Annotated in this window: 58 protein-coding genes (2 of these 58 only partly in view); 36 read left to right on the top strand and 22 right to left on the bottom strand. The window is 72.7% G+C overall.

What is annotated here, in order from left to right; translation table 11 throughout:
* Window positions 1-786, top strand: the 3' portion of a protein-coding gene (locus BOQ63_RS22610) for a sensor histidine kinase (RefSeq protein WP_078656412.1). Its footprint begins 576 nt before the window's first position; only the last 786 of its 1,362 coding nucleotides appear in the window; its start codon lies beyond the left edge, outside the window; its stop codon occupies window positions 784-786.
* Window positions 750-1,400, top strand: a complete 651-nt coding sequence (locus tag BOQ63_RS22615) for a LuxR C-terminal-related transcriptional regulator (RefSeq protein WP_030290358.1) — start codon at window positions 750-752, stop codon at window positions 1,398-1,400. Before BOQ63_RS22610 ends, BOQ63_RS22615 begins: the two co-directional genes overlap by 37 nt.
* A 4-nt stretch (window positions 1,401-1,404) precedes the next feature.
* On the opposite strand, the gene cutA is transcribed toward BOQ63_RS22615, so the two are convergent.
* The 4 genes from cutA to BOQ63_RS22635 all read right to left on the bottom strand — a co-directional run bounded on the left by cutA (window position 1,405) and on the right by BOQ63_RS22635 (window position 4,811).
* A complete protein-coding gene (cutA, locus tag BOQ63_RS22620) occupies window positions 1,405-1,734 on the bottom strand; it encodes a divalent-cation tolerance protein CutA (protein WP_030552835.1) in 330 nt (109 codons plus the stop codon).
* Between the two features lie 82 nt (window positions 1,735-1,816).
* Window positions 1,817-2,713, bottom strand: coding sequence for a class I SAM-dependent methyltransferase (locus tag BOQ63_RS22625; protein WP_030552833.1), 897 nt, complete (start codon window positions 2,711-2,713; stop codon window positions 1,817-1,819).
* A 69-nt stretch (window positions 2,714-2,782) separates the two neighbouring features.
* The gene (locus tag BOQ63_RS22630) at window positions 2,783-3,769 is read right to left on the bottom strand and encodes an NAD(P)/FAD-dependent oxidoreductase (RefSeq protein ID WP_072654866.1); all 987 of its coding nucleotides are present in this window, start codon (window positions 3,767-3,769) and stop codon (window positions 2,783-2,785) included.
* A gap of 64 nt (window positions 3,770-3,833) precedes the next feature.
* Window positions 3,834-4,811: a hypothetical protein gene (locus tag BOQ63_RS22635; protein ID WP_072654867.1), complete on the bottom strand. Its 978-nt coding sequence runs from the start codon at window positions 4,809-4,811 to the stop codon at window positions 3,834-3,836.
* 164 nt (window positions 4,812-4,975) lie between these two features.
* On the opposite strand from BOQ63_RS22635, the gene BOQ63_RS22640 reads away from it, so the two are divergent.
* Both BOQ63_RS22640 and BOQ63_RS22645 read left to right on the top strand, forming a co-directional pair.
* The gene (locus BOQ63_RS22640; protein WP_030290363.1) at window positions 4,976-6,031 is read left to right on the top strand and encodes an aldo/keto reductase; all 1,056 of its coding nucleotides are present in this window, start codon (window positions 4,976-4,978) and stop codon (window positions 6,029-6,031) included.
* A gap of 35 nt (window positions 6,032-6,066) precedes the next feature.
* Window positions 6,067-6,255 (top strand): type II toxin-antitoxin system Phd/YefM family antitoxin, encoded by a 189-nt coding sequence (locus tag BOQ63_RS22645; protein ID WP_223886019.1) that lies wholly within the window; start codon window positions 6,067-6,069, stop codon window positions 6,253-6,255.
* Window positions 6,256-6,354: 99 nt separating this feature from the next.
* Here the strand turns inward: BOQ63_RS22645 and BOQ63_RS22650 are convergent, their stop codons facing one another.
* Together BOQ63_RS22650 and BOQ63_RS22655 are read right to left on the bottom strand one after the other, a co-directional pair.
* A complete protein-coding gene (locus BOQ63_RS22650; protein ID WP_078938756.1) occupies window positions 6,355-6,924 on the bottom strand; it encodes a GNAT family N-acetyltransferase in 570 nt (189 codons plus the stop codon).
* A 23-nt stretch (window positions 6,925-6,947) separates the two neighbouring features.
* Window positions 6,948-7,838, bottom strand: coding sequence for an NAD(P)-dependent oxidoreductase (locus BOQ63_RS22655; protein ID WP_072656328.1), 891 nt, complete (start codon window positions 7,836-7,838; stop codon window positions 6,948-6,950).
* Between the two features lie 148 nt (window positions 7,839-7,986).
* On the opposite strand from BOQ63_RS22655, the gene BOQ63_RS22660 reads away from it, so the two are divergent.
* Entirely contained in the window at window positions 7,987-8,268 is a 282-nt protein-coding gene (locus tag BOQ63_RS22660; protein ID WP_046386197.1) for a winged helix-turn-helix transcriptional regulator, read from the top strand.
* A gap of 3 nt (window positions 8,269-8,271) precedes the next feature.
* Here the strand turns inward: BOQ63_RS22660 and BOQ63_RS22665 are convergent, their stop codons facing one another.
* Entirely contained in the window at window positions 8,272-8,760 is a 489-nt protein-coding gene (locus BOQ63_RS22665; RefSeq protein WP_030290368.1) for an LURP-one-related/scramblase family protein, read from the bottom strand.
* 95 nt (window positions 8,761-8,855) lie between these two features.
* Here BOQ63_RS22665 and BOQ63_RS22670 point away from each other — a divergent pair, with 95 nt between their 5' ends.
* From BOQ63_RS22670 to BOQ63_RS22705, 8 genes are all read left to right on the top strand, one after another.
* On the top strand, window positions 8,856-9,362 hold the full coding sequence (locus BOQ63_RS22670) for a GNAT family N-acetyltransferase (RefSeq protein ID WP_072654868.1): 507 nt from the start codon (window positions 8,856-8,858) through the stop codon (window positions 9,360-9,362).
* Window positions 9,363-9,614: 252 nt separating this feature from the next.
* A complete protein-coding gene (locus BOQ63_RS22675) occupies window positions 9,615-11,150 on the top strand; it encodes a recombinase family protein (protein WP_072654869.1) in 1,536 nt (511 codons plus the stop codon).
* An 831-nt stretch (window positions 11,151-11,981) separates the two neighbouring features.
* A complete protein-coding gene (locus BOQ63_RS22680; RefSeq protein ID WP_030552817.1) occupies window positions 11,982-12,257 on the top strand; it encodes a hypothetical protein in 276 nt (91 codons plus the stop codon).
* 85 nt (window positions 12,258-12,342) lie between these two features.
* The gene (locus BOQ63_RS22685; protein ID WP_079183710.1) at window positions 12,343-12,591 is read left to right on the top strand and encodes a hypothetical protein; all 249 of its coding nucleotides are present in this window, start codon (window positions 12,343-12,345) and stop codon (window positions 12,589-12,591) included.
* Window positions 12,592-12,593: 2 nt separating this feature from the next.
* Window positions 12,594-13,091 (top strand): hypothetical protein, encoded by a 498-nt coding sequence (locus tag BOQ63_RS22690; RefSeq protein WP_079183711.1) that lies wholly within the window; start codon window positions 12,594-12,596, stop codon window positions 13,089-13,091.
* A 281-nt stretch (window positions 13,092-13,372) separates the two neighbouring features.
* Window positions 13,373-13,522 (top strand): HNH endonuclease, encoded by a 150-nt coding sequence (locus BOQ63_RS22695; RefSeq protein WP_223886280.1) that lies wholly within the window; start codon window positions 13,373-13,375, stop codon window positions 13,520-13,522.
* An 849-nt stretch (window positions 13,523-14,371) separates the two neighbouring features.
* Window positions 14,372-14,752 (top strand): DUF8602 domain-containing protein, encoded by a 381-nt coding sequence (locus BOQ63_RS22700; protein WP_072654871.1) that lies wholly within the window; start codon window positions 14,372-14,374, stop codon window positions 14,750-14,752.
* A gap of 129 nt (window positions 14,753-14,881) precedes the next feature.
* Window positions 14,882-15,376: a phage terminase small subunit P27 family gene (locus tag BOQ63_RS22705; protein WP_078938759.1), complete on the top strand. Its 495-nt coding sequence runs from the start codon at window positions 14,882-14,884 to the stop codon at window positions 15,374-15,376.
* A 77-nt stretch (window positions 15,377-15,453) separates the two neighbouring features.
* Here BOQ63_RS22705 and BOQ63_RS22710 read toward each other — a convergent pair whose 3' ends face one another.
* Window positions 15,454-15,924 carry an NUDIX domain-containing protein gene (locus BOQ63_RS22710; RefSeq protein WP_030552813.1) on the bottom strand — a complete coding sequence of 157 codons (471 nt, stop codon included), beginning with the start codon at window positions 15,922-15,924 and terminating at the stop codon, window positions 15,454-15,456.
* A 4-nt stretch (window positions 15,925-15,928) separates the two neighbouring features.
* The gene (locus BOQ63_RS22715; protein ID WP_030552812.1) at window positions 15,929-16,672 is read right to left on the bottom strand and encodes a DUF5919 domain-containing protein; all 744 of its coding nucleotides are present in this window, start codon (window positions 16,670-16,672) and stop codon (window positions 15,929-15,931) included.
* A 146-nt stretch (window positions 16,673-16,818) separates the two neighbouring features.
* Between BOQ63_RS22715 and BOQ63_RS22720 the strand changes: the two genes are divergently transcribed.
* The 4 genes from BOQ63_RS22720 to BOQ63_RS22735 all read left to right on the top strand — a co-directional run bounded on the left by BOQ63_RS22720 (window position 16,819) and on the right by BOQ63_RS22735 (window position 20,781).
* Window positions 16,819-17,073: a hypothetical protein gene (locus BOQ63_RS22720; protein WP_072654873.1), complete on the top strand. Its 255-nt coding sequence runs from the start codon at window positions 16,819-16,821 to the stop codon at window positions 17,071-17,073.
* A 448-nt stretch (window positions 17,074-17,521) separates the two neighbouring features.
* Window positions 17,522-17,689 carry a hypothetical protein gene (locus BOQ63_RS22725; RefSeq protein ID WP_167344929.1) on the top strand — a complete coding sequence of 56 codons (168 nt, stop codon included), beginning with the start codon at window positions 17,522-17,524 and terminating at the stop codon, window positions 17,687-17,689.
* Window positions 17,690-17,692: 3 nt separating this feature from the next.
* Entirely contained in the window at window positions 17,693-18,865 is a 1,173-nt protein-coding gene (locus BOQ63_RS22730) for a methyltransferase domain-containing protein (RefSeq protein WP_167344928.1), read from the top strand.
* Window positions 18,866-18,966: 101 nt separating this feature from the next.
* Window positions 18,967-20,781 (top strand): NHL domain-containing thioredoxin family protein, encoded by a 1,815-nt coding sequence (locus BOQ63_RS22735; RefSeq protein WP_072654874.1) that lies wholly within the window; start codon window positions 18,967-18,969, stop codon window positions 20,779-20,781.
* Window positions 20,782-20,840: 59 nt separating this feature from the next.
* Here the strand turns inward: BOQ63_RS22735 and BOQ63_RS22740 are convergent, their stop codons facing one another.
* Window positions 20,841-22,154 carry a M18 family aminopeptidase gene (locus BOQ63_RS22740; RefSeq protein ID WP_030290371.1) on the bottom strand — a complete coding sequence of 438 codons (1,314 nt, stop codon included), beginning with the start codon at window positions 22,152-22,154 and terminating at the stop codon, window positions 20,841-20,843.
* A 274-nt stretch (window positions 22,155-22,428) separates the two neighbouring features.
* On the opposite strand from BOQ63_RS22740, the gene BOQ63_RS22745 reads away from it, so the two are divergent.
* From BOQ63_RS22745 to BOQ63_RS22755, 3 genes are read left to right on the top strand one after another with little or no spacing between them, the layout of a single operon-like run.
* Window positions 22,429-24,027 (top strand): peptidoglycan-binding domain-containing protein, encoded by a 1,599-nt coding sequence (locus tag BOQ63_RS22745; protein WP_072656330.1) that lies wholly within the window; start codon window positions 22,429-22,431, stop codon window positions 24,025-24,027.
* Window positions 24,024-24,719: an ABC transporter ATP-binding protein gene (locus BOQ63_RS22750; protein WP_030290373.1), complete on the top strand. Its 696-nt coding sequence runs from the start codon at window positions 24,024-24,026 to the stop codon at window positions 24,717-24,719. Before BOQ63_RS22745 ends, BOQ63_RS22750 begins: the two co-directional genes overlap by 4 nt.
* The gene (locus tag BOQ63_RS22755; RefSeq protein WP_072654875.1) at window positions 24,720-25,979 is read left to right on the top strand and encodes an ABC transporter permease; all 1,260 of its coding nucleotides are present in this window, start codon (window positions 24,720-24,722) and stop codon (window positions 25,977-25,979) included.
* 89 nt (window positions 25,980-26,068) lie between these two features.
* On the opposite strand, the gene BOQ63_RS22760 is transcribed toward BOQ63_RS22755, so the two are convergent.
* Entirely contained in the window at window positions 26,069-27,898 is a 1,830-nt protein-coding gene (locus tag BOQ63_RS22760; RefSeq protein ID WP_030290375.1) for an acyl-CoA dehydrogenase, read from the bottom strand.
* Between the two features lie 217 nt (window positions 27,899-28,115).
* On the opposite strand from BOQ63_RS22760, the gene BOQ63_RS22765 reads away from it, so the two are divergent.
* Both BOQ63_RS22765 and BOQ63_RS22770 read left to right on the top strand, forming a co-directional pair.
* The gene (locus BOQ63_RS22765) at window positions 28,116-28,619 is read left to right on the top strand and encodes an SseB family protein (protein WP_030290376.1); all 504 of its coding nucleotides are present in this window, start codon (window positions 28,116-28,118) and stop codon (window positions 28,617-28,619) included.
* A gap of 125 nt (window positions 28,620-28,744) precedes the next feature.
* On the top strand, window positions 28,745-29,704 hold the full coding sequence (locus tag BOQ63_RS22770; RefSeq protein ID WP_030290377.1) for a pirin family protein: 960 nt from the start codon (window positions 28,745-28,747) through the stop codon (window positions 29,702-29,704).
* Between the two features lie 200 nt (window positions 29,705-29,904).
* Here BOQ63_RS22770 and BOQ63_RS22775 read toward each other — a convergent pair whose 3' ends face one another.
* The 3 genes from BOQ63_RS22775 to BOQ63_RS22785 form a co-directional block, all read right to left on the bottom strand.
* Entirely contained in the window at window positions 29,905-30,726 is an 822-nt protein-coding gene (locus BOQ63_RS22775; protein WP_030290378.1) for a protein phosphatase 2C domain-containing protein, read from the bottom strand.
* A 316-nt stretch (window positions 30,727-31,042) separates the two neighbouring features.
* Window positions 31,043-31,657, bottom strand: coding sequence for a TIGR03086 family metal-binding protein (locus BOQ63_RS22780; RefSeq protein WP_150476070.1), 615 nt, complete (start codon window positions 31,655-31,657; stop codon window positions 31,043-31,045).
* Window positions 31,654-32,520, bottom strand: a complete 867-nt coding sequence (locus tag BOQ63_RS22785) for an alpha/beta hydrolase (protein WP_072654877.1) — start codon at window positions 32,518-32,520, stop codon at window positions 31,654-31,656. The genes BOQ63_RS22780 and BOQ63_RS22785 overlap by 4 nt, the downstream gene beginning before the upstream one ends.
* A gap of 157 nt (window positions 32,521-32,677) precedes the next feature.
* Here BOQ63_RS22785 and BOQ63_RS22790 point away from each other — a divergent pair, with 157 nt between their 5' ends.
* Window positions 32,678-33,319 carry a TetR/AcrR family transcriptional regulator gene (locus tag BOQ63_RS22790; RefSeq protein WP_030552799.1) on the top strand — a complete coding sequence of 214 codons (642 nt, stop codon included), beginning with the start codon at window positions 32,678-32,680 and terminating at the stop codon, window positions 33,317-33,319.
* A gap of 84 nt (window positions 33,320-33,403) precedes the next feature.
* Here the strand turns inward: BOQ63_RS22790 and BOQ63_RS22795 are convergent, their stop codons facing one another.
* Both BOQ63_RS22795 and BOQ63_RS22800 read right to left on the bottom strand, forming a co-directional pair.
* Complete coding sequence (locus BOQ63_RS22795) at window positions 33,404-34,705, bottom strand: amidase (RefSeq protein ID WP_030290382.1); 1,302 nt, start codon at window positions 34,703-34,705, stop codon at window positions 33,404-33,406.
* A gap of 25 nt (window positions 34,706-34,730) precedes the next feature.
* The gene (locus BOQ63_RS22800) at window positions 34,731-34,961 is read right to left on the bottom strand and encodes a hypothetical protein (protein WP_030290383.1); all 231 of its coding nucleotides are present in this window, start codon (window positions 34,959-34,961) and stop codon (window positions 34,731-34,733) included.
* Window positions 34,962-35,215: 254 nt separating this feature from the next.
* Between BOQ63_RS22800 and BOQ63_RS22805 the strand changes: the two genes are divergently transcribed.
* Both BOQ63_RS22805 and BOQ63_RS22810 read left to right on the top strand, forming a co-directional pair.
* Window positions 35,216-36,169 carry an LAETG motif-containing sortase-dependent surface protein gene (locus BOQ63_RS22805; protein ID WP_051747316.1) on the top strand — a complete coding sequence of 318 codons (954 nt, stop codon included), beginning with the start codon at window positions 35,216-35,218 and terminating at the stop codon, window positions 36,167-36,169.
* Window positions 36,170-36,268: 99 nt separating this feature from the next.
* On the top strand, window positions 36,269-36,943 hold the full coding sequence (locus BOQ63_RS22810) for an LPXTG cell wall anchor domain-containing protein (RefSeq protein WP_072654878.1): 675 nt from the start codon (window positions 36,269-36,271) through the stop codon (window positions 36,941-36,943).
* A 146-nt stretch (window positions 36,944-37,089) separates the two neighbouring features.
* On the opposite strand, the gene BOQ63_RS22815 is transcribed toward BOQ63_RS22810, so the two are convergent.
* Window positions 37,090-37,719: an ATP-binding protein gene (locus tag BOQ63_RS22815; RefSeq protein ID WP_030552792.1), complete on the bottom strand. Its 630-nt coding sequence runs from the start codon at window positions 37,717-37,719 to the stop codon at window positions 37,090-37,092.
* 229 nt (window positions 37,720-37,948) lie between these two features.
* Between BOQ63_RS22815 and BOQ63_RS22820 the strand changes: the two genes are divergently transcribed.
* The 11 genes from BOQ63_RS22820 (at window position 37,949) to BOQ63_RS22870 (ending at window position 50,256) form a co-directional block, all read left to right on the top strand.
* Window positions 37,949-38,746 (top strand): hypothetical protein, encoded by a 798-nt coding sequence (locus BOQ63_RS22820; protein ID WP_030278142.1) that lies wholly within the window; start codon window positions 37,949-37,951, stop codon window positions 38,744-38,746.
* 201 nt (window positions 38,747-38,947) lie between these two features.
* Window positions 38,948-39,703 carry a YcnI family copper-binding membrane protein gene (locus tag BOQ63_RS22825; RefSeq protein ID WP_030278143.1) on the top strand — a complete coding sequence of 252 codons (756 nt, stop codon included), beginning with the start codon at window positions 38,948-38,950 and terminating at the stop codon, window positions 39,701-39,703.
* An 83-nt stretch (window positions 39,704-39,786) separates the two neighbouring features.
* Complete coding sequence (locus tag BOQ63_RS22830; RefSeq protein ID WP_030278144.1) at window positions 39,787-40,464, top strand: SCO family protein; 678 nt, start codon at window positions 39,787-39,789, stop codon at window positions 40,462-40,464.
* On the top strand, window positions 40,461-40,994 hold the full coding sequence (locus BOQ63_RS22835; protein WP_030278145.1) for a copper chaperone PCu(A)C: 534 nt from the start codon (window positions 40,461-40,463) through the stop codon (window positions 40,992-40,994). The genes BOQ63_RS22830 and BOQ63_RS22835 overlap by 4 nt, the downstream gene beginning before the upstream one ends.
* Before the next feature lie 14 nt (window positions 40,995-41,008).
* Window positions 41,009-43,048 carry a FixH family protein gene (locus tag BOQ63_RS22840; RefSeq protein WP_150476072.1) on the top strand — a complete coding sequence of 680 codons (2,040 nt, stop codon included), beginning with the start codon at window positions 41,009-41,011 and terminating at the stop codon, window positions 43,046-43,048.
* A 53-nt stretch (window positions 43,049-43,101) separates the two neighbouring features.
* Window positions 43,102-44,376 carry an iron uptake transporter deferrochelatase/peroxidase subunit gene (gene efeB, locus BOQ63_RS22845; protein ID WP_150476384.1) on the top strand — a complete coding sequence of 425 codons (1,275 nt, stop codon included), beginning with the start codon at window positions 43,102-43,104 and terminating at the stop codon, window positions 44,374-44,376.
* A gap of 116 nt (window positions 44,377-44,492) precedes the next feature.
* Window positions 44,493-45,428, top strand: a complete 936-nt coding sequence (gene pheA / locus BOQ63_RS22850; protein WP_030278148.1) for a prephenate dehydratase — start codon at window positions 44,493-44,495, stop codon at window positions 45,426-45,428.
* A 550-nt stretch (window positions 45,429-45,978) separates the two neighbouring features.
* Complete coding sequence (serS, locus tag BOQ63_RS22855; RefSeq protein WP_072654882.1) at window positions 45,979-47,253, top strand: serine--tRNA ligase; 1,275 nt, start codon at window positions 45,979-45,981, stop codon at window positions 47,251-47,253.
* Window positions 47,250-48,083: an HAD family hydrolase gene (locus tag BOQ63_RS22860; protein ID WP_046387236.1), complete on the top strand. Its 834-nt coding sequence runs from the start codon at window positions 47,250-47,252 to the stop codon at window positions 48,081-48,083. Before serS ends, BOQ63_RS22860 begins: the two co-directional genes overlap by 4 nt.
* Window positions 48,084-48,194: 111 nt before the next feature.
* Window positions 48,195-48,926, top strand: coding sequence for a FadR/GntR family transcriptional regulator (locus tag BOQ63_RS22865; protein WP_030552783.1), 732 nt, complete (start codon window positions 48,195-48,197; stop codon window positions 48,924-48,926).
* Between the two features lie 91 nt (window positions 48,927-49,017).
* Window positions 49,018-50,256 (top strand): CynX/NimT family MFS transporter, encoded by a 1,239-nt coding sequence (locus BOQ63_RS22870; RefSeq protein ID WP_030278152.1) that lies wholly within the window; start codon window positions 49,018-49,020, stop codon window positions 50,254-50,256.
* 34 nt (window positions 50,257-50,290) lie between these two features.
* Here the strand turns inward: BOQ63_RS22870 and BOQ63_RS22875 are convergent, their stop codons facing one another.
* The 5 genes from BOQ63_RS22875 to BOQ63_RS22895 form a co-directional block, all read right to left on the bottom strand.
* Window positions 50,291-51,007, bottom strand: a complete 717-nt coding sequence (locus tag BOQ63_RS22875) for an ABC transporter permease (protein ID WP_030278153.1) — start codon at window positions 51,005-51,007, stop codon at window positions 50,291-50,293.
* A gap of 52 nt (window positions 51,008-51,059) precedes the next feature.
* Window positions 51,060-51,977: an ABC transporter ATP-binding protein gene (locus BOQ63_RS22880; RefSeq protein ID WP_030278154.1), complete on the bottom strand. Its 918-nt coding sequence runs from the start codon at window positions 51,975-51,977 to the stop codon at window positions 51,060-51,062.
* A gap of 38 nt (window positions 51,978-52,015) precedes the next feature.
* Complete coding sequence (locus BOQ63_RS22885; RefSeq protein WP_030278155.1) at window positions 52,016-52,915, bottom strand: ABC transporter permease; 900 nt, start codon at window positions 52,913-52,915, stop codon at window positions 52,016-52,018.
* The gene (locus tag BOQ63_RS22890; RefSeq protein WP_046385392.1) at window positions 52,899-53,909 is read right to left on the bottom strand and encodes an ABC transporter ATP-binding protein; all 1,011 of its coding nucleotides are present in this window, start codon (window positions 53,907-53,909) and stop codon (window positions 52,899-52,901) included. Before BOQ63_RS22890 ends, BOQ63_RS22885 begins: the two co-directional genes overlap by 17 nt.
* Window positions 53,910-54,004: 95 nt before the next feature.
* Window positions 54,005-54,518 carry the 3' portion of a hypothetical protein gene (locus BOQ63_RS22895; protein ID WP_030552781.1) on the bottom strand. It continues 74 nt past the right edge of the window, so 514 of the gene's 588 nt are visible here — the last part of the coding sequence; the start codon falls outside the window, past its right edge — the gene reads right to left on this strand; its stop codon occupies window positions 54,005-54,007.

Consider the following 54,518-nt stretch of genomic DNA (forward strand, 5'->3'; position numbering starts at 1 on the left):
GCCGCCCTGTTCGGCGTCCCGGTGATGCTGGCCGGCCTGGCCGTCGCCCCCGCCGTCATGCGGGCCCACACCGCCCTCGCCAAGTCGCTGCTCGGCCCGACCGCCCGTGCCGAGGCGCTGGCCGCTGAGCGCAAGGTCGCCCACCTCACCGAGACCCGGCGCGACGCGCTGACCACCCAGGCCGCCGAACTGCGCCGGATCGAGCGGGACCTGCACGACGGGGCGCAGGCCCGGCTGGTGGCCATGGGCATGAACCTGGGCGTGGCCGAGCGCCTGGTCGAGCGGGACCCGGAGGCCGCGAAGCAGCTGCTCGCCGAGACCCGTCAGGCCTCCGCCTCCGCCCTCAACGAGCTGCGCGACCTGGTCCGCGGCATCCACCCCCCGGTGCTGGCCGACCGCGGCCTCGCCGACGCCGTCCGGGCCCTGTGCATGGACAGCCCGCTGAACGTGACCGTCTCCGCCGAGCTGCCCGGCCGCCCCGAGGCCCCGGTCGAGTCCGCCCTCTACTTCGCCGTCTCCGAGGCGCTCACCAACGCCGCCAAGCACTCCGGCGCCAGCCACGTCGACGTCCAACTGTGGTACGAGAACGGCACGCTGAAGGCCCAGATCACGGACGACGGCACCGGCGGCGCCGACCCCTCCCGCGGCACCGGCCTGCGCGGACTCGAGCGCCGGCTTGCTACCTTCGACGGAGTCCTGGCCGTCCGCAGCCCGCTCGGCGGCCCCACGACCCTGACGATGGAGCTGCCGTGCGAGTTGTACTCGCGGAGGACCTCTTCCTCCTGAGGGACGGTCTGATCCGGATGCTGCAGGCCTACGACTTCGAGGTCGTGGCCGCGGTGGACACCGGACCGGACCTCCTCCAGGCCCTCCTCACCGAACGTCCGGACGTGGCAGTCGTCGACGTACGACTGCCGCCGACGTTCACCGACGAGGGCCTCCAGGCGGCTCTGGAGGCGCGCCGGCAGATCCCCGGTCTGCCGGTGCTCGTGCTTTCCCAGTACGTGGAGCAGCTCTACGCCAAGGAGTTGCTGGCCGACGGCAGCGGCGCGATCGGCTACCTGCTCAAGGACCGGGTCTTCGACCCCGACGAGTTCGTGGCCACGGTCCACCGGGTGGCCGCGGGCGGCACCGCGCTGGACCCCCAGGTGATCGCGATGCTGGTCAGCAACACCGAACGCACCAAGCCGCTGGAGCGGCTGACGCCTCGTGAGCGCGAGGTGCTGGAGCTGATGGCCGAGGGGCGCTCGAACGGGGCGATCGCCGAGCGGATGGTGATCACCGAGCGGGCGGTGAAGAAGCACACCGCCAACATCTTCCTGAAGCTCGACCTGCCGCCCTCCGAGGAGGACCACCGCCGGGTGCTGGCGGTGCTGGCCTTCCTCCAGGTCGCGCCCTGACCGGCTACGACGCGGTCTCCCCGGCCACCCAGCGCAGGTAGCCGGGGCTGCCGGACACCACCGGCACGGCGATGACCTCGGGCGTCTCGTACGGGTGCCGCGCGGCGACGAACCCGGCCAGCCGGTCGGCCAGTTCGGCCCGGGTCTTGAGGTCGATCCGCCACTCCTCGGCGTCCTGCACCTCGCCCTCCCACCAGTACACCGAGCGGACGGGGTACACCTGCGCACAGGCCGCCAGCCGCTCCCGCACCACGGCGGCCGCCAGGTCCCGGGCCTGCTCCTCGGACTCGTGGGTGGTGGTCACCACGACGAAACCCTGCTCGTTCGCTGTCATGCAAGGACTCTAGGGCCGCGCCGCGCCACGCCACGGGCCCCGCGCCCGTCGGGGTCTCGGAAGCGACGGGCGGGGGCGGTTCTCAGTCCCGGCGGGCGGTGTGGACGGTCATCGCCGAGAGGTAGAAGGCGTCCGGGCGGTGCAGGACGCCGGTCGGGGCGTCCTGCTCGATCAGTGCCTCCAGAGTCGCCCGGTCCTCCGGGTCGAGCACCTCGGCGAGCTGGTCGTGGCGCCGTGCGAGCTGGGTGCGCAGGTACTCGCGGACCGGCCGGGCCAGCGGCGCCGGGTGGTCGACCAGGAAGGTGCGGGTGCCGCTGGGGACCAGTCCGGCCCGCCGCAGCATGGCCGGCCAGTCCTCGATCTCCTCGGTGGTGCCGGGCAGTTCGGCGCGCATCGCGGCGAAGCCGTCCTCGTGCACCGCGTCCAGCCGGGCCTGGAAGCCGGGTCGGCCCAGGCCGAAGTCACGGGGCAGGTAGCGCGCGGGCAGGCCGCTCTCGGCGACGGCGAGCAGGCCGCCGGGCCGCAGCCGGCCGGCCAGGGCGGTGAGCGCGGCCTGCTGGTCGCCGAGGTGGTGGATGGCGTTGCCGGACCAGATCAGGTCGGCCTCGCCGAGCTTGTCGAACTCGGCCGGCAGGTCGGCCTGTTGGGTGCCGAGGCGGCCGCCCGCGCGGGCCCGGGCGCGTTCCAGCAGGGCGGCCGACTGGTCGACGGCGACCACCTCGGCCGCCGGGAAGACCTCGGCGAGCAGCCCGGCGATCACCCCGGGCCCGGCGCCGACGTCGAGCACCCGGCGCACCGCGCCGTCCCCGGCGAGGCCGGACAGCCACCGCCCGGCCTCGGTGACGGCCTCGGCGCGCAGGTCGGCCTCCAGCTCCAGGTGCGCCGCGAGGGCGTCCCAGTCGAGGTCGGCGGCGGGCACGTGGCCGTGGCCGTGGTGCTGGTGCCCGTGGTGCTGGTGGCCGTGCTGCTGTGCGGACATGGTGTTCCCTCTCCGTGGTGGGGGTTCGGTGGTGGGTCCGGTGGTGGGTCCGGTGGTCAGCTTCACCGCTCAGGCGGCGACGGCCGGGCCGGACGCGCGGCGCAGTGCGACCGCCCGTCCGATCTCCTCGTCCACCAGGTCGTGGTTGAGGGCGAAGGCGGCCGCCGCGCCCGTCCCGGCGGCGGTGACCACCTGGGCGCGCGGGTCGGCGACGTTGCCGACGGCCCAGACGCCGGGCACGCTGGTGCGGCCGGTCCGGTCGGTGGTGACCCAGCCGTTGTCGTCCCGGGCGCAGTTCAGCCCGAAGAGCAGGGCGTCCCGGGGCACCGGCTGCGGGAAGACGAACACCGCCTCGCGGTTGACCACCCGCCCGGTGTCGAGCTCGACTCCGCGCAGCCGCCCGTCGTCGGCCACCAGCCGGACGATCCGGCCCCCGACCACCCGGACGCCGCGAGCCGCGAGCCGCTCGCGGTCGGCCGCGGTCAGTTCCAGGGTGTGGGCCAGCAGCACCACGTCCGCCGACCACTGCCGCAGCAGCAGTGCCTGGTCGACGGACCCGGGTGCGGTGCCGAGCACCCCGAGCGGGCGGTCGCGGACCTCCCAGCCGTGGCAGTACGGGCAGTGCAGCACGTCCCGGCCCCAGCGCTCGGCGAGCCCGGGCAGTTCCGGCAGCCCGTCCCGCAGTCCGGTGGCGACGACCACCCGGCGCGCCTGCAGCACCGGTCCGCCCGCCAGGTGGACGAGGAAGCCGAGTTCGGTGGGCTCGGCGTTCTCGACGTGCTCGACCCGCCCGTCGATCAGGTCCACCCCGTACCGGGCGACCTCCTCCCGTCCGACCGCCAGCAGTGCGGCCGGCGGCATGCCGTCCCGGCTCAGGAAGCCCTGCATGTGGGCGGCGGGGGCGTTGCGCGGCTCACCCGCGTCCACCACCGCGACCCGCCTCCGGGCCCGGCCCAGCACCAGGGCGGCGCTCAGTCCCGCCGCGCCCGCGCCGATCACCACCGCGTCGTGGCGCTCCGCCGTGTCGTAGTACTCCGCCGTTTTCGTTGCGCTCATCGTCGCTCACCTCCACCGCCAGGCTGCGACCGACCATCCGGTATCGGCAAGGATTGTTGCCATCTCAGCAAACCTTCGGAGAAGCCCGGCCGCCGCCGGTCCGCCGCCAGTACGAGCGGGTGGCCACCGCCAGCGCCACCCCGTACCCCGCGAAGGCGCAGGCCCCGACCCAGGCCACCTCCAGGGCCTGCTCGGGCGTGGCCCATTCGCCCTGGCGGATCCCGATCACCCCGGACGAGCACAGCGACAGGTAGCCGATCCCGACCACCCCGTACGGCACCAGCGTGACGGCGCCGATCAGCGCCGGGGTGAGCGGCAGCCAGCGCGGGACGGCCCGGCCGCGCAGCGGCAGGGTCCAGCGCGGGAACACCTGTCCCCACGGCCGCACCAGCCCCCACAGCAGGAACACCCCGATCGCCGCCAGCAGCACGGTGCCGTCCAGCCCCCGGCGCTCCAGCGCGAGCCACAGCCCGGAGGAGCCGTTGTGCACGTAGCTCGCGTACATCTCGTCCCCGCTGACCCCGGCGAAGCTGCCCCCGAACGCCCAGATCAGCTTCATCACCACGTAGGGCAGGAAGGCCAGGCTCCCGGCCCAGGCGGCCAGTTGGACGACCGCCGGGGCCGGCGAGGGCGCCGGGCGACCAATCACCGGCCGCTCCGCGAGCGGCCTTCGGGCCCGGGCGGTCCCGGCCAGCAGCAGCGCCCCGGCCGCCGCCAGCGCCTTGTGCACCGCGTCCGGGACGCTGTCCACGGCCTGCCCGAACAGCAGCGTCACCACGTCCATCAGCAGGCTCCAGGACGCCACCACGGCCAGTCCGCACAACACCCGGAGCACCCACGTCAGCCACCGCCCCGGCTGCCCCCGGGCCGCCGCCCACCCGGCCCCGACCGCCGCCAACCCCACCCCGGCGACCACCCATCCCAGCCAGGCGGCACTCCACAGGGCCGTCCCGCTCAGCCCACAGCCCAGCCCGAACCCGGCGTAGCCCACGCCCCAGCCGGCCACTGCCCGGCCGTCCCGCACCCACTCGCGCTCTCCCATGGCCCCAGGCTCGCCCGCGCCACCCCGCCCCGGCCTCCGCCCGGCTGCTGATCCGGCTCCCCCATCAGGGGGATCCACGCCGGCCCTTGCGCTGGAGCGCACTCCAACTCCTAGCCTCTGAGCCGACACCGCAGCACCGACCCACCAACCTGGGGAGTACCACCATGCGTTACCGCGTCCTCGGCGGCACCGGCATCGAGGTGAGCGCCTACTGCCTCGGCACGATGATGTTCGGCGCCATCGGCAACCCCGACCACGACGACTGCGCCCGGATCATCAACACCGCGCTCGACCGGGGCGTCAACTTCGTCGACACCGCCGACATCTACTCGGCCGGAGAATCCGAGGAGATCGTCGGCAAGACGCTGGCAGCCCGCGGTGACCGGGACGAGATCGTGCTGGCCACCAAGGCGCACTTCCCGATGGGCGAGGGCCGGGCCCGCGGCGGCAACTCGCGGCGCTGGATCGTGCGCGAGGTGGAGGAGAGCCTGCGCCGGCTGCGCACCGACCGGATCGACCTCTACCAGATCCACCGGCCGGACCACACCACGGACATCGAGGAGACCCTCGCCGTCCTGGGCGACCTGGTCCGGGCCGGCAAGATCCTCGCCTTCGGCTGCTCCACCTTCCCCGCCGAGCAGATCGTGGACGCCCACCACGTCGCCGAACGCCGCGCCCTGCCGCGCTTCCGCACCGAGCAGCCGCCGTACTCGCTGCTCGCCCGCGGCATCGAGCGGGACGTCCTGCCGGTGGTGCAGCGGCTCGGCATGGGCGCGCTGACCTGGGGCCCGCTGGCCGGCGGCTTCCTCACCGGCCGCTACCGCAAGGGCCGCCCGGTCGACCTGACCACCGGGCGCGCCGCCATCAACCCGGGCCGCTTCGACCCGACGCTGCCCACCACCGCCGCCAAGCTGGACGCGGTCGAGGCCTTCACCGAGCTCGCCGAGGACCTCGGCCGCACCCTGCCCGAGCTGGCCACCGCCTTCCCGCTGGCCCACCCCGCCGTCACCTCGGTGATCATCGGCCCGCGCACCATGGAGCAGCTCGAATCCGCCCTCGAGGCGGCCGACCTGGTCCTGGACGACGCCACCCTGGACCGGATCGACGCCATCGTCCCGCCCGGCACCGACCTCTACCGGGCCGACGGCGCCTGGCAGCCCCCGTCCCTCACCACCCCCGCCCTCCGCCGCCGCCCCGCCGCCGACCGCTCCGCGGCCTGATCGAGGCCGGCCGTCGAAGGACTGCTGCACGGCGCATGACGGCGCGACACATCGGCGGCATGAAGACCATCACGCAGCGCGAACTCGCAGCGCGGTCCAAGGCCGTACTCGACGATGTCGAAGCCGGCGAGGTCCACCACATCACCCGCAACGGCACCGAGATCGCCGAGGTCCGTCCGATCAGCAGTCGCCGTCGCTTCGTTCCACACCCGGAACGGCGCTGACTTCGTCGGCCTCGAACAGGGCGTCGAAGTCATCCTGGTCCAGGACCGGCCCTGGACCGACCGCCCGGCGACACGCCGGGCGGTCGCGCCGCGTCCGGCTCACCCCCTCGGCGCGGCGAAGCAGTGGACCACGACCGTACGGCCGGAGGCCCACCGCTGTTCGCCGCTGCCGAGCGGGGTCCAGCCGAGGCGGCGGTAGAGGGCCAGGGCGGCGGTGTCGGTGGAGAGCACGTCGAGCACGGGGTGCAGCCCGAGCACCCGCGCGTGCGCCACGGCGCTGGCCAGCAGCAGTGCGCCGGCGGCCCGTCCGCGCGCCGCCGGGGCGACGAACAACCGGCCGATCACCGCCGTGAGTTCCGGGCGTCCGCCGGCCCGCCGGCTCCACAGTCCGGGGGCCATGTCCCCCGGAGCGCTGCGGGCCAGGCCGACGTGACCGGCGGTCCGGCCGTCCGCCTCGGCGATCCAGGCCGCCAGCAGGCCGTCCGGGGTGAGCCAGGCGGCGGGCCGTTCGGGCCACTCGGCGGGGTAGCCGTCGGCGGCATGGACATCGGCCAGGGCCCGGACGCAGTCGGCGAGGTCGGCGGCGCGGCGCCGACGGACGCCCACCCCCGCCCCGGTCCGCCGTGAGCCGGACGCGACGACATTGGCGCGTTCTTCAAGGTCAGCCATGCCGGTACGTTACCGGCCGGCCCTCACCGCCGCAGCAGGTCGACCACCCCGGTCACGTCCTCGGCGCCGCTGCCGAGCGCCAGCCGGTGCTCCATCAACCGGAAGAACGGGGACAGCAGTTCGACGCTGACCCGCTGCTCCTCGGCGGTGCGCAGCAGCGTCTCCTTGCCCGCCACCTGCATCGCCAGGTTGGAGACCACGCCCGTGGTGTAGTCCCCGCTCTCCAACTGCGCCGCCGTCCGCTCGACCGACCCGGCCATCGCGGTGAGCCAACTCCCCAGCAGCGGCGCCAGATCGCCCGGCCTCACCGCCTCGCCCCGCACCAGCGCGAAGGCGTGCGCGACCCCGGCGAACATCCCGTACATCGCGCTCAGCAGCGCCACGTCGTGCAGCGCCGCGTGCCCGGCGTCCGCGCCGACGTACCGGACGGCGGCCGGGGCGGCCAGCGCCTCCCGGTGCTCCTCGAACAGCTCCGCCGAGCCGCTGTAGAACACGTACGCCCCGGCCTCCGGGACGCCGATCATCGGCGGGACGGCCATGATGCCGCCGTCCAGGTAGCGGGCGCCCCGGGCCCCGGCCCAGGCGGCCCGGGCGCGGGCCTGGCCCGGGGTGCTGGTGACCAGGTTGACCAGGTCCCGGCCGGCCAGGTCGGCCCCCGCCAGCGCCTCCTCGACCGAGACGTCGTCCAGCAGGCAGACCACCACCAGCCGGCCGGCCGCGACGGCCTCGGCGGCGGTGGCCGCCACCACGGCGCCCTCGGCGGCGAGCGCCTCGGCGCGGGCGACGGAGCGGTTCCAGACGGTCAGCGGGTGTCCGGCGGCGAGCCAGGCGCGGGCCAGCGCGGTGCCCATCGCACCGAGGCCGAGCAGGGTGACGGGGCTCTTCGTGACGTTCTCAACTGTGTTCTGTGCCATGCCGACCAGCCTCGGCGCGACCCCGACCGTGATCAAGTACGCACTTCGGAGTGGGTGGTTACCCTGGGGTGAGCGACGAGGTCGGAAGGGGTGGGCCGTGGCGACCGTGCCGAGGCCGGGGGCGCACGTCTGCGGGATCGACGCCGCGATGGACGTGATCGGCGGCAAGTGGAAGGTGCTGATCCTGTGGGCGCTCGGCGAGCGCCCACACTGCCGCTTCGGCGAACTGCGCCGCCTGGTACCGGGGATCACCGAGAAGGTGCTGGCCGCCCACCTGCGCGAGCTGGAGGCCGACGGCATCGTGCACCGGGAGGCCCACCAGGAGGTGCCGCCCCGGGTCGAGTACGCGCTGACCGAGGCGGGACGGCACCTGAACGCGGCGCTGGCCCCGCTGGGCGTCTGGGGCCGGGACCACGTCCTGAACCGCTGACCCTCAGTGCTCCTCCGCCGCCAGGTGGTCGACGCAGGCCGCGACCGCGAGCAGCAGCCCGGTGTCCGCCCCGTCCGCGATCTCCACCCCGTAGGTGTCCCGGACCCGGAACCACTTGCGGGAGATCCGGGCGAGCCGGTCCCCGTGCTGGTTCTCGATCCGGTAGTCCTTGTCGATCAGGTCGCCGTGGATCCGCAGCTCGCCGCCGGAGGCCAGTTCCACCAGGTACTTGTCCCGGAACGGGGTGAACAGCTTCTCCCGGACGGTCGCGACCACCTCGCCGTCGGCGTCCTCGATCTTCATCGCATCGCGGACGGCGAGCATCTTCTCCTTCACCACCGCGACCACCCGCCCGTGCGCGTCCTTCAGCTCGAAGGTGTGCCGCAGCCGCAGCACCTTGCCGTCCACCAGGTAGGCCTTGTGCCCCCGGTCGTCCTCGATCCAGTAGTCGTCGCCGACCGCGAACAGCTTCTCCCTGACCAGGTACCGCACCACAGCCTCCTCCGTCGTCGGACTCGAACCACCCATTCGACCCGCACCCGCACCCGCCGCGCGGCACCGCCGCGCCGCAGCGCTTCAATGTCGCCATGCTGATCACCCCGCTGCGCACCGAGCGCCTCGACCTCCTCCCCCTCACCCCCGAGCACGCCGACGAACTCGCCGCCGCCCTGGCCGATCCCGCCCTGCACGCCTTCACCGGCGGCCGCCCGGCCACCCCCGAGGAGATGCGCGCCCGCTGCACGCGGCTCGCCGCCGGCTCCCCGGACCCGGCCGTGGCCTGGGGCAACTGGGCCCTGCGGCTGCGCGCCGACGGCGCCCTGACCGGCTACGTCCAGGCCACCGTCCGCCCGCAGGCCGCCGAAGCCGAACTCGCCTGGGTGGTCGGCGCCCCCTGGCAGCGCCGCGGCCTGGCCACCGAGGCCGCCCGCGCCCTGCTCGACCACCTCGCCGCCACCAGCGTCACCACCGCCCTGGCCCACATCCACCCCGACCACGAGGCCTCCGCCCGCATCGCCCGAGCCCTCGGCCTCCGCCCGACCCCGCACACCCAGGACGGCGAGATCCGCTGGCAGGCCGATCTTCCGCACCCGTAGCATCCGAGGCCCGAAGAACCCGGACGGAGGAAGCCACCATGTCCGCCCGCCCGGAATGCCCCCGACCCCCCATGGGGTTGGATACAGCCATGGCATCTCGTGCACGTGTACGCGCCCCCGAACTGGTCGGGGCAGGCGGTTGGCTGAACACCGGCGGCAAGGACCTCACCCTCGCCCGACTTCCGGGGAAAGATCACCGTCCTGGACTTCTGGAAGTCCTACACAATGTAGGGATCTCCAGAGGGGGCGTACGTGCACCACCACACCCTGAGTGACCTGTACCTTCGGCTGTCCTTGGACCGGGACGGCAAGACGGCGATCGAGCGGCAGGAAGCCGACTGTCGCGCTTGGGCTGAGCGCCACGGGCTGACGGTCCGCAAGGTCCACATCGACCGAGGGCGCTCCGGATTCAAGGACGTTGAGCGTAAGGGGTTCGACTCGGCCCTCGCCGCCGTCACAGCGGGCGTCGTCGGGACGCTGATCGTATGGAAGCTGGACCGCCTGTCCCGCAAGGGCATTGGGCAGGTCGGCAAGGTCCTGGACGACATCGAGAAGGCGGGCGGCCGTCTGGTCTCCGTCGTGGACGGTCTCGACACCTCGAACGACTCGGCCCGCATGGTCGTCGCCACGCTCGCCGAACTCGCCCGATCCGAGTCGAAGAACCTCGGGACCCGGGTCGCCCACGCGAAGCGCCACCTGCGCCGACAGGGCCAGTGGATCGGCGGACAGCCCCCGTACGGGCTGCTGGTCGACCCGACCACGAAGAAGCTGACGCACGACCCCGACACGGCCGTCTACGCCCGGCTGATCGCGGATGACGCGCTGGCCGGCAAGTCCCTCGTGCAGATCGCCCGGCTGCTCAACGAGTACGACATCCCCTCGGCCCGGGGCGGCCAGTGGAACGCCGCGAGCATCATGAACCTGGTCAAGTCGCCTGCCTTCGCCGGACTCATGCCCGAGACCGAAACCATCGAAGCCGAGGACGGCAGCCGGAAGTTCACCAGCCGCGTGTTCCCCTACCGCGATCCCGAGACACTGGACACGGTCAGCATCGGCGAGGGGATCATCACGGTCGGCGAGCGCGAACGGATCATCCGGCAGCTCGAATCCAGGACCCGCGTCCATGCTGGGAAGCGGATGCCGAAGCCGAACGGCACGGCGCTGCTCACCAGCCTGGTGTTCTGCGACGTACCCGGGTGCGGTCGCCGGATGCACAAGGTCGGCAACAGCTACCAGTGCATGGCCCGCCGAGCGGGCAACCAGTGCCCCGGAGCGAGCGCCATGGCCGACCGGGTGGACGAGTACGTGTCCGAGCGCTTCCTCTCCATGCTTCCTGCTCTGGAGTTGGACGACCCCATGTTGGTCGCTATCGCCGACCGTTGGGTGAAGCGGGCAGACCCGGAGACCTTCGCCAAGCGGGGCGCCATAGCCGACGAAATCGCTGACCAGGAAGCCCGGTTGGCCGACCTGGAAGACGCACGCTACGTCCGTGGCGAGTTCGACCGCCCCGGCGCACTCGACCGCTACGACCGCCTCGCCGCCCGACTCCAGAGCCGCATCGACGGCCTGCGCGCCGATCTCACCGCCCTGCCGCTCCCGGCCGTCGACATCACTCCGCTGCTGGACGGCGAGTTGCTGCGGGCCGCCTGGGCGGCCGCGACACAGGACCAGAAGCGGGATCGCCTTTCCCTGGCCATAGACGGCGTGTTCATCAGCAAGGGTCAGCGCGGCAAGCGCTTCATCCCGGAGCAGCGAGTCCGCATCAAGTGGGCTGAGATCAAGGAGTAGCAACCCGTGCCCGCCCATGGTCCCCACTGGCCACCGTGCCTGGGTGCCTGCCGGGGGCTTTCTCGTGCAACGCAGGACAGCGCCCGGCGGGGTGACGAGGTGACGGTTCTGGGGCTTGTTCTGGTTCTCTCAGACATGTCTATAGAGAGAACTGAAATCAGGCTCTCAACCGTCACTACGTCACCTCACCGCGCCGGGGGCAGTGCGGTGGACCGCCAGGGGTGACGTGGTGACGTTCGAGGCGGTGGTTCTGGTTTCTCTTAGATCCCGCGCACAGAAGAGAAACCGGAATCACCCTGCTGAACGTCACCACGTCCCCCGCGCTGGTCGAGACGCACACGGGCGCACGCCGCCGTGGTGGGTGTGCATGAAGGGAAGGTTTGCTCTCCCTAACAAGCGAGGGGCAGGAAGCGGCGAGTAGGAAATTTCTGGTCCCCCACCATGGTGAGCCTGCGCCGTACCGTCTGCGGGGCACATCTGGCCTCCCCGGAATCTTGGAGGCCACGACGCAGAGCGTCCGCCGGGCCGCTTCGACCGTTACCCGTCATGCCGCAGAGTGAGACGCAGATCACATGTCCGAGATTACCTGAACGCCCCGATATACAGGCCATCTGCCCGCTCTCCCCAACGGTAGGAGAGGAAATCGTCCGTCCCTACAAGTCCGGGGAGGGGAATTCGTCCCCTTCTTCCACTTCGGGGCCCAAGGAATCCCTCCCCGTCCACTACAGGATGAACGGGGAATCGTCCCTCTCTACGTGGGAACCCCTCGCCCTCCACTTACGAGGGATTGACCGTCCCACCGAAAACACCGACAGCCATGGAGGCTTCGAAATGAACACTGACCACGCCCGCACGCTGGAGCTGATCCGCAGCGCCGAAGCGGCAACACTGAGGGCCCTGTCCGGAGAGGGCGCGGCAGCCGGCGAAGCGCACCGGCTGACCGCTGAGGCGGCGCGGCTGTTGGAGCCCATCACCGAGGCGGGCCCGTGCCAGCGCAAGGGCTGCACCAACACGGTCATGCAGCGCGCCACGGGTCGCCCCCGGCTCTACTGCGGCGCGGTGTGCCAGCAGGCCGCCTACTGGGCCCGCAAGGCGGACGCTGCGTAGCGAGAGCAGTCGCCGTAAGCCGACCCCTCCCGGTTCCGGGCAGGGGCTTTTTCATGCCGCCGAGGCGGCCAACCAGAGGAACATCGTGATCACCCGCAGCAGTTTCAACTACTCGAACGAGGACCGCGAGACGAAGCGGCTCCGTCTTCGCGCAGACGCTTTCCAGTACAGCGCTGCCATGGAGCGGCTTGCCGAGATGAAGCGCGACCGCCCCGAGCAGTACGACCAGATGGGCGCTGTCGCTCACCTGTCGCTCGGCCACTACGAGGCCGCGAAGGCTGCCGCCGTGCAGCTCGGCCGCAACGTTTCCGCCCCTACCGATCGTGAGGTCTGACCATGAGCAACGACGTTTCCCGAGCCGCTGACAAGCTCGCCAAGCTGCGCGCCCAGGCGGACCGCCTCGCGGGTCCGATGGCGGACGCCGAGGCCGCCCTAGTGGCCGCCGAGGAGGCTGAGCAGGCCCGTCGTGCCGAGAGGGCCGCCGAATACGACCGCACGTTCCTCACGACGTGGACGGCGCAGGCCGCTGAGAGGTCCGACCGAGCCAATGAACTGCACGCGGAGTTCATCGAGCTTCTGTCTGCCGAGCCGTGGTTTCAGGCGTACGTGGCGCACCATGCCGAGCGGTACAAGCGCGAGAAGATCCTGACGGCCGCGCAGAACGCACAGGCCCACCTTGGCGAGGCGCGGACTCTCCCCGAGCAGCGTTGGTACGACCTGCGCATCATCGAGGACATCACCAGCGCTGTGGACAACGCCGCTGCGGCCCTCGGTGTGGCCTACGCCGAAGAGCTGGACGCCCAGCGAAACGCCTACATCGAAGCGGCGGACTGACATGGCTGTTGACGCGCTCGACCCCGGCCCGGACGGGACCTATCCGTACTTCCCTCGGGATGCGAAGGGGCGGCCCGTTTGGTCCGATTCCCCAACTGGTCTGCCGCTAGTCAACGGTGGTGCACCGATGCCCCGCGGAGTCCAGCCGATGCGCGACCCGATGAACTCTGGCCGGCTGCTGGCCGTGGACGTGACGCCGAGGCACCGAAACGGCGAACCGATCAATCCACCGGTCATTCCTCCGGCTCCGGAATGACCAAACAGGCTCAGCAGCGTGCGGGCTGTGCGGCGGGATATTCCCCGCCGAGCTGGTCGACGTGGACCACCCAACACCGCTCGCCCTCGGCGGCGAGGACACGGACGACAACGTGTGGCGGTTGTGCCGCACCTGCCACCGAGGGAAGACCGTGCGGGAGTTCACCGCCGGGTGAGCAGTGCCGCGAGGGTTCCGGCGCCTGCTGTGGCTGCGGTGATGAGCCACGCTGGGATGCGCTGAATGGTCAAGTGAAGTCCACCCCAGCGGAGTTCGAACTGCGGGGCTCGGGCCTTGCTGCCTGGCTGTTGAGTCATGTTCTCCACCTCATCAGTTGCGAGGGAACGGCGCGGCACCTTGCCTCCTCAAATTGGTCTGCCCAACCGGTCGACGCCATACCACGGCGCGTGAAGGCCCCAGAATTCACCCCCGTTCTACGGTCGCGCACTTCGCCATGGCGCACGACGAAGCGCGGCGACAGAACAGAAGACACCATTGGAGGCGCCCCATGCCGCGAAGCCCGTGCTCGATCCCGGGGTGCCCCGAGCTGACCGCCCGCGGTGCCTGTCGGCCTACGACTTCCGAGCCCACCAGGCCGTGAGGACGGTGCCGCCGGTCGACGCTGTGGTGATGAGCCACACGGGGATGCGCTGGATGGTCAAGTTAAGCCCACCCCATCGGAGTTCGAACTACGGAGTTTGGGCCCCGCGGCGTTTGGTTCGCGTCATGGCTGTATTCCAGCAGATCTGACGCCGAGTTAGGGGATTGCCGAACGCCCTCAGGCCTCAGAAGTGCGTCTCATCAGGGCGTTCCTGATGAGAAATCACCCGTTCAGCGGTCGCGCACTGCGCATGACTGTGCAGCCTGGGGTCAAAACGGGATGAACCCTCCCATGCTGCGGGGCCTCGCCCCGCGTTCGGTCGCCCGATGCTTGGGACTCGTCGTACGAGATTGCACCTTTCCCGCTACCCCGCAGTGGTTCCCAGGTCTGTGTGCCTTGATTTTCCCGCGGTAGAGGAGGCCCCCCATGCCCCGAAGACCCCGCCCACCCTGTTCGGTTCCCGGGTGCCCCGAGCTGACTGCCCGTGGCGGTCGCTGTCCGCAGCACCAGCGCGAGGCAGAGCAGCAGCGAGGCAGTGCGGCAGAGCGCGGGTACGACGCTCGGCGTTGGGCTCGCATCCGTCGGGCCTACCTGTATGCCCACCCGTGGTGTGTGCTGTGCGGTCGCTCGGCCGTGGTCGCTGACCACTTCCCCGAGTCGCGTCGCTCGCTGGTCGCCCGTGGCGTTGCTGACCCGGACGCTTGGCATCGGCTACGGCCGTTGTGCACTCAGTGTCACAGCCGCGAGACCGCGCAGCACCAGCCCGGCGGTTGGGCTGCTGAGAGGGTCAAGCCGACAAGGCTCTGACCTGGGCTTTTACCAGGGGGGTACCCCCTGCCCCTCCCGACCCTGACCGGCAGGGAGGGAAAAGACTCGCGCCGGAGCTGAGGCCATTTTTGGCAGTCCGGCGCGTCCGCCACAAAACGAAAGGAGACCATGGCTGACCGATACCGGCCTAAGCCGGCAGCAGCGCGGGCCCGAGAGGGAAACCCATCCAAGTCCGAAATCAAAGAGGGTGTGATAGTCCCGCGCGCCATCCTCGCGGAACCGAATTGGCGAGACATTTTCAAAGACTCGCCGACCGCCCAGACGCAGGAGGCGAACATCCGGTGCAGGAAAGTCGCGTCCGCGGAGTGGCGCCGCATCGTTCCCATCCTCGAATTTGCCGCAGGGCTCGGCGAAGTCGACCATACGACCGTCAAGGACCTGTGCGTCTGCGTTGCCAGGATCGACCAGGCCGAGCGAGACCTGTCCGAACGTGGGCTCATGGTCACCGCCGAGCGCGGCACCGTGAAAAATGGCGCTGCCACTATTGCCACTCAGTACCGGTCACAGCTCTCCCGTTACATCAGAGAGTTGGGGCTATCGCCCAGCGCACGAGTCGCTATCGCCCCGACCGAATCCGAAGATGACTCCGACATCTGGGACTGATCCGCCCAAGCACCACAACGGCCCCACCCTGTCCGCCCTTTGTGGTGGCAGGGGTGGGGCCCTTTGTCGTCTGTGCCCTACCCCAGGTACGGAGTCGCCCGGTGTTCAAGGAAGTGCCGGAGCCGCAGTTGCTGCGTGTGATGCATGGGCAGTTCTCCGATGTCGCTCGGGGCCACGAACTGCAGATCGGTCGACTCGTTGGAGATCCGGAGTTCTCCGCCGGTGATGCGCGCGGTGAAGCAGACGTTGAACTGTTGCCGTACCTCGCCGTCCGAGTAGGCGATCACGTGCCGAGGATCGGTGTACGTGCCGACGAGTCCCGTGATCTCCACGTCAAGGCCGGTTTCCTCACGCACCTCCCGGACGGCCGTTCCTGGGAGTGACTCGCCAAGATCCATCGTGCCGCCCGGCAGCGCGTACAGACCGTTGTCGGTGCGTCGTTGCAGCAGGATGCGCCCTTCCTCATCGGTCACCACTGCGGACGCTGCCACCACCAGCCGATTCGGCTTGGGCGCGTTGGGGTCGTCGTAGAACTCGGTGCGTGCCACGTGATCAGCTCTCCTCCACCGGTCGGGCGGTGTTCCACACTGCATCGAAGCTCGCAGCATAGGTGTCGAACAGCGTCCCTGCGCCGGTCCTCCGCAGGTGCCAGACGGGGGCTCCGAAAGCGTTGACTCCCCAGACGTGCGCGTTCACCAACAGCTGGTCATCGGCCCGGTAGAGGCTGTTGTAGAGCGTGGTCCCGTGGGTTCGGATCTCGATGCCTGGTGTGCCGAGCAGCGGACGGTAGTGCAGGAGGGCGAGCCTGCACCGGGACTCGATGCCGTGCCCGAACCGCTCCTCCTCTCCTCGTTGCTTGACGTTCTCGCTGGCGGCGTCACCAAGGGCGATCCGGACCGCGCACCCCTCGGCGGCGCGCTCGCGAAGGAGTTCGTTCAGCCGGGGATACGCCTCGTGCAGGAACACGGCCGCGTAGACCAACACGTCGATCCGCTCAGTGGCCTTTCCAAGCAAGTCCACGAAGACGGAGACGGGAAGGTCGGCTCGCTGCTCGTACAGGGCGACCAGTTCGGGGCTTATCGCGCGTGCGGCGCGCGGCTGCCGCAGGCTCGGCCACAGTGCGAACATGTCTTCTCCGAGGGCTTCGGCAGCCAAACGGGCTGTGCCTAACCGGGGCGTGCGGTTCTGGTTGGCCCACCGCTCGACCGACTTGGTGTCCACGCCGGCTTTCTCAGCCAGGGCTGAGCACGTCCAACCTCTCGACGCCATAACGTCTTTCAGTCTCTCGTTCGGCATCCCGCTTGTCTCCCCGCACATCACGGACCTTTGTCAGGGACGTTCTACCCCACGAGGGACGTTCGGAAGTGTCCCTTGCACGAGGTTCCACCGTCCCGGGTAACTGCCAGATCTTGGTGGCAAGTCGGCGGAGAGGAGCGGGGGCAGTGGCACCGCGCAAGGCAACCCGGACGATCTACAAGCCCAAGATCGGTGAGGTCGTCAGGGACCGTGCCCACAAGGGCGTGGAAGGCACCTACATGGGCATCCAAGGCCGCGTGGTCTACCTTCGCCCCAGAGGCGGCGGGCAGGAGTGGGAGACCTATCCGAGCGAGATCGAAGCCTTGCCGAACGGCCCGGAGCTGATCGCCGTCATGCGGCCGAGTACTCCGTGCTGCGCTTCGGAGCGGACCGAGCGGTGAGCACCCCACGTCTCGTCGTCCTGGGACGTGTCCTTCGTGCACTGGCGACGGAGCCCCGCCACACGATTGCGTGGATGTGGGGCGCCTACATCCAATTCGCATGGCCTGTAACGATGTTCAGCCCCTATCGCAGGCATCTTGCCAGGCGAATGAAGCTCCGCCGAAAGCTCGACCAGCAGGCCCGGCGCATAAGGCCGACCACCCGCGGCAGCAATGCCTGACCCGTACCGTTCCCGTGTTCGGCCTCGGAGGCCTCTGGGCGGGTCAGCGGCGTGCGCGCGACGGCTTACCGGCCCCGGCGCCCTGGTGGGCGCAGAACCGGCCCTCTTGGGCCACCACAGACCCCCGTCCCGGCTGCCTGGGGAAGGATTCAGCCGGGACGGGTCAGCAAGGTGCACACCGGGTCGGAGGAACCCCCTCGACCCGAAGCAGCGACGGAGGGACACCCATGCCCGCGTGGATTCTGTACGCCGACGGCAAGCACGGCGGGGGCTCCGGCTCCGGCACCGGTGGCGGCCAGCAGGACGACTCCAGCAGCGGCAACAAGCACGGTGGTGGCGGGTCGGACGAGGGTGGCAACACCAGCGACGGCCAGGGCCCGGCTGGCGGTAAGTAGCCGGTGAGCGACAAGCACGAAGCGGAGGCCGGTCGAACCCGGCTGGCCTCCGCGCTCATCGCGAACGGATCTCTCACCTCTGACTGGTTGGCGTCGTACAACGCCGTACCCCGGCACTGGTTCGTCCCTGACACGACCTGGCCGGGCCAGGCGGACGGCGTGCGCCAGGGCGAGGCTGTGAGCCGCCAAGCCGACCCGGCGGCCTGGTGGAGCGCCGTCTACTCCGATGTGCCACTCACGACGCAGTGGGACGACGGTACCCACACCGGCGACAGCCGGGGGACCATGCCCACGTCGTCCAACTCCATGCCCACCATGGTGTTCTCCATGCTCGACGCCCTCGACGTGGCGGAGGACAACCGGGTGCTGGAGATCGGCACTGGGACCGGGTGGAATGCCGCTCTCCTGGCCCACCGGGTCGGCCCGGGGAACGTCGTCACCGTCGAGGTGGACGAGGGCAGCGCCACGGACGCCCAAGGCCGACTCGCGCGGGCTGGGTATTCCCCGACACTCGTGGTCGCCGACGGAGCCGAGGGCTACGCCAAGGCGGCTCCGTACGATCGGGTGATCGCCACGTGTTCGGTGGGCAGGGTGCCGTACGCGTGGGTGGAGCAGTCCCGACCCGGCGGGGTGATCGTCGCGCCGTGGGGGCCGGAGTACGGCGGGGAAGCCGTGGCCCGGCTCACGGTCGGCGACGACGGCACGGCCACCGGCCGGTTCATCGGGTCGTCCGCGTTCATGCGGCTCCGCCAGCAACGCACACCCCGGCCGGACAGCCTGACGTACCTCTCCGCCCCATGGCCGGCTGGTGGAGCCAGGTTCCGAAGCTCCCTGTCTCCGGACGATGTCGGCGGCTGGCTGGAGATGTTCTCCATCGGCGTGCAGGTACCTGGAGCGTTCCCGCTGACGGAGCGATACCCCGATGGGACCTACACGCTGTGGCTGCACGACACGGCCGTCACCTCGTGGGCTACCGCCGATTGGGAACCCGACCGGACCGACTACGAGGTGGTGCAGTCCGGCCCGCGGAATCTGTGGGACGAGGTCGAGGCGGCCTGGCGCTGGTGGGACGACCAGGGCCGCCCCGGCTTCGACCGGTTCGGACTCACGGTCACGGCGGATAGCCACGCGGTGTGGCTCGACAGCCCGGACAACCCCGTGCCGCGTCGTAGCTGACCAGACCGGTCCGGCTGCCCTACATCCCAACAGGGCAGCCGGGCCACGGCCAGTCCGGAGCACCCGGAATGCGGACACCGCTCGTGAGGTTTGATTGGGGCATGGCTTCTCGTGCACGTGTCCGCGCCCCCGAGCTGGTCGGCGCCGGTGGATGGCTCAACACAGGCGGCAAGGAACTCAAGCTTGCCGACCTGCGAGGTAAGTGTGTCGTACTAGACTTCTGGACCTTCTGCTGCATCAACTGTCTGCACGTCCTCGACGAGCTCCGCGAGCTGGAGGAGGAACACCGCGACACCGTGGTGATCGTGGGCGTGCACTCGCCCAAGTTCGTGCACGAGGCCGACCACCAGGCCGTCGTGGACGCCGTCGCGCGGTACGAGGTGCACCACCCGGTGCTGGACGACCCGGCGCTCGCGACCTGGAAGCAGTACGCCGTACGGGCCTGGCCGACGCTCGTGGTGATCGACCCCGAGGGCTACGTGGTGGCCCAGCACGCCGGTGAGGGCCACGCCCACGCGATCGCCAAGCTGGTGGCGGAGCTGGAGGCGGAGCACGAGGCCAAGGGCACCCTGCGGCGCGGGGACGGCCCGTACGTGGCGCCGGAGCCAGCCGCCGGGGACCTCAAGTTCCCCGGCAAGGCGGTGCGGCTGCCGAACGGGCACTTCCTGGTCGCCGACTCCGGCCACCACTCGCTGGTCGAGCTGGCCCAGGACGGCGAGACGGTGGTGCGCCGGATCGGCGACGGGCAGCGCGGCCTGGTGGACGGCACCAGCCCCCGGTTCAGCGAGCCGCAGGGCCTGGCGCTGCTGCCGGAGGGGCACGAGTACGACGTGGTCGTCGCCGACACCGTGAACCACGCGCTGCGCGGCGTGCGCCTCGCCGACGGCAGCGTCACCACCCTGGCCGGCACCGGCCGCCAGTGGTGGCAGGGCTCGGCCACCGAGGGGCCGGCCAGCGAGGTGGACCTCTCCTCGCCCTGGGACGTCGCCTGGTTCGACGGCCGGGTGTGGGTCGCGATGGCCGGCGTGCACCAGCTGTGGGCGTACGACCCCGAGGCCGGCACGGTCGGCGTCGCGGCCGGCACCACCAACGAGGGCCTGGTGGACGGCCCGGCCGCCGAGGCCTGGTTCGCCCAGCCGTCCGGCCTGGCCGTCTCCGCGGACGGCGGGAAGCTCTGGGTGGCCGACTCCGAGACCTCCGCGCTGCGCTTCGTTTCACGTGAAACCATGACGGTCGAAACCGCCGTCGGCACCGGCCTGTTCGACTTCGGCCACCGCGACGGCACCGCCGACCAGGCCCTGTTCCAGCACCCGCTGGGCGTGACCGTGCTGCCGGACGGCTCGGTCGCCGTCAGCGACACCTACAACCACGCGCTGCGCCGCTTCGACCCGGCGAGCGGCGAGGTCACCACCCTGGCCACCGACCTGCGCGAGCCCTCCGGGGCGGTGCTGGTGGACGGCGACATCGTGGTGGTCGAGTCGGCCCGGCACCGGCTGACCCGGCTGCGGCTGCCGGAGGAGGCCGTGCGGGTCGAGTCGGTGGCGCACCGCACGCAGCGCGCGGCGACCGAGGTCGCACCCGGCGCCCTCCGGCTGGACGTGGTCTTCGAGGCACCGAGCGGCCAGAAGCTGGACGAGCGCTACGGCCCGTCCACCCGGCTGCTGGTCAGCGCCACCCCGCCCGAGCTGCTGGTCTCCGGCGCGGGCGCGGACACCGCCCTCTCCCGCGAGCTGGTGCTGTCCGACCGGGTCACCGAGGGCGTGCTGCACGTCTCGGCGATGGCCGCCTCCTGCGACGACGACCCGGAGATCGAGTTCCCGGCCTGCCACGTGCACCAGCAGGACTGGGGCGTGCCGGTGAAGCTGGTCGCCGACGGCGTCCGCCGGCTCCCGCTGGTCCTCGCGGGCATGGAGTAGCCGGGCAACGCGCAGGGGGCCCGCCGGAACACCGGCGGGCCCCCTGCGCATCAGCGTGCTCAGCCCTCCAGGAAGGCCTTGATCGCGCTCGCCAGCAGGTACGGGTCCTCCGCCCCGCACAGCTCGCGCGCCGAGTGCATGGACAGCGCCGCGATGCCGCAGTCCACCGTCTTGATGCCCAGCCGCGCCGCCGTGATCGGGCCGATCGTCGTACCGCAGGGCATCGCGTTGTTGGACACGAAGGTCTGCCACGGCACGCCGGCCTTCTCGCAGGCCGCCGCGAACACCGCCCGGCCGACGCCGTCGGTCGCGTAGCGGTTGTTGACGTTGACCTTGAGGATCGGCCCGTCGTTCGGCAGCGGGTGGTGGCCCGGCTCGTGCCGCTCGGAGTAGTTCGGGTGGACGGCGTGGCCCATGTCCGAGGACAGGCAGACGGTGCCGGCCAGTGCCCGGGCGCGGTCCTCCGGGGAGCCGCCGCGGGCGTGGACCGTCCGGTCGAGCACGTTGCCGAGCAGCGGGCTCTGCGCGCCGGTGTCGGACTCGCTGCCGGTCTCCTCGTGGTCGAAGGCGGCCAGCACCGGGATGTACGGCAGCACGGCCTCGCCCTCGGCGGCGGCGACCGCGACGGCGGCCAGCGCGGCGGTGGCCGCGTGCACCGAGAGCAGGTTGTCCAGGCGCGGGCCGGCCAGCAGCTCGCGGTCCCGGCCCAGGTAGGAGGCGGGCTGGACGTCGTGGGTCATGAGGTCCCAGCCGGCCACGTCCTCGGCGGCCAGCCCGGCCCGCTCCGCGACGTAGGCGATCAGCGAGCCCTCGTCGACCGGGCCGAGGCCCCAGATCGGGGTGAGGTGGCGCTGTCGGTCGAGCTTCATGCCGTCGTTGACCTGGCGGTCCAGGTGGATGGCGAGCTGGGGCACGCGCAGCAGCGGCTCGTCCAGCTGGACGAGCCGCGCACTGCCGTTCTTCAGCGCGAGTCTGCCGGACAGGCCGAGGTCACGGTCGAGCCAGGTGTTCAGCGGCACCCCGCCGTAGATCTCCACCGCGACCTGCCGCCACCCGGCCGAGCCGGTGTCCGGCACCGGCTTCACCCGCAGGTTCGGCGAGTCGGTGTGGGTGCCGACGATCCGGAACGGCGTCTCCGGCCCTGCTCCCTCCGGCACGTACCAGGCGATCAGCGCGCCACCGCGGATCAGGTAGCGCCCGCCGACCGACCCGTCCCAGGCGTCCGTCTCCGCGACCTGACGGAACCCCGCCTTCTCCAGGCGCTGGGCGGCGCTCGCGACCGCGTGGTACGGGGACGGCGAGGTGCCGAGGAACGTGATCAGATCGTCGGTGTGCGTCCGGTCGAAGAATGCCCGGCGGGCGGCGGTCGACATGCTGCTCCAGGGTCGAGGGAGGGCCGAAGCCGGATGGGGGTCGGCTTCGCCCCTTGAGCATATGCCCGTACACGGACATGGCATTCGATACCTGGCAACCGTTGTTGAACACGGACACAACGTGAACCCGCACTTCACCGGGCCTCCTTCACCCCGCGGTCCACCCCGGTCGCAGACTGTCAACGGGCTGCCGCTCGCGAACGGACCACGGGCAGCGCCCGACAGTCGGATGATGGCCCTGGTCCACAGTGAAGTCACCGGGGAGGGGAAGCAGTTGACCACCACGACGCCCGCCGACGAGACCGTCGAGCCCGGCCCCGAAACGCCGTCACCGCCGCCCGCCCGGTCCGGGGCCGCACGGCGCAGGCGGGCGCTGCTGGGGGTGGCGCTGGCCGCCGGACTGGTGGCGGTGGGCGGAGTGGGGGCGGCGACGCTGGTGAAGTCCCCCGCCGAACGGGCCGCGCGGACCGCGCCGCCGCCGAGCAGCCTGCTCACGGCACCGGTGGTCAGCCAGGTACTGACCCCCTCGACAGCCGCCCGAGCGGTGGTGTACCCGCCGGTCCAGTACAACGTCGTCCCGACCGCGGCCTCGGCCGAGGTGACCGCACTGTACGTCTCCGAACTGGGCGTGAAGCCCGGCGACACCGTCTCCGCCGGGCAACTGCTGGCCGAGGTGTCCGGGCAGCCGCTGTTCGCCCTCCCCGGGCCGGTGCCCGCGTACCGCGACCTCAAGCCGGGCAGCACCGGCCCCGACGTGGCCGAACTCCAGGATGCCCTGGCCGGGTTGGGGCACGGCAGCGGCGAGGACGACAAGGGTTCGTACGGGCCGGGCACCGCCGCGGCGGTGTCGGCCTTCTACCGCGGGCTCGGCCGTCCGGTGCCGACCACCGGCGCCACCACCCAGCAGGCCGTCGACACCGCGCAGAAGGCGGTCGACTCCGACCGGCAGACGGTGGACAACCTCACCGCACAGAAGAGGGCGGGCGCCGCCGCGCCCCAGAACCCGCCACCGCCCCAGCCGGCCCGACCGGACCGGCAAAGCCGGCCGACCCAGCAGAGCCAGCAGCAGCCCGCCGGCGACCTCGATCAGCAACTGGCCACCGCCCGGAAGCAGTTGGCTGCCGACGAGGCCGCCCTCGCCAGGGCCGGGGCCGTCAACGGCCCGATGGTCCCGGCCGCCCACGTGCTGTTCCTGCCCACCCTCCCCGCGACCGTCACCGCCGTCAACGGCGCCGTCGGCTCACCCGTCTCCGGCACTCTGCTGTCGCTCACCAGCGGCGGCCTGACCGTCACCGGTCAGCTGGTGCCAGGTCAGGCAGCCGGCGTCGCCCCGGGTATGGCCGTCGAGCTGCTCGCCGAGGACACCGGCACCACCGTCCACGGCACCGTCGCCGAGGTCGGCACCCCGACCACCGCTCCCCCGACCGGCAGAGTGATCACCCTCGGCGGCGCCGGGGCCGCAGCAGCCGGGGCTGCACCAGCCGGCGGGGCCCCCGGGGCAGCCCTCGGTGGAGCCCCCGCCGCCCAGCCCGCCGCGGGCCAGGTCGCCGGAGCGCCCAACAGCCAGTCCGGCAGCCCGAGTTACCTACCGGTGACGATCACCCCGGACACCCCCCTGCCCGCCACCATGAACGGCAGGAACGTCCGGCTCACCGTCCTGAAGGCCAGGGCGGGCGCCCCCGTCACCGTCGTGCCGGTCGCCGCGATCTCCACCAACACGGCCGGCCGGACCTCCGTCACCCGGGTGGACCCCGCCGGAAACCGCAGCACGGTGCCGGTCACCACCGGCGTCACCGCGGACGGCCTGGTGGCCGTCACCCCCGCCGAGGGCGCCCAACTCCGCGCCGGCGACCAGGTGGTGGTCGGCAAATGACGGCAGGGACCAACCCCCCCGTGATCGCCCTGTACGGCGTCGGCCGCACCCACCCGGGTCGCCCGCCCGTGGTCGCGCTGCGCCCCACCGACCTGACCGTCCGCCGCGGCGAGTACCTGGCCGTCACCGGCCCGTCCGGCTCCGGCAAGTCCACCCTGCTGCACCTGCTCGGCCTGCTCGACACCCCCACCGCCGGCCGCTACGAACTCGACGGCATCGACACCGGCGGCCTGCGCGACAAGGACCGCTCGACGCTGCGCGGGCGCCGGATCGGCTTCGTCTTCCAGTCCTTCCACCTGCTCCCGCACCGCACCGCCGAGGAGAACGTCGCCCTCGCCCAGGTCTACAACCGCACCCCGCGCCGCACCCGCGACGCCGCCGCCGTGGACGCGCTGCGCCTGGTCGGCCTCGGCCACCGCACGGACGCCCTGCCCGGCACCATGTCCGGCGGCGAGCGCCAGCGGGTGGCGATCGCCCGCGCCCTGGTGAACCGGCCCAGCCTGCTGCTCTGCGACGAACCGACCGGCAACCTGGACTCGGCCAACGCCGAGGCGGTGCTCGCCCAGTTCGACGCGCTGCACGCCCAGGGCTACACCCTGGTCGTCATCACCCACGACCCTGCCGTGGCCGCCCGTGCCGAACGCCGGGTCACCATCCGCGACGGCCGCCTGACCGTGCCCGAGGTGGTCTGAATGCCCCGCCCCGACCGCACCGCCGCGATCCCCGAGCCGCCCTCCCACCTCAGCCCCCACGACCTGCTTACCGAGGCCCTGTCCGGCATCCTCCAGCGCCCCGGCCGCTCGTTGCTCACCATGCTCGGCACCGTGCTGGGCATCGGCGCCTTCGTCGCCGTCCTCGGCCTCACCGCAACCGCCACCGGCCAGATCGGCGAGCGGTTCAGCCTCACCAGGGCCACCACCGTCACCGTCACCGACCGGCCGCGCACCGACGGCACCGCCCCCGGCACCAACCCGCCCAGCGACTTCCCCACCGACACCGACCACCGGATCGCCGCGATCGACGGCGTACGGGCCGGCGGCGTCTGGTGGCCGGTACCCGGCGCCCCGACGCTCTCCCGCCGCCCGGACGGCCCCGACGAGGGCACCGGACTGTCCGTCCTCGCCGCCACCCCGGGCGCGGTCGCCGCGATGGAACCGACCCTGACCGCCGGGACCACCCTGGACGAGTACGTCCAGAAGACCGCCCAGCCGGTGGCGCTGCTCAGCGAGGCCGCCGCCGAACGCCTCGGGGTCAGCCGCCTGGACGCCCAGCCCGCCGTCTTCATCGACCGGCTCCCCTACACCGTCGTCGGCATCTACGCGGACGTCCAGCGCCAGCCGGCCGCCCTGCTGAGCCTGCTGATCCCGGCGAGCACGGCGCTCGAACGCTACGGCAACCCCGCCCCCCAGCCCGACCGCGGCGCCCAGGCACTGGTCGCCACCCGGATCGGCGCCGCGCCGGTGGTGGCGGCCCAACTCCCGCTCGCACTGCGACCGGACACCCCGAACGCGTTCACCGTCGTCCCGCCCCCGGACCCGCACACCCTCCAGGACACCGTGACCTCCGACCTGACCGGACTGTTCCTCGCCCTGGCCGGGATCTGCCTGCTGGCCGGCGCGGTCGGCATCGCCAACACCACCCTGGTCGCCGTCCTGGAACGGACCCCGGAGATCGGCCTGCGCCGCTCACTGGGCGCCCGCACCGGCCACATCGCGGCCCAGTTCCTCACCGAGTCCACCGCCCTCGGCACCCTCGGCGGCCTGATCGGCACCGCCCTCGGCGTGCTCACGGTCCTCGGCGTCGCCGCCGCCCGCGACTGGACCGCCGTCCTCCAACCCGCCACCACCCTGCCCGCCCCGCTCATCGGCACCGTCGTCGGCCTCCTGGCCGGCCTCTACCCGGCCCTGCGCGCCGCCCGCACGGACCCGCTCCGGGCCCTGCGCTGCGCATGATCACCGACCGGAAACACCGAAGGGCCCGGTGGCAGCCGGGCCCTTCGGTGTGAGGGTTTCGTCAGGCGGTCAGAAGGGGGGTGCGGGCCTTAGAAGGCCTCCTCCGCCAGCTCCATGATCTCGTTGTCGATGCCCTCGGCGATCGCCCGCTGCGGGGCGACGGTCGGGAGGATGTTCTTGGCGAAGAAGCGAGCCGCCGCAACCTTGCCCTGGTAGAACGGCACGTCCTTCTCCGAGGCGCCGGCCTCCAGCTTGGCCAGGGCCACCGCGGCCTGGCGCAGCAGCAGCCAGCCGACGACGACGTCGCCGGAGACCATCAGCAGGCGGGTGGTGTTGAGGCCCACCTTGTACATGTTCTTGACGTCCTGCTCGACCGAGGTCAGGTCGGCGATCAGCTTGCCGACGATGGCCTCCAGGTCGCCGGCGGCCTTGGCGAGCAGCTCGCGCTCGGCGGCCAGGGCGTCGCCGCCCTCGGCGGAGGCGAGGAACTTCTGGATCTGCTCGGACAGCGCGGCCAGCGCCTGGCCGCCGTCCTTGACGATCTTGCGGAAGAAGAAGTCCTGGCCCTGGATCGCCGTGGTGCCCTCGTACAGGGTGTCGATCTTGGCGTCGCGGATGTACTGCTCGATCGGGTACTCCTGCAGGTAGCCGGAGCCACCGAAGGTCTGCAGGGACTGGGCGAGCTGCTCGTAGGACTTCTCCGAGCCGTAGCCCTTGACGATCGGCAGGAGCAGGTCGTTGAGGCGCTCGGCGGCCTCGTCGCGCTCGCCGCGCAGCTTGGCGGCCAGCATGTCGTCCTGGGTGGACGCGGTGAACAGGACCAGCGCGCGCATGCCCTCGGCGTAGGCCTTCTGGGTCAGCAGCGAGCGGCGCACGTCCGGGTGGTGGGTGATGGTGACGCGCGGGGCGGTCTTGTCCAGGAACTGCGAGATGTCGGCACCCTGCACGCGCTCCTTGGCGTACTCCAGGGCGTTCAGGTAGCCGGTGGAGAGGGTGGCGATGGCCTTCGTGCCGACCATCATGCGGGCGAACTCGATGATCTTGAACATCTGGCGGATGCCGTCGACGGTCTCGCCGAGCAGCCAGCCCTTGGCCGGGTGCTTGGCGCCGAAGGTCATCTCGCAGGTGTTCGAGGCCTTGAGGCCCATCTTGTGCTCGACGTTGGTGGCGTAGACGCCGTTGCGCTCGCCGAGCTCGCCGGTCTCCCAGTCGAAGTCGAACTTCGGGACGATGAAGAGGCCCAGGCCCTTGGTGCCCGGCTTACCGCCCTCGGGGCGGGCCAGCACCATGTGGATGATGTTCTCGGACATGTCGTGCTCGCCCGAGGTGATGAAGCGCTTCACACCCTCGATGTGCCAGGAGCCGTCCTCCTGCTTGATCGCCTTGGTGCGGCCGGCGCCCACGTCGGAGCCCGCGTCGGGCTCGGTGAGGACCATGGTCGAGCCCCACAGGCGGTCGGTCATCCGCTGGGCTATCTTCAGCTGCTCCTCGGTGCCCTCCTCGGCGATGACGCCGGCGAAGGCCGGGCCGGAGGAGTACATCCAGATGGCCGGGTTCGAGCCCAGGATCTGCTCGGCGAAGGCCCAGATCAGCGAGTTCGGGGTGACCTGGCCGCCGATCGACTCCGGGATGCCCAGGCGCCACCACTCGGCGTCCATGAAGGTCTGGTAGCTCTTCTTGAAGGCGGCCGGGATCGGCGCGGTGTTGGTCTCCGGGTCGAAGACCGGCGGGTTGCGGTCGGTGTCGGCGAAGGACGCGGCGAGGTCGTTCTCGGCGAGGCGGGCGATCTCGCTGAGGATGTTCTTCGCGGTCTCGACGTCCATGTCCGCGAACGGCCCGGTGCCGTACACCTGATCGCGACCGAACACCTCGAAGAGGTTGAACTCCACGTCCCGCAGGTTGGACTTGTAGTGACCCATGGCCTGTTTTCTCCGGTTCGTCGCTTTCCGGGTGACCGCCGCGTTTCGGGCGCCCCGTACCCACCAGTAGGCATCATGATGCTACCCAGCGGTAACTTGGGCAAGCCCCCGGCGGTGAATCCGCTATGAACGTGGTCACGTCCCACAAGCCGGGAGGACCACTCCTTGTCAGGATCGACGCCAGCGCGGGCGGGTGCGCTCCCGCTAGCCTGTCCGTGTGTACGGATATGACCAGAACGCATACCCGGGTGGCCCCTACCAGCAGCAGGCGGGTCCGCAGCCGGGCATGAACGGCATGCCCGGACCGGACGCCTACGGCGCGCAGGGGCAGGCGTCCCAGCAGTCGCTCTACCCGGAGCCCTCCCCGCCGTCCCTGGCGGACGCGGTCCGGGCCTTCACCACGGGCTCGATGGCGGTCGAGGACTTCCAGGCCATCTTCATCACCTCGAAGGTGCACTGCCCGCGCGGCGAGCGCCCCGGCTTCCTGGCACTGCACAACACCCCGACGCCGGTGATCCCGATGTTCAGCTCGCTCAAGGAGCTGCGCCGCTACGCCGGCAAGGACTCCAAGCACTTCACCGTGACCGGGGCCGAGGTGCTGGACCTGCTGCCCACCGGCTACGGCTTCGCCCTGGACATGGAGGGCGAGCACCGGATGGTGTTCGACGCCAAGGCGGTCGAGCAGATGGTCGACTTCACCATGCGCCGGATGTACGGATAGCCACCCCGGCGGGAGGAGCCGCGCTCCTCCATGCCCTCATAGTTCAATTTTCAACTTGCCTGTTGTTGATGATTGAACTAATCTGGTGGACGTAGGCCAGAGAACCCCCCTCGAAGGAGGCCGACATGCCCGCCGTGACCGTCGACAACCCGCTGACCCTTCCGCGCGTGACCACGCCGGACCAGGCCGTCGCGAACGCCCGGCCGGTACTGACCGTCGCCACCGCCCCCGAGGGCTACGAGGGCGAGGGCTTCCCCGTCCGCCGCGCCTTCGCCAAGATCAACCAGAAGTACCTCGACCCGTTCATCATGATGGACCAGATGGGCGAGGTGGACTATGCGGCCGGTGAGCCGAAGGGAACCCCCTGGCACCCGCACCGCGGCTTCGAGACGGTCACCTACATCATCGACGGAACGTTCATCCACCGGGACTCGCACGGCGGTGGCGGCACCATCACCGACGGCGACACCCAGTGGATGACGGCCGGCTCGGGCCTGCTGCACATCGAGACCCCGCCGGAGTCGCTGGTGAGGTCCGGCGGCCTCTTCCACGGCCTCCAGCTGTGGGTCAACCTGCCCGCCTCGGACAAGATGATCGCCCCGAAGTACCAGGACATCCGCGGAGGCAGCGTCAAGCTGCTCAGCTCCGAGGACGGCGGCGCGCTCCTGCGCGTCATCGCTGGTGAGCTGGACGGCCACCAGGGCCCGGGCACCACCTTCACCCCGATCACCATGATCCACGCCTCGATCAGCCCCGGTGCCCAGATCACCCTGCCCTGGCGCGCCGACTTCAACGCCCTCGCCTACGGCCTCGCCGGCAACGGCTCGGCCGGCACCGAGCACCGCCCCTTCCACCGGGGCCAGGCCGTCGTCTTCGGGGACGGCGACTCGATCACCCTGCGCGCCGACGAGAAGCAGGACTCCCGTGACAACAACTTCGAGGTCGTCCTCCTCGGCGGCCTCCCGATCCGCGAACCCGTCGCCCACTACGGCCCGTTCGTGATGAACAGCCACCGCGAACTCCAGCAGGCCATGGAGGACTTCCAGGCCGGCCGCCTCGGCACCATCCCCGCCGACGCCCGCTGACCGCTCCCGTCACGAAGGGCCCGGACCGTACGGTCCGGGCCCTTTCGCACACGTCGTACCGCAAGTCGACCGGATCCCCATCTCTCCCCTGGCGCACAGGCGTTGACAACGGATCCGGGCCCGTCGGGATCCCGTCCAGCTTCGTCCGGGGCCAGAAGCGCTGATCCCACGGCCCTGCGGCCGGCCGTCGCCTCCGTCGCCTACAGCAACGCGTAGACGGCGGAGGCGTCGTCGTGGGTCTTGCCGCGCGGCCAGCGTTCGCAGGTGGCGTCCGCCCGCTCCACCTCGCGGACCCGGGCGATGAGCTCGCCCGGGCCGGACTCGGCGAGCAGCCGCAGCACGTCGCCCCAACTGCCCAGCCCGAAGCGCTCGGTGTAGCGCGAGGCGCCGTCGGTGAGGGCGGCCAGCGCGTGCAGCCGGTCCAGCGGTACGAAGCCCGTCTCAGCGTGCTCGGCCGCCCGCGGGCTGGCGGCGGCGATCCACGGACCGGTGCCCCGGTTGCGGGCGGCGCGCACCGCCAGCGCGTACTCCAGGTGCAGCGCGGCCCGCTCGGCCGAGCCGGGGACGGTCGCCCAGACCTGGCGGCGCAACCCCTCCCCGCCGGGGAAGCGCTGGTTGTCGCCGATCACCTTGGGCGGGCCGTCCTTGAACTCCAGCACCAGCAGCGAGTCGCCGAGCACCAGGTACTCCAGCGAATCCCCGTGCCGCCGGGCGGCGACCACCATCGCCGCGGGCGTGTTGGCGTGGCCGAGGTCGCAGCGGCCGCCGTGCAGCGCCGCCGTCTCCACGATGGCGTCGGCCAGGCACTCGGCGATCGAGCGGTCCGCCCGGTCGGTGAGCCGGGCGAGCAGGTGCACGCCCAGACGCCGGACGTACCAGGCCGTTCCGTGCCGGCATCCGGACTCCAGGCCGGCCGGCGAGCTGGCGCCGTCCAGCAGGACCAGCGCCTCCGGCGAGGCCGCCGCGAAGTCCTCGCTCTCACGGTCCGGCCGCCGTGCTTCCCCTGCGAGCTGTAGCTGCATCCCGACAGTGTGGCCGCCCGTCCCAGCCCGCGCCCAGACCCGTGCGCCGGTGCGGCGGGGGCCGGGGCGCGGTGTGCGGTGGCAGCGGCGGTGATTCGGCCATACCGTCGGATAGCGACTGGCCGATTCGGCCAATCGGGGCCGGTCGGGTTTGGGCGCACCTTCGGGTGTCCGAACGGCCCGGGACTGACGAGGAGCGGATGATGACGATGTTCTGGCAGTTCATCGTGTTGCTGGCCGCCTCGCTCGGCTTTCCGACCGCCGCGCTGTTCTATCTGATCGGCGGACCGCGCTTCCCGGACGAGCGGCGCGACCGTTAGGGCCTGGCCTTCCAGGCCGGATCGCGGCCGAGCAGCGCCAGGGCGCGGTCGAACCGGCCGGCACCGCCGCCGGGTTCGAGGCCCGGGCGGAAGGCCCGGCCGGGCGCCCGCGCCTCCGGCGTGTTCGGGACGGCCTCGCTCACCGCCAGCAGCGCGGTGACCAGGGCGTCGTCGCCGTCCACCGCCGCGACCAGCCGGTCCGCGGCGCCGAGCGCGGCGGCGACGTCCCAGCCGTGCACCAGGGTGTCCACCAGGTGGAAGCCGACCGCCTGGGCGAGCGGAAAGGGCCCGCCGTCGCGGATCTCGGGCAGCCAGAGCGCCCGGTCGGTGACGGCCGCCTCCCGGAACGCGGCGACGAGGTCGGCGCCGGTGCGGCGGAAGTCCTCCGCCGGGTCCGCCCCGAGCGTGGCGTCCGCGAACAGCGCGAGGTCCGGCCCGGCGCCGCGGGCGGCCGCGGCGAAGCCCCGGTGCTGGCCGACGCAGTGCTCCAGCAGTCGGCGCAGCGTCCACCCCGCGCACGGGGTGGGCCGGTCCAGCCGGTCCGGCCGGACGTCGTCCACCACCTCGACGGCCAGTTCCATCGCCCGTGCGTGCAGTTCGACGAGCTTCATGCGGCAGTGACCCCCAGTCCCGCGGAAATGAACCCGATCACCTGATCAACGACGGTCGGTTCCCCGATGATCCTCCGGTGGCCGAGCCCGCGAGTGACCACCAGGTCCAGCTGCTCCCCGTACGCCCGCTTCAGCCGGTGCGCCTGCCCCAGCGGCACCACGTCGTCGCCCTCGTCGTGCAGCACCAGGATCGGCAGCCCGACCGCACCGGCCCGACCCGCCGCGTCGTAGCGGTCCCAGGCCCCGGCGTCCCCGGCGAACAGGTCCTGCTCGATCCGGCCCCGCAGCGCCCGCTCGACGGCGGCGTCGAGGCCGAGCCCGGCGCAGAAGGCGGCCGGGAAGAAGCCGACCTCGGACACCCCGGAGACGGCCGCCAAGCGGCCCGCCCGCAGCCCGTCGCCCAGTGCGCCGAAGGCCGCGCAGACGCCCAGCGAGTGCGCGATCACGGCCTCGAACGGCCCGTACCGGTCCTGGAGCCGGAGCACGAGTTCGCGGTACTCCAGCACGCTGGTGCTGCGGCCGCCGGAGTCGCCGTGGCCCGGCGCGTCGAAGGCCACGGCGCTGAGGCCGAGGGCGCGCAGCCGGGGGACGAAGGGCGCGAAGCGGGAGGCCCGGGAACGCCAGCCGTGCAGCAGCAGCACCGGCCGCTCGCCGCTGCCCCAGCGGTAGCCGGCGACGGACTTGCCGTGCACGGTCAGCCGCTCGAGGGCCGCCCGTCGGTGGACCTCCCGCTCGGCGGGGCGGACCCGGCTGCGCCGCAGCGGGCGCCGGAACAGCTCGAAGGCCGCCCGCCCGGCCAGGCCGGGGGCGATCCGGGCGGTGGGGTTGAGGGTGGTGCGGATCAGTGCCTGGGCCGGGTCCATCGGGTCTCCCTGCTCTCTGCGCTCCCTGGCCTTGCCTTGCTCGGGGCGAGATATTAGCACGACCGTTCGTGCAGTTTTAGGACTCTCGGGTGGCCCGGGCACTACCCTGGGCCGCACCCACCGCGACATCCACCAAGGCGAGGAACGAGGGCGCACGATGGCCGGACCGACCACCGACGGACGGGTCCTGCGCGGCGAGGAGACCCGCCGGGCCGTCCTGCGCCGCGCCGTCGCGATCGCCTCCGTCGAAGGCCTGGACGCGCTGTCCATCGGCCGCCTCGCCACCGACCTCGGACTCAGCAAGAGCGGCGTCTTCGCCGGCTTCGGCTCCAAGGAGGAGCTGCAGCTCGCCACCGTCCGCGCCGCCCGCCGGATCTTCGCCGACGCCGTCGTCGCCCCGGTCGCCGACGCCCTGCCCGGCCTCGCCAGGGCCCGCGCGCTCTGCGAGAACTGGCTCGCCTACTCACGGGCCCGGGTCTTCCCCGGCGGCTGCTTCTTCTACGAGGTCACCGCCGAGTTCGACGCCCGGCCCGGCGCCGTCCGGGACGCCCTGGCCGGCTGCGCCCGGGAGTGGCACGGAACGATCGTCGAAGCCCTCACCGACGCCCGCACGGCCGGCGCCCTGTGCCCCGACACCGACCTCGGCGACCTCGCCTTCGCACTGATCGCGGTCCTGGAGACGGCCAACTCACAGGCCGTGCTGCACGAGGAGGACGTCCCCTACGAACGGGCCGGCCGCCTCCTGCTCCGCCTGCTGCGCGCCGAGGCCACCGACCCGGCCGACCCGGCGCTCGCCTGACCCCCGGGCGGACCCAGGGCCTGTCCTCGAACTCCCGTCGTCCGCCCGGACGGCGGGCCGCAGACGCGAGTTCGAAGACAGGTCCTAGCCCAACAGCCCTTCCAGCAGGGCGGCCCGGGCCAGCAGCCGTTCGTCCTCCCCCGCCGCGCCGACCACCTGGAGACCGAGCGGCAGCCCGTCCGGGGTCCGCCCGGCGGGCAGGCTCAGCGCGGGCAGGCCGAGACAGCTCCACGGCAGCGACATCACCGCGTCCCCGGTGCTGTGCAGCCCCTCCGGCGCCCCGCCCGGCGCGGACGGGGCCAGCCACAGGTCCACCCCGGCCGCCGCGGCCGCTCCGGCCACCCGCTCGCGCAACCGCTCCCGGAACCCCAGCGCGGCCTCGCGGTCCTCCGCCGCGACGCCCTGGCCCACCCGGATGCTCGCCGCCGTCTCCGGCCGGTACAGGCCGCCGAACCGGGCGAACCAGTCGGCGTGGCTGCGGGCCAGCTCGAACCGGTTGACGATCTGCAACTGCCGGGTGACCTCGGCGAAGTCGGGGAACAGCGGCACCCTGCGCACCGCCAGTCCGGCCCGTTCGAACCGCGCCACCTGCTCCTCGAAGGCGCGCAGCGCGGCCGGTTCGGCCCGCTCCAGGTACGGCCCGTCCGGCACCCCCAGCACGGGCTCCGGGCCGGGCTCCACCACCCGCCACCCGTCGCACAGCAGCGGGGCCGCCAGCGCCGCGCCCGCCAGGTCCGCGGTGAACAGGCCCAGGGTGTCGAAGCTCGGCGCGTTCGGGATCACCCCCGCGAACGGGATCCGACCGTGCGTGGGCCGGAAGCCCACCACCCCGCAGTACGCGGCCGGGCGGATCACCGAACCGACCGTCTGGGTGCCGATCGCCAGGGGCACCAGTCCGGCCGCGACCGCCGCCGCCGACCCGCTGCTGGAACCGCCCGGGGTGTGCCCCGGATGGTGCGGATTGCGGGTCGGGCCCGGGGCGCTCGCGGCGAACTCGGCGGTCACCGTCTTGCCCGCGACCATCGCCCCCGCCGCCAGCAGCCGGTCCACCACCACGGCCTGCGGACCCGCCAGCACGCCCGGCGGCAGGGCGGAGCCGCCGTGCGTGGGCAGCCCGTCCACGTGCACGATGTCCTTGACCCCGACCGCAACCCCGTACAGCGGCGGCCGCCCGGCCGACTCCGGGTACCGCGCGGCCAACTCCCGCGCCCGCGCCTGCAGTCGGTCATGCCGCCCGGGCTCCGCCACGAAGGCGCGCAGCAGCGGATCCACCCGATCGACCAGCGCGCAGAAGCGCTCGACGTGCTCGGGCAGCCCGGGCACACCGACCCGCAGTCCGGCGGCCTCGCGGGTCAACGACCGCGGCCGCACCAGGGGTTCGTCCATACCGAGCACCGTAGCGCCCGGCCGCTCACTGGTGCTCGGCCGACAGGTACGGCGTCTCGCGCAGGAAGTACGCCCCACAGGTGTGGCAGCACAGCTCCGGGGTCTTCCCCCAGTCCACCGCCTCCCGCACCCGCGCCCCCGGATCGAGCTCCCGGCCGCACATCGCCACGCTCTGCGCCCCCCGGACCATGTGCCACAACCGCACCCCGCCGGCCTCCCCACCGGACCCGTACTCGGCTCGCATCTGGTGCATCATGCCCCCCATCGTCCGACCACCCGGCCCCCCGGGCAACCGGGGCGCCCGCGTACCCGCGGCCCTGCCGGAGACCGGGCACGGAACCCCCCGTACACCAACGACACAAGGCGCGCCCCGGCGCCGGTCGAACCGCTCCGCCCCGGCGGAATCCGGCCGCCACGGCTCGATAGGGTGCGCGATCGCGGCCCGCCCTGCGCCCCGCGCCCGGGCCCGCGTCGCCCACACAACCTTCCTTCGTAGCTGGAGCACCGATCGTGCGCTCTTCCCGCCTCCTGGCCAGTGCAGCCCTGGTCGCCCTCACCTTCGGCGCCACCGCCGGCGCCGCCACCGCCGGCGCCGTCGGGGTCCCCGCGACCCCGTCCGCCACCGCGGCCCCGAGCACCCCCACCGGTGGCCCCACCACCGTGCCGACCCACGTGCCGACCCCGCCGATGCCCTCCCCCAGCGGGCCCTGCCCGGGCGGGTACCACCTGGAGAACCTCAAGGCCACCGGCAGCGGCCTGTCCGGCGTCACCCTGACCAGGGGCGGCGCCGCACAGGAGGCGACCGTGACCTTCGAGAACGACGCCCCGGTCGACTTCAAGAAGTTCAGCACCCACTTCTTCGTCACCAACATCGGCGAAGAAGGCGCGCCCAACCAGCCCGTCTGGGGCAAGGACGCCTTCACCGTCCAGGTGAAGCTCCCCGGCGCCGACTGGAAGCCCGTCGCCCAGGACGCCATCGAGAACAACATGAGCTACATCCGTGCCGACCTCGGCACGTTCAAGCTCGCCAAGGGCGAGAAGCTCACCCTCCAGGTGCGCCTGGCCGCCACCGGCAAGGCGGTGAGCACCGACTACTTCGCCCAGCTCGACGGCGCCTCCGAGTCCTTCCTCAGCAAGGACGTTCCGGGCGTGCGACAGGGCCCGGAAGGCAGCTGCAGCGGATTCAGCGGCAACTACCGCATCGCTGCGCCGTTCAAGGTCGTCGACGGCACCCCGGTCACCACCGGTACGCCCTCGCCCTCCGCCCCGGCCACCACCACCGCCGCCCCCGCGCCCGCGCCCGCCGCCACGGCCTCGGCGTCCGCCTCGGCCGGTCCGGAGCTGGCGCACACCGGCGCCTCCTCCAACACCCTGCCGATCGCCCTCGGCGGCGCGGCCGTACTGGCCGCCGGCGCCGGCACCCTGTTCGTCCTGCGCCGCCGCAAGGCGGGTGCGCACGGCTGACCCCCCGCCAGATGAACCGAGGGGCGCGGACAACCGTTCGGGCCCCTCGGTGGTCTTCCCCCGGAGAGCGAACCCCGACCCCACCGCTGGAGCCCACCGATGCGTCCCGCCCGCCTTCCCGCCGCCTGCGCCCTGCTCGTGCTCACCACCGGTCCGGTCGCCCTCGCCACGGCCCCCGCACTCGCCGCCGACGCCACCCCCACCCCTTCCTCCTCCGCCACCGGCGACTGCCCGGAGGGCACGACCGCCGACCCGATACCGGTCACCAGCAGCAGCGACGCCGCGGGCGAACTCGCCGTCACCTTCACCAACCCGGGCACCGCGACGGCCAAGCAGCTCGCCACCACCGTCGCGCTCGCGGACGGTGGCAGCCTCCCCGTCGAACTGCGCGCGGGGTCCGGCGCCTGGAAGTCCCTCACCGTCGCCGGCAGCCCGCTCAACACCGGCAGCTACCAGCTCCCCCAGGGCCAGCGGCTCACCCTCCGGGTGCGGCTCGCCGCCGGAGCGGCACAGGGCGACCACCGCCTCACCTTCACCGCCAGGTCCGAGGTCCTCCCGAGCGGCTCCGCCCCGGCGAAGAAGTACACCTGCCCCCAGCTCACCGCCAGCTACACCGCCCCGCTCACCCCCGCCAACCACACCCCGGACCCCACCCACCTCGCCGACACCGGCGCCGGCACCGCCACCCGCCCCCTCGCCATCGCCGGCACCACCGCCCTCCTCCTCGGCACCGCCCTCCTCGTCCTCACCCGCCGCCGTCCCGCCACCGACTGACCCCGCCCCCGCCGCGACCGACTGCCGGTGCCGCGACGACCCACCCCGTGTGAGCACCGACGGCCCCGGAGACAGCACAGCCCCGGACGTGATCGATGAGGCCGGGGATCCGGCAACCCGCCGACGCGCGGCACCCACACCCACCCCTACGAAGCCGCCCGCAGGAGCGCGTCGTCCCGCCACTTCAGGATCTTGTCGAAGCTCACGATCGCCCCGCGGAGCGGGTGGTTGCGGAGCTGGACGTGGTCGGTGAGGGCGTGGATGAGGAAGAGGCCGCGGCCGGATTCGGCGGTGAGGTCGGGGAGGGTGTCGAGGTCGACCGGGCGGAGAGTGGGGGCCGCGGGTCGACAGGGGAGGACGTGGGTGTCGTACGGGTGGCCGTCGCGGCGGGGCCGGTGGGCAGTGAGGCCTCGGAGAGCCGGGACGGTGGCGCGGCCGCGGCGGTGGCGGCGGGGCGCGTGGCCGGCCGGGGCGGGGGTGGCGGGGCGGCGGGCGGCGGCCGGGGCAGCGGCGGCGGGCAGGCCGGGGCCGGAGTCGGTGACCTCGATCCGCAGCCGGTCGCCGTTGATCGAGGCGGTGACCTGGAAGCCGTCGTCGGGTCGGCCGGTGGCGCCGTGTTCGACGGCGTTGGCGCAGGCCTCGGTGAGGGCGACGCCGAGGTCGTCCGCGATCTGCGGGTCGACGCCCGCGGTCGCCATGGCACCGAGCAGGATGCGCCGGGCCAGCGGGACGCTGGCCGGGTCGCGCTTGAGGTGCAGAGTCCACCAGATGTCCACGGGAGGTCCCTCCTGGCTGCGGCTCCACATACAACTAGGTATCTCCGGGCGAATCGGCGGCGAACCGTGCCCGGGGGCGGCTACCGCCCGTTCGGCGGATGGACTGGCGACGGGGTCTGTGCCGAAGGGCGCACTGGGTGGGGTGCACGCCGCTGCCGAACGGGGCATTCATAGGGATTTCCCACCCTGCCCGTGTCGGCGGTGTACGCGATGAGATGATGTCCCGGCCATGACTGCCCTCCCCGTCGCCCCGTTCCGGGGCACCCCTGCACCGGCTCGGCCGGTGGGTGCCGCCTGGGACCTGCGGCTTGCCCGGGCGGTCCCGTTCGCGCTGGTCTGCACGCTGATAGCGGCGGCCGGGCACGCCCTGGCCGGTGGCGGGAACGTGCCGCCGACCGCGTTGGCGACGGGTTTCGCCGCGGTACTGGTGCTCGCGGTGGCGTGCGGCGGGCGGGAGCGTTCGCTGGCGGCCATCGCCGGGGCGCTCGGCGCGGGGCAGCTCGGACTGCACTGCCTCTTCCACGGCTTCGGCGGCTCCGGCATGCACCACGGCTCGATGTCGGTGCCGCAGGCGGCCGGTCGGCTGATCTGCAACGAGGCCCGCCCGGGCACGCTGATCGGCCTGCCCGCCGGCGCCTCCCCGGAGCAGCTGGTCTCCTCGGCGGGCCTGGATCCGCACGCGTACGCCGCCGTACCGGGGTGGCAGGGCGGCGTGCTGGGGATGACGCCGTCGATGCTGGCCGGGCACCTGGCCGCCGCGCTGGTGGCGGGCTGGTGGCTGCGGCGCGGCGAGGCGGCGCTGTGGCGGCTGGTGCGGGTGGCCGCTTCCGCGGCCCGGGAGCACTGGGCGGCGCCGTTGCGGTCGGCTCTGGTGCTGGTGGCCGCGCTGCTGCGCGGTCTGTTCGGCGTGGCCGGTCCGGCCCGCCGGTTCGGTGCGGGTGGCGGCGAGGACCGGCTGCCCGCGAGCGCGGTGCTGCGGCACAGCGTGGTGCGGCGCGGTCCGCCGTGCGGGGCCTTCGCGTACTGATCCGGTGTTCCGCCGTACCCGTTGAGCGGTGGCGGTCGAGCCGGTGAGGTGCGCGGTGTCCGGGCCGTTCCCGTCCGCCCACGGCGACGACGGCGGCCCCCGGCTCTGCCCTCACACGTCCGCAACGTGCGGCGCCGCCGAGGCACGGTTCCCCGTCGCCCGGTCCGGCCGGCCGCCGAGCTCCGATCGGAGACCCCCATCATGCGTTCCCTTCCCGTCCGCCGTACCGCCGCCGTCGCCCTGACCGCCGCCGCCTCCGTGGTGGCGCTGGCAGGTCCGGCCTTCGCGCACGTCACCGTCAACCCGGGCTCGGCCGCCCAGGGCGGCTACGCGACGGTCAACTTCCAGGTGCCGGACGAGAGCGACACGGCGAGCACGGTGAAGCTGGAGGTCAGCCTGCCGCTGGACCACCCGCTGGCCTCGGTCCGCACCATGCCGATGCCGGGCTGGACCGCGACCGTCGAGAAGTCCAAGCTCGACAAGCCGATCAAGGTGCACGGGAGCGACGTCAACGAGGCCGTCTCCAAGATCACCTGGACCGCCGACGCGAACACCAAGATCGCCCCCGGTCAGTTCGGGGAGTTCAAGCTGTCGCTCGGCCCGCTGCCGGCCGACGCCGACAGCATGGTCTTCAAGGCCCTGCAGACCTACGACAACGGAGACGTCGTCCGCTGGATCGACGAGGCCCAGGCCGGTCAGCCCGAGCCGGCCCACCCGGCGCCGACCCTGAAGCTCACCAAGGCCGCCTCCGGTGACGGCCACGGCGTCACCGCCTCCGCCTCCCCGGCGGCCGGCGCCCACGCGGACAGCTCGGACCAGGCCGCCTCCAGCGGCGACGCCAAGTCCGGCGACGGCACCGCCCGCACCCTCGGCGTGGTCGGCATCGTGGTCGGCGTGATCGGCACCGCCGTCGGTGTGCTCGGCCTGCGCCGCCGGAACGGCGGCTCCGCCTCCTGACCCCCGCCCCGGCGGGGCCGTGCCCGTACCCGTTGACCGGTACGGCCCCGCCGGTGGTCCCACCGCGCCCGATCGGATCCACCATGCCCCGCACCACCCGTACCGCCCGCACCACCCGCCTGGCCGGCGCGGCCGCCCTCGCCCTGGCCGCCGCGCTCACCCTCTCCGCCTGCGGCTCCTCCGGCGGCGGCTCGACCGCCGCGAAGGTCACCCAGCAGAAGGACGACAGCCCGTACCAGGGCACCAAGCTGGCCAAGAACTTCGAGAAGCCCGACCTCCAGCTGACCGACACCTCCGGCCAGCCGTACGACCTGCGGCAGCAGACCAACGGCAAGGCCACCCTGCTGTTCTTCGGCTACACCAGCTGCCCGGACGTCTGCCCGACCACCATGGGCGACATCGGCGTCGCGATGAAGGCGCTGTCCCCGGAGGACCGCAAGAAGATCAACGTCGTCTTCGTCTCCACCGATCCGCAGCGCGACACCCCCAAGGTGCTGCGCACCTGGCTGGACTCGATGGGCACCGACTTCATAGGCCTCACCGGTGACCTGTCGAAGGTGAAGACCGCCGCCAGGTCGCTCGGCATCATGATCGAGGACCCGGTGGTCAACGCGGACGGCACCGTCACCTCGACCCACGGCGCACAGGTGCTGGCCTTCCTCCCCTCGGACGACAAGGCCCATGTGCTCTACATGAGCGGTACCGAGGAGAAGACCTACGAGCACGACCTGCCGCTGCTCGCCAAGGGCGTGGCGGCATGAGTGAGCGCAGCGGGCTCACCGACAGGAGAGGGACGGCCGACCGCCGGTTCCGCCGCTCGGCCCTGGCCGGCGCGGTGCTGGCGGCGGTCCTCGGCGGCGGGGCGATACTCGCCGCCTGCGGGACCGGTGGCCAGGACGGCACCGCGGCCGCCGACACCGCTCCGGCGAAGCTGAGCGTGGCCGACTCCTACATCCCGCTGCCGCCGGCCGGCGGGATGGGCGCCGGCTACCTGACCGTGCGCAACGACGGCGGGCCGGACCAGCTGGTCAAGGTGTCCAGCCCGGCCGCCGGGTCGGTCACCATCCACCGCTCGACCGCGTCCACCATGGAGCAGGTGAGCAGCCTGGACGTGCCCGCGCACGGCGCGCTGCAGCTCGCCCGCGGCGGCACCCACCTGATGATCATGGATTGGCAGAAGGCCCCCGCCCTGGGCGACGAGCTGGAGCTCGACCTGACCTTCGCCAAGTCCGGCACCATCTCCGTCAAGGTGCCGGTCAAGGAGCTCACCTACCGTCCAGGCCAGAGTTAGGGGACCCGCCCAGCATGGAGAAGGCCGCCCACCCCCGGACCGCCCGTCCAGGGACCGCCCACCCCCGGACCGCCCGGCGCCGCCGCGCTGCCGGGCTCATCGGCATGCTCGGTGCGCTGCTCGCACTGATGCTCGCCGGCGCGGGCCCGGCCTCCGCGCACGCCACCCTGGACTCCACCGACCCGGCGCAGAACTCGGTGGTCGCCACCGCTCCGCAGGCGGTCACCCTGACCTTCAGCGAGACGGTCTCGCTGTCCGGCGACTCCGTCCGGGTGCTCGACCCGGCCGGCAAGCCCGTGGACACCGGCAACCCGGCGCACGCCGACGGCAAGGGCGACACCGCCCGGGTCGGCCTGAACAGCGGGCTCGCCAACGGCACCTACACCGTCGCCTGGCGGGCCGTCTCGGAGGACTCGCACCCCGTCGGCGGGGCCTTCACCTTCTCCATCGGCGCGCCCTCGGACACCTCGGTTTCCACCACCGCGCTGCAGGGCGCCGAGGCGGACGGCCTGGTCGCCGCCCTGTACGGGACCGGACGCACCGTCGCCTACGCGGCCTTCGCGCTGCTCGCCGGGGTCGCCGCCTTCGTGCTGGTCTGCTGGCCGGCCGGCGCCACCCGGCGGCCGGTGCAGCGGCTGCTGATGACCGGCTGGACGGCGCTGCTGGCCTCGACCGTCGCGGTGCTGATGCTGCGCGGCCCGTACGAGCGCGGCACGGGCGTCGGGCAGGCCCTCGACCTGTCGCTGGTGCGCACCACCCTGGACGAGCGGATCGGCACCGCGCTGGCCGCCCGGCTGCTGCTGCTCGCCGCGGCCGGGATCTTCCTGTCGCTGCTGGTCGGCCAGCTGGGGCAGCCGCCGAAGCCGGCCACCCCAGCCGCCGCAGCCCCCGCGGAGGACGAGGACGCCGACGCCGAGGTCGCCGAGCTGCGGGCGATGGAGCAGCGGGCCGCCGAGCGGCCGCAGCGCGAGGCCCGGCTCGGCCTGGGCGTGGCCTGGCTGGTGCTGGCGGTGGCGCTCTCCGCGACCTGGGTCGGCGCCGACCACGCCTCGGTGGGCATCCAGGTCTGGCTGGCCCTGCCGCTCGGCATCCTGCACCTGATCGCGATGGCGCTCTGGCTGGGCGGCCTGGCCTCGCTGCTGGTCGCGCTGCGCGAGGGCGTCGGCGCCGAAGTGGTGGACCGCTTCTCCAAGATCGCCTTCGGCTCGGTGGCCGTACTGGCCGCCACCGGGATCTACCAGTCCTGGCGGGGCCTGGGCAGCTGGGGCGCGTTGACCGGCACCGAGTACGGGAAGCTGCTGCTGGTGAAGAGCGGCTGCGTGGTCGTGATGCTGGGCGTCGCCTGGATCTCCCGCAGCTGGCTGGCCCGGCTGCGCTCGGCCCCGGCCGAGGCCGCCGAGGTCGAGCGCGCCGAGGTGCCCGAGCCGGTCGGCGCCGCGGCGCGCAGCGAGGACCCGGTGCGGCAGGCGCAGCTGGACCGTCAGCGGGCGGCCACGGCGAGCGCGGGGCGCGAGCGCGGGCTGACCCCGACCCGGGCCGGGCTGCGCCGCTCGGTGCTCGTCGAGGCGCTGGTCGCGGTGGCGGTGCTGGTGGTGACCACGATGCTCACCAACTCCCCGCCCGGACGGGTGGCGGGCGAGATCAAGGCGGCCGGGACCACGGCGGGCGCGGGGAGCACCGCCCCCGCCGCCCCGCAGACCCAGCCGGGCCGCACGGTGGAGCTCAAGCTGCCGTACGACACCAAGGGCCGGACGCCGAACGCCAAGGGCACCGCGACCGTCACCCTCGACCCGGCCGGGACCGGCCCGAACGAGGTCAAGCTCGCGCTGGACGGCACGAACGGCAAGCCGGTGGACGTCCCCGAGGTGCAGCTCGCCTTCACCCTGCCGGACCGCGACCTCGGCCCGCTGCCGGTCGCGCTCACCCCGGCGGGCACCGGCCGCTGGAGCGGCACCGCGCAGCTGCCGCTGGCCGGCACCTGGGTGGTCTCGGTGCAGATCCGCTCCTCCGACATCGACCAGACCACCCCGACCCAGCAGTTCAAGATCGGGTGAGCGCGGTGGACGACTTGGTGGACGATGCGGTTGACGACTCGGTGGACGACACGGTGCGCGACACGGAGAAGAGCCCGGCGGGCTTCACCCGCCGGGCGCTGCTCGGCACGGCCGGCGCCGGACTGCTGGTCGGCGCCGGGGCCGGGGTGGCCGGGGCGGTCGCCTACGACCGCCCGGACGGCGACACAGCGGCGAACGGCGTCGCGGCGGGCGGCGGTGCGCTGGGCACCGGCCGGGTGCCGTTCCGCGGCGAGCACCAGGCGGGGATCCTCGAACCCCAGCAGGCCGGCGTCCGGCTGGCCGCCTTCGACCTGGCCGACGACGGCGCCGGCCGGGACGGGCTGCGCACCCTGCTGCAGCGCTGGACCAGGGCCGTCGACCGGCTGACCGCCGGGGAGCCGACCCAGGAGTTCGACAACCAGGTCGCGCTGGACGCCGGGCCCTGCTCGCTCACCGTCACCCTCGGCTTCGGCGCCGCGCTGTTCGACCGGGCCGGGCTGGCCGACCGCCGCCCGGCGGCCCTCGAACCGCTGCCCGCCTTCCCCGGCGACGCGCTCGACCCGGCCCGCGGCGGGGGCGACCTGTTCGTCCAGATCGGCGCCGACGACGCACTGGTGGCGGTGCACGCCCTGCGGACGCTGCAGAAGCTGGCCACCGGCACGGCGGCGCTGCGCTGGCAGTCGGCCGGCTTCGCCCGGACCCCGGGCGCGACCGCACGGCCGATGACCGGGCGCAACCTGATGGGCCAGATCGACGGCACCAACAACCCCAGGCCGGGCGAGGACGGCTTCGCCGCCAAGGTGTTCTGCACCGCCGGCGGGGACCAGCCGGCCTGGCTGGCCGGGGGCTCGTACCTGGTGTTCCGGCGGATCCGGATGCTGCTGGACCACTGGGAGGAGCTGCCGGTGGAGCGCCAGGAGCGGGTGATCGGGCGGCGCAAGTCCGACGGTTCGCCGCTGAGCGCACCGGCCGGGTCGGGCGAGGGCACCGCGGTGGACCTCTCCGCCCAGGGCCCGGACGGCGGACCGGCGATCCCCTCCGACGCCCACATCCGGGTCGCGGCCCCGGCGGGCAACGGCGGGGCGGCAATGCTGCGGCGCGGCTTCTCGTACCACGACGGGGCGCTGCCGGACGGCTCTCCGGACGCCGGGCTGCTCTTCCTCGCCTTCCAGGCCGACCCGCGCAAGGGCTTCACCCCGGTGCAGCGCAAGCTTTCGCGGGGGGACGGGCTGTCCCGCTTCCTGCGGCACGAGGCGAGCGGGCTGTACGCCGTCCCGCCGGGGGTGCCGGCCGGAGGCTACCTCGGCCAGCAGCTGCTGGAGGGGTGATCGGCAACCGCGGTCCCGGCCATCGGAACGCTTTCCTGCCGGGAGCGCGGAATCGTTATGGTGACTGCTTCGGCACCACCCCGCCCATGCACCACACCATCCGCAACGGAGGCGTCATGTCGGCCACCCGCTACACCTATCTCGGCCCGGCCGGCACCTTCACCGAGGCGGCGCTGCACACGCTGCCCGAGGCGGCGACCCGGGAGCTGGTGCCGCTGTCCTCGGTGGCGCTGGCGTTGGACGCGGTGCGCGGCGGGGAGGCCGCCGGGGCGTTCGTGCCGATCGAGAACTCGGTCGAGGGCGCGGTCACCGCGACCAACGACGAACTGGCCGCCGGCGCGCCGCTGATGATCTACCGCGAGGTGCTGCTGCCGATCACCTTCGCGCTGCTGGTGCGGCCGGGCACCGAGCTGTCCGGGGTGAAGACGGTGACCAGCCACCCGGTGGCCCAGCCGCAGGTGCGCAAGTGGCTGGCGGCCAACCTGCCGGACGCCACCTGGGAGTCGGCCGCCTCGAACGCGGACGGCGCCCGGCTGGTCGCCGAGGGCCGGTACGACGGGGCTTTCGCGGGCGAGTTCGCGGCGCCGATCTACGGGCTGGACCCGCTGGTCAAGGAGATCGCGGACTCCCACGGCGCGACCACCCGCTTCGTGCTGGTCGGCCGGCCGGGGCGGGTCTCCTCGCCGACCGGGGCGGACAAGACCTCGATGGTGGTCTGGCTGCCGGACGACCACCCGGGTGCGCTGCTGGAGCTGCTGCAGGAGTTCGCGGTGCGCGGGGTGAACCTGATGCGGATCGAGTCCCGGCCGACCGGGGAGGGGCTGGGCAACTACTGCTTCCTGATCGACTGCGAGGGGCACCTGTCGGAGCGGCGGGTGGCCGAGGCGATGATGGGCCTCAGGCGGATCTGCCCGCAGGTGCGGTTCCTCGGCTCCTATCCGCGCGCCGACCGGCAGGGGTCCAAGCACCGGCGGCCGGGGACCTCGGACGAGGATTTCGCGGCAGCGGCGGACTGGCTCTCCCGGGCGCTCGACGGACGCGCGGACATCTGAGCGTCGCCTCCCGTCTTTCCGGCCTTTTCCGACCGTTTTCGACTGTTACCGACCGGGCTGATCAAGTGCGGCGGGTGACCGCACCGTCATCCACAGGAACGTCCGGCTCCGGGGGCCGCTGTCCACAGGCCTCCCCGCTGTCCACACGCTGTCCACAGCCTGAAGTTATCCACAGGGCTGGGGACGAGTCGACAAACCGGTATAGCCATTGCGCAGAACAGGTCGGATCATCGGTTTGCGTCGCAGAGATGACTAATCGGACCAGAGTCACCCGCTTGCCTGCAAATCACCCGTGCGAGTGGTCCAATTCCCTCACCCGAGAAGGTTGATTGAGGTTTGAAACCTCAATTCCCTGCTTCCGTCGAGCGGAGGCCGATCCTCCCCCGCCATCCACAGCCCCGCCCCCGCGCCTGTGGATAACCCGCCCCGGACCCGGGCCCGATCCGGGCCCGGTGGATTCCCCACCGGAGTTATCCACAGGATCCGGTGAGTTATCCCCAGGGGAAAACCGGTACCGGTGGAGGAACGCCCGCCCGGTACGCTTGGCCCTGTGATTGACCTTCGCCTGCTCCGTGAGGACCCTGACCGAGTGCGCGCCTCGCAGCGCGTCCGTGGCGAGGACGTCGACGTGGTCGACGCCCTCCTCTCCGCCGACGAGCGGCGCCGGTCCTCGGGCAGCCGCTTCGACGAACTGCGCAACGAGCAGCGGGTGCTCGGCAAGCAGGTCGCCCAGGCCAAGGGCGAGGAGAAGACCGCCCTGCTGCAGCGCACCAAGGAACTGGCCGCCGAGGTCAAGGCCGCGGACGCCGAGCAGAGCGCGGCCAAGGAGGAGGCGGACCGCCTGCTCCGCTCCCTGGCGAACCTCATCGACCCGGCCGCCCCGGTCGGCGGCGAGGAGGACTTCGTCACCCTGGAGGAGATCGGCACCCCGCGCGACTTCGCCGCCGAGGGCTTCGAGCCCCGCGACCACGTCGAGCTCGGCCAGCTGCTGGGCGCGATCGACACCGAGCGCGGCGCCAAGGTCGCCGGTGCCCGCTCCTACTACCTGACCGGTCCCGGCGCGCTGCTGGAGCTCGCCCTGGTCAACATGGCGATCGCCCAGGCCACCGCGGCCGGCTTCATCCCGATGATCACCCCGGCCCTGGTCCGCCCGGCCGCCATGGACGGCACCGGCTTCCTCGGCCAGGCCGCCGAGAACGTGTACCACCTCCCCGAGGAGGACAAGTACCTCGTCGGCACCAGCGAGGTCCCGCTCGCGGCGTACCACATGGACGAGATCATCGAGGCCGACAAGCTGCCGCTGCGCTACGCCGGCTACTCGTCCTGCTTCCGCCGCGAGGCCGGCACCTACGGCAAGGACACCCGCGGCATCATCCGCGTCCACCAGTTCGAGAAGGTGGAGATGTTCGTCTTCACCACGCCCGAGGACGCCGAGAACGAGCACCGCCGCCTGCTCCAGTGGGAGAAGGACTTCCTCAACGCCCTGGAGCTGCCCTACCGGGTGATCGACGTCGCCTCCGGTGACCTCGGCTCCTCGGCCGCGCGCAAGTTCGACATCGAGGCCTGGATCCCCACCCAGGGCAAGTACCGCGAGGTCACCTCGACCTCCAACACCACCGAGTACCAGGCCCGCCGCCTGTCGATCCGGATGCGCGAGGAGGGCAAGACCCGCCCGCTCGCCACCCTGAACGGCACCCTGGTCGCCGTCCCGCGCACCATCGTGGCGATCCTCGAGAACCACCAGCAGGCCGACGGCTCGGTCGTCGTGCCCGAGGCGCTGCGGCCCTACCTCGGCGGGCGGACCGTCCTAGAGCCGGTCAAGTGACGTCGACCGCACACCCGATCGGTGGCGACCTGCCCTACCGGCTGGTCGCCACCGACCTCGACGGAACGCTGCTGACCAGCGCGGAGACCGTCTCCGAGCGCACCCGTGCCGCCCTGGCCGCGGCCACCGGCGCGGGCGCGCTGCACATCATCGTGACCGGGCGCTCGGCCGTCTGGGCCCGCCCGGTCTTCGACGAGATCGGCTACACCGGGATAGCGGTCTGCGGCCAGGGCGCCCAGGTCTACGACGCGGGCGCGCACAGGCTGCTCACCTCGCTCACCCTGGACCGCCGGCTCGCCGCCCTCGCGATCGAGAAGATCGAGGCCGAGACCGGCCCGCTGGCCGTCGCCTCCAACCAGGACGGCCTGGACGGGCAGGTGCTGGCCGGCCCCGGCTACGAGCTGCTGATCGGCTCCGACCTCCCGGTCGTCCGGGTCGGGCGCGGCGAACTGCTCGCCTCCCCGGTCGCCAAGCTCTACATCCAGCACCCCGGTCTGACCGACGACTCCCTCGCCGAGGCCGCCCGGCGCGCCGCGGGCGACCTGGTCGGCGTGGTGATGGCCGGGGCCGGCGTGGTCGAGCTGCTGCCGCTGGGCCTGTCCAAGGCCACCGGCCTGGCCGTCGCCGCCCGCCGCCTGGGCGTGCGCTCCGCCGACACCATCGCCTTCGGTGACATGCCCAACGACGTGCCGATGTTCGGCTGGGCGGCGCACGGCGTGGCCATGGCCGGCGCCCACGAGGAGCTGCTCGCCGTCGCGGACGAGGTGACCGCCGGCAACGACGAGGACGGCGTCGCCCTGGTCCTGGAGCGCCTCTTCCCCCGGGCCTGATCCCGGCCGACGACCGACGACGCACGGCCCCGGGGCAGTTGTAGGATGACCGGGCAAACCGGTTGTAGGATGACCGATGACCGACGAGTGGTGCACGAAGGGAGGCCCGGCATGAACGGCGACGGCAACGGCCTGCAGGCGGCCGGGCGGCGATCCCTGGTGGACACCACCATCGACCAGCTGCGCGAGCAACTCGCCGGCGGAGCCTGGCCGGTGGGATCGCAGATCCCCACCGAGCACGAACTCGCCGAGCGCCTGCAGGTCGGGCGGAACACCGTGCGGGAGGCGATCCGGGTGCTGGTGCACGCCGGAATGCTGGTCTCCCGGCAGGGCGAGGGCACCTTCGTACGGTCCACCAGCGACCCGGCGGCGGTGCTGCGCGGCGTCCAGCGCTCCGGCATCCGGGACGTCCTGGAGGTCCGCGCCGCACTGGAGACCGAGGGCGCCCGGCTGGCCGCCCTGCGGCACACCCCCGAGGACATCCGGCGGATGCGGGCCGCGCTGGCCCGCGAGGCCGAGATCTTCGCGACCCACCCCGAGCGGGCGGGCCGCGAGGCCACCGTCGAGCACGACCTGGAGTTCCACACCGCCGTCGTCGAGGCCGCGCACAACCCGGCGCTGGCCGAGGTGTACCGCTACTTCGGCGCCTCCGTGCGCGAGGCGATGACCGCCGCCTTCGGCGACCACGAAATGCCCGAGGCCGTCGTGGCCACCCACGAGGCGCTGGTCGACGCGATCGAGAGCGGCGACCCGGACCGTGCCGAGACGGCGTGTCGCGCGCTGCTCGCCGAGCCCACCGCGGCCGTCGAGCAGCTGCTCGCGGAAATCGCGGCCCGGAAGTAGGACGGCGCGAGCCCCGCCTCCGTCCGTTCCGCGACCGGCGTCCGTCCTCGTCGTCCGCGTCTCCCCTGATTCACGAAAGAACAGCACCCCCATGGCCGTCACCCGTGCCCCGCAGCCGGTTGCCACCACCCCTGCCCCGCTCCCCGTCCGCACCCGGCTCGCCCACCCGGCCCTGCTGCTGGCCGGCATCCTGCTGGTCGCGCTGAACATGCGCGCCTGCCTGGCCGCGGTCTCGCCGATGGTCGCCGAGATCCAGCGGACCTTCGGCCTGTCCTCCACCGCGAGCGGGCTGATCACCACCGTCCCGGTGCTGTTCCAGGGCGTCGGCGCGCCGCTCACCCCCCGGCTGACCCGCCGGTTCGGCGCCGAGCGCGTCGTCCTGGGCGCGGTGCTGGTGCTGGGCGCGGGCGTGCTGCTGCGGGTGCTGCCCTCCGTGTTCGCGCTGTACGCGGGCTGCGTGGTGATCGGCGTGGCCATCGCGGTGCTGAACGTGTCGATGCCGGGCCTGGTCAAGCGGGAGTTCCCGGACCGCGCGGCGACCATGACCGGCGTCTACTCGACCACCATGCTGGTCGGCGCGACCCTCGCCGCCGGCACCTCCGTCCCGCTGGAGCACGCGCTCGGCGGCGGCTGGCGGGCCTCGCTCGGCGCCTGGTCGCTGCTCGCGCTGGTCGCCGCGGTGGCCTGGCTGCCGCAGGTGCTGCGCTCCCGGCAGGAGAAGGCCGCGGTCGCCGCGGCCGCCCAGCCCGGCAAGCCGATCGAGAACCTGTGGAAGTCCCCGCTGGCCTGGCAGATCAGCCTGTTCATGGGCATCTCGTCGCTGCTGGTCTACACCCTGGTCGCCTGGATGCCCACCATCCTGGCCGACCACGGCATGGACCGCGGCCAGGCCGGCCTGGTCTTCGCCTTCTCCAACCTGGTGCAGGTGGCCGGCGCCTTCCTGGTGCCGCTGCTGGCCGGCCGGATGACCAGCCAGCGCGCGCTGGCCGTCACGATGGCCGCCCTGAACGGGCTCGGCATCGCCCTGCTGCTGGTAGCCCCGGTCTCCGGCGCCTGGGTGTCGGCGGCCATCCTCGGGGTGGCCCAGGGCGGTTCGCTGGGCCTAGGCCTGGCGTTCATCGTGCTGCGCACCGGCACCGCGGCCGGTGCCGCCCAGCTGGGCGGGATGTCCCAGGCGATCGGCTACCTGGTCGCCGCGGCCGGCCCGGTCGGCGCCGGTGCGCTGCACCAGCTGACCGGCGGCTGGGAGGCCACCCTGGTGCTGATGCTGGTGCTGGTCGCGGTGGTCGGCGCGGCGGGCCTCGGCGCGGGGCGCAACCGAACCCTCTGAGGCCGTTGCTCCTCGGCCGCGAGGGTCAGCGCGGTTACTCCTCGGCCGCGAGGGTCAGCCCGGCGAGCTTCACCGAGGCCAGCACGCTCGCCCCGACGGTGACCACCAGCAGCAGCGGGACGGCCGCCCCGAGCGAGACGTCGGCGCCGACCGCCGCGTCCCCGGCCACCGCCTCGGCGACCGCCCGGCCCCACTGCTGGACGCTCAGCGTCCGGGCGCCCTGGACGAAGTTGCCGATCAGCGATTCCCAGACCAGCGCGTACGCCAGCCCGGCCACCACCGCGTGCCGGGTGACCACGCCGAGCAGCAGGAACAGCGCGCTGTACGCGGCCCCGGCGACCAGCACGGCCACGGTGTATCCGAGGGCCACGCCGTCCCGGGTGCCGTACAGCAGCAGTCCGGCGAGCAGGGTCGGAACGGCGGCGAACACCCAGGTGGTGCCGATCGCGACGGCCAGCTTGGTGGTGACGATCTTCCAGCGCGGCAGCGGCTTGGCGAGCAGGTAGACGATCGACCCGTCGTCGATCTCGGTGGCGATCACACCGGTGCCGATCACCAGCCCGAGGATCGGGGTGAGGGTGCCGAGGTCCAGCTGACCGAGGATCTTGACGGTCAGGCCGTGTGCGTCGCCGTTCGACCGGCCGGCGATCGCCGAGACGATCAGCAGCAGGGCGGGCGCCACCAGCAGCAGGGCGCCGCGGCGGCGGCCGAGCAGGCCGCGCAGGGTCAGCCTGGCGACGGTCGGGTTCATGGTCGGTCGGCCCCTTCCTGGGTCCGGGTTTCGGTGGGGGTCGGGCCGGTCGTCACGCGGAGACCAGGTACGAGAAGACGCTCTCCAGCGACTCGTCCGCCGGGGACACGGTGTACAGCCGGATGCCGGCCTCCCGGGCGACCCGGGGCAGCAGGGTGGTGAAGCCCTGGAAGTTCACTGCCTCGATCCGCAGCGCCCGCTCCCGCTCGTCCACCTCGATGCCGGTGGTCGATCCGTCGGCGATCAGCGCGGCGGCGAGCCGTCGGTCGTCGCTGGAGCGGACCAGGTAGCGGTGCGGGCGGTCGGTCATCAGCCGCCGGATCCGCCGGAAGTCGCCCGAGGCGGCGTGCCGTCCGGCGACCACCACCTCGATGTGCCGGGCCAGTTGCTCGACCTCCTCCAGGATGTGGGAGGAGAACAGCACCGTCCGGCCGTCCGCTCCGAAGCGGCGCAGCAGTTCCATCAGCTGCAGCCGCTGGCGGGGGTCCATGCCGTTGAAGGGCTCGTCCAGCAGCAGCACGGCCGGGTCGTGGACGAGCGCCGAGGCCATCTTGACCCGCTGCTTCATGCCCTTGGAGTACGTCCCGGTGCGGCGGTCCTTCGCGTACGCCATCTCGACCAGGTCCAGGGCGCGCCGGGCGGCGGCGCCCGGCTGGGGCAGGCCGTGCAGTTCGGCGTTGGCGAGGACGAACTCCCAGCCGGTCAGGTGGTCGTACACGGACTCCCGTTCCGGGACCAGGCCGATCTGCCGGTACACCTGCTGGTTGCGCCAGATCGGCGCGCCGTCCAGGGTGACCGCCCCGCTGGAGGGGGCGAGGAAGCCGCTCATCATGTGGATGAGAGTGGACTTGCCCGCGCCGTTGGGGCCGAGCAGGCCGGTGACGCCGGGGCCGATCGACATCGTGATGTCGTTGACCGCGACCACGTTCCCGAACCAGCGGGAGACCTTGTCGATGGTGATGGTGGCCATGCCGCCCTCTCAGACGTCTCGCGGAAAACTGCGGTGGATCAGACGCGGCTGTAGCGGCGCAGCAGGAGCCGGTACGAGCCCGCCACCATCGCCACCGCGACCAGGGCGAACACCGCCGCGCCGAACGCGCCCGGGGCGTGCCGGCGGTCGAAGCCGGAACCGAGGTCGAACACCTCGTTGACCAGCGACTCCACCAGGCCGTTCGGTGAGATCAGGGCCGTCCACTGGGCGGCGTCCGAGCCGCCCGGGCTCGGGCCGCGCATGTCCACGACGACCGCCGCGACGGTCGAACTCACCACCAGGTAGCCCATGATGGCGGCCACCCCGAAGCCCCGGCGCGGGGTGGCCGCGGCGATCACCAGGGCCACCGAGGTCGGCACCAGGGCGTACAGCACGGCCGCCGCCAGGCCGTCGAGGAACTGGCCGGTGTTGTGCCCGAAGTCCATCCCGGCGAGCAGCGCCCCGGTGTACAGGACCAGCAGGGGCACTGCCATCAGCAGGAGTTGGGCGCAGGCCATGGCCGCGAACTTCGCCCGGACGTAGTCGGCGCGGGTGATCGGGCGGGAGAAGTAGAGCGGGACGGTGTGGTGGCGGAGGTCCCGGGAGAGCAGCACCGGCGCCTGGGAGGCGAGGAAGATCGACACCACCAGGCCGAGGTCGGAGAGGTAGCCGGCGTACTCGACCGGCAGCTCGTCCCGCTTCATGTACACCGCGACCGCGACGTAGATCACCGCCGGGACGGTGACCACGCCCAGCAGCAGCATCGGCAGCACCTTGGACCTGCCGGAGCGGCCGAGGCCGTACGCGGCGCGCAGGCTCTGGACGAAGAGCGAGCGGGTGGCGTGGGCGCGGCCCAGCCGGGGCCCGGTGTAGCCGCGGTAGCCGATGTCGTGGATGACGCCGGTGTCGGCGGCCCTGGCGTCAGGAGGCTGCGTCATCGTCCGTACCTCCCCTGGTGCTCGCGTCGTCGTGGGCGGTGAAGAGTTCGGCGACCCGGTGCCGGCGCTGCTCCAACCGGACCAGGCCGAGGCCGAGTTCGGCGACCGTGTCGCGGATGGTGTCGTAGGTGTCCTCGTCGGCCAACCGGACCAGCAGCAGGTGCGAGCCCTCCGGCTGGACGTCCAGCCCGGCCGCGGCGAGCCGGTCCCGCACCTCGGCGCCCGGTTCGGCGATCAGGTCCTCCGGGTGATCGGTGACCTCGACCGCGAGGACGGCCGTCGCCTCGGTGAAGGAGGCGGTGGAGGAGGAGCGCAGCAGCTTGCCGCCGTCGATCACCACCAGGTGGTCGCAGGTGCGTTCCAGCTCGCCGAGCAGGTGGGTGGTGACCAGCACCGAGATCCCGAAGTCGGAGTGGACCCGGCGGATCAGCCCCAGCATCTCGTCCCGGCCGGCCGGGTCGAGGCCGTTGGTCGGCTCGTCCAGCAGCACCAGTTTCGGGTCGTGCACCAATGCCTGGGCGAGCTTGACCCGCTGCTTCATGCCGGTCGAGTAGCCGCCCATCGGGCGGTACCGCTCCTCGTACAGGCCGACGTGCCGCAGGGTGTCCGCGGTGCGCTCGCGGGCGGCGGTGGCGGGCAGCCCCGCCATCCGGGCCATGTGCACCACGAACTCGGTCGCCGAGACGTCCGGCGGCAGGCAGTCGTGCTCCGGCATGTAGCCGACCCACTCACGGATCTCCGAGCCCCGGGTGGCGATGTCCAGGCCGAGCACCTCGCCGCGGCCGGAGGTCGCCGGGGCGAGCCCGAGCAGGATCTTGATCAGGGTGGACTTGCCCGCCCCGTTGGCCCCGACCAGTCCGACGACCCCGGGCTGCACCTCGACGGTCAGCTGGTCGAGCGCGGTGACCCGGGCGAACCTCTTGGTGAGGCCCTCGGTCTTGATGACAGCAGTGGACACGCCCTCAACGTAACGGCCGTGCGCCGCAAGGGGCATGAGCTGGAATGAGGAGGTCCTCTAGTGCCCCGGTATGACGCCGGGCCCGCTCCCCCTTAGGGGCTGCCGGGCCCGGCGTCACGTCACGTCCCGGGTCAGGAGCTCGGACGCTCCCACATCTCGGTGACCTTGCCGGAGGCGTCGACGGCGATCTTGTAGTCGCCGTTCGAGCAGGGGTAGAAGCCCTTCTGGTTCCCCGGCGTGGCGATGCACTCGTTGATGTGCTTCGCCAGGTCGGCCGCGTTGACGTCCTTCGGCGCGGCGACGACCGACCTGAGGTGGCCCTTGACGGTGGGCGAGAACTGCGCGGTCTTGTCGGCGCCCGTCGGCTCGTGGGCGACGTCGTCGACACCGCAGGCGTCCTTGGACTCCTTGTAGACCAGGGCCGTCGCGCTGGTGCCCTTCTGCACGATGACCCACTTCTGCCCGGCGGGCAGCGGGTCGCTGGTGCAGAAGCCCTCCGGGGCGCCGTCGGTGGGCTTGCCGCTCGGCGCGGGCTTGGCGGTGCCGGAGGCCGGGGCCCCGCTGGCGGGAGCCCCGGTGGCCGGCGCGGTGGCCGGGGCGGCGGTCGCACCGGCGGTGCCGGCGCCCTGGCCGGAGGAGTCGTCC

It is taken from the genome of Streptomyces viridifaciens (assembly GCF_001888885.2).
GTDB classification, from domain to species: Bacteria; Actinomycetota; Actinomycetes; order Streptomycetales; family Streptomycetaceae; genus Kitasatospora; species Kitasatospora aureofaciens.

Excerpts from the sequence above, each read along its gene's own strand:
- cutA (WP_030552835.1), bottom strand. The coding sequence starts at position 1,734 with ATGACAGCGAACGAGCAGGGTTTCGTCGTGGTGACCACCACCCACGAG.
- BOQ63_RS22625 (WP_030552833.1), bottom strand. The coding sequence starts at position 2,713 with ATGTCCGCACAGCAGCACGGCCACCAGCACCACGGGCACCAGCACCAC.
- BOQ63_RS22630 (WP_072654866.1), bottom strand. The coding sequence starts at position 3,769 with ATGAGCGCAACGAAAACGGCGGAGTACTACGACACGGCGGAGCGCCAC.
- BOQ63_RS22635 (WP_072654867.1), bottom strand. The coding sequence starts at position 4,811 with ATGGGAGAGCGCGAGTGGGTGCGGGACGGCCGGGCAGTGGCCGGCTGG.
- BOQ63_RS22640 (WP_030290363.1), top strand. The coding sequence starts at position 4,976 with ATGCGTTACCGCGTCCTCGGCGGCACCGGCATCGAGGTGAGCGCCTAC.
- BOQ63_RS22645 (WP_223886019.1), top strand. The coding sequence starts at position 6,067 with ATGACGGCGCGACACATCGGCGGCATGAAGACCATCACGCAGCGCGAA.
- BOQ63_RS22650 (WP_078938756.1), bottom strand. The coding sequence starts at position 6,924 with ATGGCTGACCTTGAAGAACGCGCCAATGTCGTCGCGTCCGGCTCACGG.
- BOQ63_RS22655 (WP_072656328.1), bottom strand. The coding sequence starts at position 7,838 with ATGGCACAGAACACAGTTGAGAACGTCACGAAGAGCCCCGTCACCCTG.
- BOQ63_RS22660 (WP_046386197.1), top strand. The coding sequence starts at position 7,987 with ATGGACGTGATCGGCGGCAAGTGGAAGGTGCTGATCCTGTGGGCGCTC.
- BOQ63_RS22670 (WP_072654868.1), top strand. The coding sequence starts at position 8,856 with ATGCTGATCACCCCGCTGCGCACCGAGCGCCTCGACCTCCTCCCCCTC.
- BOQ63_RS22680 (WP_030552817.1), top strand. The coding sequence starts at position 11,982 with ATGAACACTGACCACGCCCGCACGCTGGAGCTGATCCGCAGCGCCGAA.
- BOQ63_RS22690 (WP_079183711.1), top strand. The coding sequence starts at position 12,594 with ATGAGCAACGACGTTTCCCGAGCCGCTGACAAGCTCGCCAAGCTGCGC.
- BOQ63_RS22700 (WP_072654871.1), top strand. The coding sequence starts at position 14,372 with ATGCCCCGAAGACCCCGCCCACCCTGTTCGGTTCCCGGGTGCCCCGAG.
- BOQ63_RS22705 (WP_078938759.1), top strand. The coding sequence starts at position 14,882 with ATGGCTGACCGATACCGGCCTAAGCCGGCAGCAGCGCGGGCCCGAGAG.
- BOQ63_RS22715 (WP_030552812.1), bottom strand. The coding sequence starts at position 16,672 with ATGCCGAACGAGAGACTGAAAGACGTTATGGCGTCGAGAGGTTGGACG.
- BOQ63_RS22725 (WP_167344929.1), top strand. The coding sequence starts at position 17,522 with ATGCCCGCGTGGATTCTGTACGCCGACGGCAAGCACGGCGGGGGCTCC.
- BOQ63_RS22735 (WP_072654874.1), top strand. The coding sequence starts at position 18,967 with ATGGCTTCTCGTGCACGTGTCCGCGCCCCCGAGCTGGTCGGCGCCGGT.
- BOQ63_RS22740 (WP_030290371.1), bottom strand. The coding sequence starts at position 22,154 with ATGTCGACCGCCGCCCGCCGGGCATTCTTCGACCGGACGCACACCGAC.
- BOQ63_RS22750 (WP_030290373.1), top strand. The coding sequence starts at position 24,024 with ATGACGGCAGGGACCAACCCCCCCGTGATCGCCCTGTACGGCGTCGGC.
- BOQ63_RS22755 (WP_072654875.1), top strand. The coding sequence starts at position 24,720 with ATGCCCCGCCCCGACCGCACCGCCGCGATCCCCGAGCCGCCCTCCCAC.
- BOQ63_RS22760 (WP_030290375.1), bottom strand. The coding sequence starts at position 27,898 with ATGGGTCACTACAAGTCCAACCTGCGGGACGTGGAGTTCAACCTCTTC.
- BOQ63_RS22770 (WP_030290377.1), top strand. The coding sequence starts at position 28,745 with ATGCCCGCCGTGACCGTCGACAACCCGCTGACCCTTCCGCGCGTGACC.
- BOQ63_RS22775 (WP_030290378.1), bottom strand. The coding sequence starts at position 30,726 with ATGCAGCTACAGCTCGCAGGGGAAGCACGGCGGCCGGACCGTGAGAGC.
- BOQ63_RS22780 (WP_150476070.1), bottom strand. The coding sequence starts at position 31,657 with ATGAAGCTCGTCGAACTGCACGCACGGGCGATGGAACTGGCCGTCGAG.
- BOQ63_RS22785 (WP_072654877.1), bottom strand. The coding sequence starts at position 32,520 with ATGGACCCGGCCCAGGCACTGATCCGCACCACCCTCAACCCCACCGCC.
- BOQ63_RS22790 (WP_030552799.1), top strand. The coding sequence starts at position 32,678 with ATGGCCGGACCGACCACCGACGGACGGGTCCTGCGCGGCGAGGAGACC.
- BOQ63_RS22795 (WP_030290382.1), bottom strand. The coding sequence starts at position 34,705 with ATGGACGAACCCCTGGTGCGGCCGCGGTCGTTGACCCGCGAGGCCGCC.
- BOQ63_RS22800 (WP_030290383.1), bottom strand. The coding sequence starts at position 34,961 with ATGATGCACCAGATGCGAGCCGAGTACGGGTCCGGTGGGGAGGCCGGC.
- BOQ63_RS22810 (WP_072654878.1), top strand. The coding sequence starts at position 36,269 with ATGCGTCCCGCCCGCCTTCCCGCCGCCTGCGCCCTGCTCGTGCTCACC.
- BOQ63_RS22820 (WP_030278142.1), top strand. The coding sequence starts at position 37,949 with ATGACTGCCCTCCCCGTCGCCCCGTTCCGGGGCACCCCTGCACCGGCT.
- BOQ63_RS22825 (WP_030278143.1), top strand. The coding sequence starts at position 38,948 with ATGCGTTCCCTTCCCGTCCGCCGTACCGCCGCCGTCGCCCTGACCGCC.
- BOQ63_RS22830 (WP_030278144.1), top strand. The coding sequence starts at position 39,787 with ATGCCCCGCACCACCCGTACCGCCCGCACCACCCGCCTGGCCGGCGCG.
- BOQ63_RS22835 (WP_030278145.1), top strand. The coding sequence starts at position 40,461 with ATGAGTGAGCGCAGCGGGCTCACCGACAGGAGAGGGACGGCCGACCGC.
- BOQ63_RS22840 (WP_150476072.1), top strand. The coding sequence starts at position 41,009 with ATGGAGAAGGCCGCCCACCCCCGGACCGCCCGTCCAGGGACCGCCCAC.
- pheA (WP_030278148.1), top strand. The coding sequence starts at position 44,493 with ATGTCGGCCACCCGCTACACCTATCTCGGCCCGGCCGGCACCTTCACC.
- BOQ63_RS22865 (WP_030552783.1), top strand. The coding sequence starts at position 48,195 with ATGAACGGCGACGGCAACGGCCTGCAGGCGGCCGGGCGGCGATCCCTG.
- BOQ63_RS22870 (WP_030278152.1), top strand. The coding sequence starts at position 49,018 with ATGGCCGTCACCCGTGCCCCGCAGCCGGTTGCCACCACCCCTGCCCCG.
- BOQ63_RS22875 (WP_030278153.1), bottom strand. The coding sequence starts at position 51,007 with ATGAACCCGACCGTCGCCAGGCTGACCCTGCGCGGCCTGCTCGGCCGC.
- BOQ63_RS22880 (WP_030278154.1), bottom strand. The coding sequence starts at position 51,977 with ATGGCCACCATCACCATCGACAAGGTCTCCCGCTGGTTCGGGAACGTG.
- BOQ63_RS22885 (WP_030278155.1), bottom strand. The coding sequence starts at position 52,915 with ATGACGCAGCCTCCTGACGCCAGGGCCGCCGACACCGGCGTCATCCAC.
- BOQ63_RS22890 (WP_046385392.1), bottom strand. The coding sequence starts at position 53,909 with ATGCCCCTTGCGGCGCACGGCCGTTACGTTGAGGGCGTGTCCACTGCT.